This is a genomic window from Pseudomonas sp. SZ57 (genome assembly GCF_009495975.1).
Classification (GTDB): domain Bacteria; phylum Pseudomonadota; class Gammaproteobacteria; order Pseudomonadales; family Pseudomonadaceae; genus Aquipseudomonas; species Aquipseudomonas syringae.
In genome coordinates this window covers 1-57,671 of record NZ_WIBD01000012.1, presented here as the reverse complement: position 1 = coordinate 57,671, position 57,671 = coordinate 1, and the positions used below count along the sequence as shown (strand labels likewise).

Here is a 57,671-nt window from a genome sequence, read left to right as displayed (position 1 = left end):
GCGCCCAGGCATTCAGTTTTTCCCTCAGCCCGTAACGGGCGACCTGTTCCGCCTGACAGATAAAGATGAATCTGTGCGGGCACTCCGGCGTCAGGTTGTCGATCACGACCTTGATCATCGGTACACCATGTACAGGGATCAACGGTTTGGGATCGGTGTAGCCCGCAACCGCAAAGCGACTCCCGGCCCCGGCCATCGGAACGATAATTTGCAACATGGAAATACCTTTATGAATTGAGTGATGGCCAAGTTGATTGGAAGCATGGCATCGCGAAACAATGAATCAGTAATAACCGTGTTCGGTCATCCGGCCACGCTCGAGCGTCAAGTAACGCTGGCAAAACTCTTTACCTTCTTCTACTGCGTGGGTAACAAGAATCAAGGCCATCCCGTCATCCTGCATCATGCGAATTCGTTCGTGGCATTTGCGCTTGAAGTCTTCGTCACCTACCGCAAGTACTTCGTCAGCCAGTAACGTCTGAGGCTCGACATGAACGGCGACTGAGAAACCCAGCCTCATGTACATGCCTGACGAATAGTTCTTTACCGGTGTATCGATGAAGTTTCCCAACCCGGAAAAATCGACAATCTCGTTGAAGCGCGAACGCACTTCCTTGTTACTCAATCCAAACAGACTGGCATTGAGGTAGATGTTTTCCTCGCCGGTCAGTTCAGGGTGAAAGCCCACCCCTATTTCGATTAGCGGTGCCACCCGACCCACGCTGGTCAGCCGCCCACTGGTGGGCACAAGAATGCGTGAAACCAGTTGCAACAAGGTACTTTTACCTGAACCGTTATGCCCCACCAGTGCAAGCGACTCACCTTTGTGCAAGGTGAACGATACATCGCTGACTGCCGTGAATGTTTCGGCACGTTCACGGTATTGAGCGTCAAACAGCCCGAGAAACTTCTTCTTCAAACCGCCTCTGTTGTGGCGTAGAACAAACTGTTTGGAGAGGTTTTCTGCCTTGATGACGACGCGACTCATAGATACTCCACCACGTTGTCCACCTTCCTGAACATCAACAGGCCCACAAGCAGCGACGCAGCGCCCATGAGCACGCACAGCAGCAGATCACGGGTCTCCGGAACGACTCCGGCATGCAGAATGCTGGTGAAACTATTGAAATAAAGGGCTACAGGGTTATAGGCCGCAATGCGGGCGATACCGTCGGGCAGCGATGAAGTCACCCATACGATGGGTGTGAGCCAGAACAACAAGGGTAGAAACACGTCGATGAAGTGCTTGGCATCCCGTACGGTGACCTGAATGACACTGAGTGCCAGACCAAAGCCCATGATCAATGCCATGAATGCGATCAGCACAATCGGATAAAACAACAGCGCACGTGAAAAGACACCACCGAGCATGGCAAATAGCGATGCATAGACGAGCATGCAGCCGGCCCAGAAAACTACAATTGCCAGCGCCCCGGAAATGGGTAACAACAGACGGGGGAAACGCAACTTTCGAATGAGGTTGCCGTTATTGATCAGCCACTCCCCGCTTTGCGAAACAATTTGTGCCAGAAGCATCCAGTGGACAACACCTGTCACCAGGTGCAGCGCAAAGCGGTCCTGACTACTGGGCAGAATATAGGTGAACACGGTGTAATACGTGAGCGTTACAACCAGCGGATTACCCAACGACCAGACAAAGCCCAACGTTGCGCCCATGTAACGGATTTTTATTTCCTTGGAAACAAGATTGATGATCAGGTCACGCCACTTCATAACGCCCGGACTGTAAAAAGACGGCATACGGTATCCAGCTATTAATAGGTAAATCAGAGAGAGCGACTTTGACAACCAAGATCATAAATGGATAACCTTATGGCCTCATGCTGCGAACACATGTTCTCTTCTTTTACCCAGCTACAGCTATAGGACGCCGCCTTAGTTCCTGTAGGAATATTCTACAAGCTACCAACGGCAGCGAAATGCGCCCCTCGCCACACTCGTTCGCGATCGCAAGGCACTTCCCTGCACGCGCGTTGATCTATAACGTCAATGGTCCTTTGCAACACGACCGCCCCAGCGATCACCCTTGAACAAGCGAGGCTTCTCATGACCCAAACGTCCTATACCCCGCCGAAGGTCTGGCAGCAGGAAACAAAAGCGGGCGGCACGTTCGCCAGCATCAACCGGCCCGTCGCCGGCCCCACGCACGACAAGGAGCTGCCGGTCGGCAAGCACCCACTGCAGCTTTATTCGCTGGCCACCCCCAACGGTGTGAAGGTCACGATCATGCTCGAAGAGCTGCTGGCGCTCGGGCACAGCGGCGCGGAATACGATGCCTGGCTGATCCGCATCTCCGAGGGCGATCAGTTCTCCAGCGGCTTTGTCGAGATCAATCCCAATTCCAAGATCCCGGCATTGCTGGACCGAAGCCATGAAACACCTGTTCGGGTATTCGAGTCCGGATCCATCCTGCTGTACCTGGCAGAGAAGTTTTCCAGCTTCCTGCCCGCCGACACGGCAGGCCGTACCGAAACGCTGAACTGGTTGTTCTGGCAGATGGGCGCTGCGCCTTATCTGGGTGGCGGTTTCGGGCATTTCTATGCCTACGCGCCCGAGAAACTCGAATACCCCATCAACCGCTTCGCGATGGAAGCCAAGCGCCAACTCGATGTGCTGAACCGTCGTCTGGGCGAGCACCGCTACCTGGCTGGCGACACCTACACGATTGCCGATATCGCGGTCTGGCCATGGTATGGCGCACTGGTGCAGAACAAGGTGTATTCGGCTGCAGAATTCCTATCGGTACACGAATACCCGCACCTGATTCGCTGGACCGAAGAAATCGCCGCACGTCCTGCCGTCATCAGAGGCCAGAAGGTCAACCGCACCTGGGGCGAAGAAGCCGATCAGGTTCCGGAGCGGCATCAGGCGTCCGATCTGGATAAATAAGGCACACGTCAAGTCCTTTGCGGACAGAAACCTGATGCTACAAACCCACAGGAAACTCTGGAACAGAACGTCCTGATCTGCACGTAAAGTAGCCGACCTTAGCCACCGCCCAAGGACGCGCCTTTATGAGCCGAACAACTGTTCTTCCAGACTTTCGCTTGCAATCGCCCATCAGGTTGCCACGCAGTGGAGTACTTTCAGTATGAGTACTCCCAACACACCGCATACGCCTGTACATGATCGCTTTGATGAAGTGCTCGCCATGATCCGGAGCGCTCGACAGCAGGCCGCACAGGCGGTGAACACCCAATTGATCGAGCTTTACTGGCAAGTCGGCGCTTACATCAGTCGCAAGCTTGAAAACGCTGAATGGGGTGACGCGGTGGTCGCCCAGCTTGCCGAGCATCTGGCCACCACCCAGCCAGGACTGCGTGGTTTCACACGTCGTAATCTGTTTCGCATGCGCCAATTCTTTGAGGTCTACCGCGATGATGAGATTGTGTCAGCGGTGCTGACACAATTGCCTTGGACCCATCACCTGATCATCTTCAGTCAAAGCAAGCGCCCCGAAGAGCGTGAGTTTTATCTGCGTATGGCAATCAGGGAAAAGTGGTCCAGTCGCGAACTTGAGCGCCAATTCAAGAACGCTCTATTCGAGCGCACTGTCACCCAGCCAGCCAAAGCCTCGGCGATGCTCAAGGAAACCCGGCCGGCCGCACTGGATATATTCCGTGATGCCTACATGGTGGAGTTTCTGGAGCTGCCACCGGGGCACGCCGAAGCGGACCTGCATGGCGGCTTGTTGAAACGCCTGAGGGACTTTCTGATCGAGCTAGGCCGCGATTTCTGTTTTGTCGGCTCCGAGTACGCGTTGCAGGTCGGCGGCCAGGACTTTGCTCTGGATCTGCTGTTTTTCCATCGAGGCCTCAACTGCCTCGTTGCCATTGAGCTCAAGGTCGGCCGCTTTGAGTCCGAATACCTCGGCAAGCTGGACTTCTACCTGGAAGCGCTGGACCGCAACGAACGCAAACCCCATGAAAACCCGGCCATTGGCGTTTTACTCTGCGCCAGCAAAAACGACGAAGTCGTCGAGTACGCTCTGAACCGCTCGCTTTCACCCGCGTTGATTGCCGAGTACCAGACCCGCCTGCCGGACAGACAGTTACTGCAAGCGAAACTGCATGAGTTCTACGCGAGCGCTGTGTTGAACGATCAGTGATACCTGCCAGGCGCACGATGCATTACGCTTGCGGGTACCTGAGCCGCAGCCTGCAAGCCTTTTCCACCCGGAGCCTCCAATGCCGCAAGACAAAGACCCTCGTGCCCACACCGCCCTGTCGCAAAGCGGCCGCAGTGCCAGCAGCGGGCCCGGGATTGCGGTCAACCCACCCGTCGTGCGCCTCAGTACGGTGCTGTTCGACAGTCTGGAAAGCTTGCGGCAGGCGGAAATTCGCACCGCGGGGCCTGAGCGCTCGCTGACTTACGGTGCCAACGGCAACCCGACTGCGTTTGCCTTGCAGGACCTGATCTCCGAGCTCGAAGGCGCACACGGCACCTGCCTGTACCCGACCGGGCTGGCCGCAGTGGCGCAGATGTTTCAATCGTTTCTGCGTCCCGGCGATCATGTCCTGATCACCGAATCGGTGTATGGCCCTGTTCGGCGGCTGGCGAAAACCATGCTGACCGCCTTCGACATCCAGTTCGATTTCTACGCGGCCGACGGCAGTAACGTGGAATCGCTGATCAAGGCCAACACCCGGATGATCTATGCCGAGGTGCCCGGCTCGCTGACATTCGACATGTGTGACCTGCCTGCCCTGTCACAGCTGTGCAAAGCAAGGAATCTGCTGCTGGCTGTGGATAACTCCTGGGGCTCGGGGGTGTTGTTCAAGCCGCTGGCGCTGGGCGCGGACATTTCGCTGATGGCCCTGACCAAGTACGTGGCCGGCCACTCCGACGTCATGATGGGCAGCGTCAGCACCACCGAAGCGCACTGGCATACCCTGAAAACCATGAACACCGCCGTGGGCAATACCGTCAGCCCCGATGATGCCTATCTGGTGCTGCGTGGCGCCCGCAGTCTGGCGGCGCGCATGGCCATGCATGAGCGTCACGCGCTGCAGATCGCACAATGGCTGCAGGCCCAGCCCCAGGTTGCCCGCGTGCTCTATCTCGCGTTGCCGGACGATCCGGGCCACGCGATCTGGAAGCGCGACTTCCATGGCTGCAACGGCTTGCTCAGTTTTGAATTCAATACCACCGACTGGCAGGTGCTGGATCGCTTTACCGGCGCGTTGAAACTGTTCGGCGTCGGCTACTCCTGGGGTGGGTTTGAAAGCCTCATCACGGAAGTCGAACAACACGGTCCTGACCGCGGCGCTGGCCCGATGCTGCGGCTGCAGGTCGGCCTGGAAAGTCCGGAAGACCTGATCGCAGACCTGCGCAACGGGTTTGCCGCAGGTTGACCTTGGCAGCCGCTTGAAGAGCGCGGCTCCGTCGCCGCAATTTGCCCAGACGCCATCGCTCTGCTAGTGTCGCGCGGTTTAACCTCTACCGGAAATGCCCTCATGGCCCGCAAGAAAGCTGCACTGGATTTCGAACAGTCACTCGCTGACCTGCAAGCGCTGGTAGAGCGGCTGGAGAATGGCGAGTTGTCGCTGGAAGACTCCCTGACCGCCTTCGAGCAAGGTGTACGCCTGACCCGCGACTGCCAGAGCGCCCTCACCCAGGCCGAGCAGAAGGTTCAGGTATTGCTGGAACGCGATGGCGAGCTCAGCGAAGAGCCGTTCGACGATGCGGAACTCCCCGAATGATCGCGAGCTATCAAGCGCAAAGCCAGACTCGCGTCAACGCAGCACTCGACGGGCTGTTCAAGGCTCCGGGCCCTGAGCTCGAACGCCTCTACCAAGCCATGCGCTACAGCGTGATGAATGGCGGCAAGCGCGTGCGCCCGCTGCTCGCGTATGCCGCCTGCGAAGCACTGGGCGGTGTAGCCGAGGATGCCAACGGCGCCGCCTGTGCCGTTGAACTGATTCATGCCTACTCGCTGGTACATGACGATTTGCCGGCAATGGACGACGACGACCTGCGTCGCGGCCAGCCGACCACGCACAAGGCCTTCGATGAAGCCTGCGCAATCCTCGCCGGTGACGGCCTGCAAAGCCTGGCCTTCACGGCCCTGCTCACCCCTCACCTGACGTCGCGCGATGCCGAGACGCGTCTGCAGATGGTCACGGCCCTCGCGACTGCAGCCGGACCGGCGGGCATGGTGGGTGGTCAGGCTATCGATCTGGGATCAGTGGGGCTGAAGCTCGATCAGGCCGCGCTGGAATACATGCATCGCCACAAGACCGGTGCATTGATCGAAGCCAGCGTCCGGCTGGGCGCACTGGCCAGCGGTCACGCCGATCAGCCGCGGCTCGATGCTCTGCAGGTCTACGCGCGTGCAATCGGCCTGGCTTTTCAGGTTCAGGACGACATTCTCGATGTCGAAAGCGATACCGCGACCCTTGGCAAGCGCCAGGGCGCCGACATCGCCCGCGACAAGCCGACCTACCCGGCGCTGCTGGGCCTGGAAGCGGCCAAACACTACGCACTGGAACTGCGTGATCAGGCGCTGCAGGCGCTGAGCCCGTTCGATGCCGCCGCAGAGCCGTTGCGCCAGTTGGCACGCTACATCGTCGAACGTCGCCACTGACAACTGTCACCCGAACCGGAAAATCCGCTGAATCAACCACGCTTTATCGTGGTCTCAGTCATTACACATGTCAGTCGGCAGATCATCCGCCGACTCACTTCATGGGCAGCGTACGATGCATAAGGTAAACTGCCGCCTCTTTTACTTATAACGATTCGCCTGATGCCCACGACGTTCAAAGAGATCCCACGCGAGCGCCCGGTCACGCCGTTGCTCGACCGAGCCGATACCCCGCACGGCCTGCGCCGTCTGGGCGAAGCCGAGCTGGAAACCCTGGCCGATGAGCTGCGCCTGGAATTGCTGTATTCCGTTGGCCAGACCGGAGGGCATTTTGGTGCCGGTCTCGGGGTCATCGAGCTGACCATCGCGCTGCATTACGTTTTCGACACCCCGGACGACCGTCTGGTGTGGGACGTGGGTCATCAAGCCTATCCGCACAAGATCCTCACCGGCCGTCGTGCGCGCATGTCCACCCTGCGCCAGAAGGATGGTGTTGCAGCCTTTCCGCGTCGCAGCGAAAGCGAGTACGACACCTTTGGTGTCGGGCACTCCAGCACCTCGATCAGTGCTGCGCTGGGCATGGCGATTGCCTCGCGCCTGCAGGGCAGCGAGCGCAAATCGATTGCCGTGATCGGCGACGGAGCGCTGACTGCCGGTATGGCCTTTGAAGCGCTGAACCACGCGCCGGAAGTGGCCGCCGACATGCTGGTGATCCTCAACGACAACGACATGTCGATCTCGCGCAATGTCGGCGGGCTGTCGAATTACCTGGCCAAGATTCTTTCCAGCCGCACTTACAGCAGCATGCGTGAAGGCAGCAAAAAGGTGCTTTCGCGCCTTCCCGGTGCCTGGGAAATCGCGCGGCGCACCGAGGAGTACGCCAAAGGCATGCTGGTCCCGGGCACGCTCTTCGAAGAGCTGGGCTGGAACTATATCGGTCCTATCGACGGCCACGACCTGCCGACCCTGATCGCCACCCTGCGCAACATGCGTGACCTGAAGGGCCCGCAGTTTCTGCATGTGGTGACCAAAAAGGGCAAGGGTTTCGAGCCGGCCGAAGTCGATCCGATCGGCTATCACGCCATCACCAAGCTCGAGCCGCTGAATGCGCCTGCCGCGCAGAAAAAGATCAGCGCACCGAAATACTCCGGCGTGTTCGGCCAGTGGATCTGTGACATGGCCGACGCTGACGCACGGCTGGTCGGCATCACGCCCGCGATGAAGGAAGGTTCGGACCTGGTCGCGTTCAGCGAACGCTTCCCCGAGCGTTACTTCGACGTGGCCATCGCCGAACAACACGCAGTGACCCTGGCAGCCGGTATGGCCTGCGAAGGCAGCAAGCCGGTGGTGGCGATCTATTCGACCTTCCTGCAGCGTGGTTACGATCAGCTGATCCACGACGTCGCGGTACAGAACCTCGACGTGCTGTTCGCCATCGACCGCGCCGGACTGGTAGGCGAAGACGGCCCGACTCACGCAGGCAGCTTCGACCTCTCCTACCTGCGCTGCATCCCTGGCATGCTGGTGATGACGCCGAGCGATGAAAACGAACTGCGCAAGCTGCTCAGCACCGGTTACCTGCATACCGGCCCTGCGGCAGTACGCTACCCACGCGGCACCGGCCCTAACGCAGTGATCGAGGCCAATCTTGACCCGGTCGAGATCGGCAAGGGCGTTGTGCGGCGTCAGGGCCAGGGCGTTGCGATACTGGCGTTCGGCGTGCAACTGGCCGAGGCGCTGGTGGTGGCCGAGAAGCTCGATGCAACGGTGATCGACATGCGTTTCGTCAAGCCACTGGACGAAGCCCTGGTGAGCGAAGCTGCCGCCAACCACGAGTTGCTGGTCACACTGGAAGAGAACGCCGTCATGGGCGGTGCCGGTGCTGCGGTCAGCGAGTTCCTGGCACGCGCCAATATCCTCAAGTCGGTATTGCACCTGGGGCTGCCGGATGTCTACGTCGAGCACGCCAAGCCTGCGCAGATGCTCACCGAGTGCGGCCTGGATGCCCAAGGGATCGAAGCCGCGATCAATGAGCGACTGGCGCTGATTGGCTGACTGCCAGAGGTTCCTCACGCGCCTGGCGTGAGGAACGATCATCACCCGTCTTCGTGCAGCAATCCTGATAACATGCTGCGCACTTCGACACTGCCGCGATGCCAGCCGATGCCTCATGTGACCCGCTCCGCCTCCACGCCTGAATTGACCTCGTTGTTCGCCGCCTTGCAGCAGCACTTCATGCAGGTCGTCGTTCCGCTGTGGCAGGGTCCTGGGTGGAACGCGAAACTGGCATTGCCCTACGAAGCACTCGACGCGAGTGATCAACCGTTGCCGCCGCAACGCTATCGCGCCATGGCCTGTGCGCGTCAGCTGTTTCTGTTTTCCAGCCTCATCGGTCACGCACAAGTGCCGGGGGCACGGGCGCGGGCCGGTGAATTGTTCCGCTCCCTGCAACAGCACTTCCACGATGCCGAGCATGGCGGCTGGTTCTACAGCATCGATCCACAGGGCAAGCCGCTGGATCGCCGCAAGGACCTTTACACCCACGCCTTTATTATTTTTGCCTGCGCGCATTACTGGGCGAAAGTGCAGGACCCGCTGGCAGAGTCGGTGCTCAACGCAGCGCTTAACGTTGTGGCAGAACGCTTTGCCGACGACGACGGGCTGTACGAGGCGCAGCTCGATGAAGACTGGTCGGTATTGGGCACCGGACCGTTGCAAAACCCCTTGATGCACCTGGCAGAGGCCTTTCTGGCCACCCTGTCGGTGCGTGCCGACCCTGTCACGCAGGCGGCACTGGACGCGCTGGTTATCCACATGCAACGCCGTTTCGTCGATACGGCAACCGGCGTGATGCTGGAGAAGCCTCTGGGCGCTGTGGATAACTGGTACGAGCCAGGTCATCAGTTCGAATGGTTCTTCCTGCTGCAATCGTCGCCGGAACTGCATGGGCGCGAGCTGCATGAATCCATGACCCGCGCGTTCGCCTACGCCCAGGCGCAGGGCGTCGATCCACACAGCGGGGCGGTGACGGCGATGCTGGCGCTCGATGGTACGGTGCGCGATGCCACCCAGCGTATCTGGGCCCAGGCGGAATACTTGCGGGCCATGGCCCTGCGCCCGGACTGCGAAGCGGCCTTGACTCAGCAGTTGTCGGCCTTCGAGCAGCGCTTTCTGCATGCCAGGGGCTGGAACGAGTGCGTCGAGCCCGATGGCAGGGTCAGCCGCAGCGACATGCCGTCGACCACGCCCTACCACTTGGCCACCTGCTACATCGGCCTGGCGGATTTCGTCGAAAACCGCTTCGTCAGCGCATTCCCGCCGCCAACGCCGGCAGACAGCTGATCGGGCCGCAGCTGCGCGGTCCGATCAGCACGTCAATCAACCGAGGTTGCGATCAATCGCAAAGCCGGCCCAGGTCTGGCTGACCGGCATCAGTTCCAGGCTGTTGATATTGACGTGGGCTGGCGTGTTCATGATCCAGAAGATGGTGTCGGCGATGTCCTGAGGCTGAATCGGCTCGGCACCTGCGTAGGTGGCATCGTATTTGGCCTGATCGCCACCGAAACGCACCAGCGAAAACTCGCTCTCGCACAGCCCCGGCTCAAGGTTGGTGACGCGCACGCCGGTGCCGATCAGGTCGTTGCGCAGGTTCAGCGAGAACTGCCCGACAAAGGCCTTGGTGCCACCGTAGACGTTACCGCCCGGATACGGGTAGTTACCGGCGACCGAACCCAGGTTGACGATGCTCGCGCCGCGACCATGCGCGATCAGGCGTGGCAGCAGCAGACGCGTGGTGTAGACCAGACCTTTGACGTTGGTGTCGATCATGGTGTCCCAGTCATCCAGATCGCACTTGGGCGCAGGATCGATTCCCAGCGCCAGACCGGCATTGTTGATCAGCCCGCGAATGCTGCCGAACTCTTCAGGCAAACCTGCAATGCAGCTCTCCATGGCCTTGCGGTCACGCACATCCAGCACCAGCGTATGCACCTTGGTCTGCTTCGACAGCTCGGCGCTCAAGGCATCCAGACGGTCCTTGCGTCGACCGGTCAGCACCAGCGACCAGCCTGCCTCGGCGAAACGGCGGGCACACGCCTCGCCAAAACCGGAAGTGGCGCCCGTGATGAATACAGTGGAAGTCATTTCATTCTCCTGACATGGCGCACAAACAGCGCTGCCTGTTAATAAGTTTCTGGCAAGGGCAGCAGAATGCCCGTCAGCGGGACATCGATGCAACAACCCAGTGTATTTGTACAAAAAACAACCAACCCTGAGCGGGCCTTGCGCTACGGGCCTCACAGGCACTTTTGCCCACCTTATCCACAGTCAGACCCACAATCTCTGGGGGCAAGTCAGTGACGCTGAACATCACGTGTTTCGGGGCCTGCAGCGTATCAGGCGAAGTTTTTTCCTTGACTTTGCCCGACACTGTCAAGAGGGTTGAAAGCGTCAGAAAACGGTGATGGCCTGTAGCCCAGACCCTATAACGTCCGGGGCAGTCTTTCCAAGGCTTGTTAACAGACTTATCCACAGGCTGTTCGCCTGTAAAACCTGTATGAACGACCAGCCCCAATACAGTTGACAAATGCCCTATATAGCCGTCCGAAAACCTCTGTACGAAATTTAACCACTCTTCTACAGGCCTTATGCATAAAGGCCTGCAGGTAAATACTCCCAAGTTATTAACAGCCGGTTCCACAGTAAACCTGAACAAGTCAAAACGGTGACAAAACAACCATTTGCAGCGGTTTTATGTCGCACTTATGAGACGCGCCAAAATTGTTTTCCACAATTGCATACGACTGCGCCCCGGATGTTTGAGCATCCGGGGCGCGCGAAGAAAACGGCAGGGTTTTGACGAATTCAGTGCCCGCCCAGATAAGCGTTCCTTACCTCTTCATTTACCAGCAATTCCTGCCCCGTGCCGGACAGTCGAATCTCGCCGTTGACCATGACATAGGCCCGGTCAGACAGCTTGAGCGCATGGTTGGCGTTCTGCTCGACCAGGAATATCGTCATGCCCGTGGCTGCCAGTTCACGCAGGGTCGAGAAGATCTGTTTGACGATGATCGGGGCCAGACCCAGGCTTGGCTCATCGAGCAGCAGCAGTTTCGGACGACTCATCAGCGCGCGGGCGATGGCGAGCATTTGCTGCTCGCCTCCGGACATGGTCATGGCGCGCTGATTGCGACGTTCCTTGAGCCTGGGGAACAGCTCGAACATGCGCTGCATGTCTTCGGCCGAATGCTTGTCGCCAATCGGAATGGTGCCCATCATCAGGTTTTCCTCGACCGACATGTCGGGAAAGACCCGCCGCCCCTCCGGCGACTGCGCAATGCCGTTGGAGGCGATGTAATGCGAGGACTTCTGGGTGATATCGGTGCCCTGATAGATGATCTGCCCGCTGGCCGCGCGCGGCTGACCGAAGATCGACATCAGCAGCGTGGACTTGCCCGCGCCGTTGGAGCCGATCAGGCTCACTGTTTCGCCCTCGTTGATGTGCAGCGAGACTTTCTTCAGGGCCTGAATCGGCCCGTAAAACACATCGATCTCTTTCAGTTCGAGGATCGGCTTGCTCATACCAGCTCCTCTTCATCAGCGCCCAGATACGCGGCGATCACCTTCGGATCGTTACGGATCTGTTCCGGCCCGCCCATAGCAATTACGTTGCCATGGTCGAGCACCACAATATCGTCGGAAATCCCCATGACCATGCCCATGTCGTGCTCGATCAGCACGATGGTCATGTCGTGCTCGTCACGCAGCAGGCGGATCATGCCGCTGAGTGCCTCGGTTTCCTGCGGGTTGAGACCGGCAGCCGGCTCATCCAGGCAGATCACCTGCGGCCGCGTGCACATGGCTCGCGCAATCTCCAGGCGGCGTTGCTGCCCGTAGGACAATTCGCCAGCCAGACGGTTGGCGCAGTCCACCAGATCGACCACCTCCAGCCAGTAGAACGCGGTATTCAGCGCGTCCTCTTCGGCCTTGCGATAGCCCCTGGTATTCAGAATCCCGCTGATCAGGCTGCGGTTGACCCACATGTGCTGGGCGACCAGCAGGTTTTCGACCACCGACATTTCCTTGAACAGACGAATGTTCTGGAACGTGCGCGCCAGCCCCGCCCTGTTGACCAGATGGGTGCCGCCGAACATTTTGTAGTACACCCGGCTGAGGAAGCTTTTCGGCGACACGAAGTCGGTCGCCTGGAACGGTTCGCCCAACAGCCTGATCACGTTGGTGGTCTTGCCACGGGTGTGCAACTCGATGCGTCCGCCAGTGGCCTTGTAGAAACCGGTCAGGCAGTTGAAGACCGTGGTCTTGCCCGCACCGTTGGGGCCGATCAGGGCGAAAATCGAATTGCGACGGACCTTGAGGCTGACGTCGCTGAGGGCCTTGATGCCGCCAAAGTGCATCATCAGGTGCTCGACGGAGAGAATCACTTCAGTGCTCATCGCGCAGCCCTCTCTGTCACCAGCGCGCCTTTGCGCGGTTTCACCCCGGTGCGGCTGATGCGAATCAGGCCGCGTGGTCGCCAGATCATCATCAGCACCATGAGAATCCCGAACAGCAGCACGCGGTACTCGGAGAAACTGCGCAGCAGTTCAGGCGCAACGGTCAGCACGAACGCGGCGATCACTACACCGACGGTCGAGCCCATGCCGCCCAGCACCACAATCGCCAGAATCAGCGCCGACTCGAAAAAGGTGAACGAGGTCGGGTTGACGAAGCCTTGGTAGCTGGCAAAAAACACTCCGGCAAGGCCTGCGGTCGATGCGCCAATCGTGAACGCCGACAGTTTGACCAGCACGTGATTGAGGCCCATCGAACGACAGGCGATCTCGTCCTCGCGCAAGGCTTCCCAGGCACGCCCGATCGGCATGCGCGTCAGGCGATGCTTGATGAACAACACCGCCAGCACGACCAGGAACAGCACGGCGTAGATGAAGATGAATTTCAGGTCCGGGTTGTAATCGAAGCCGAAATATTCATGAATCGGCACCCCGCCATCCTTGGCGCGTCGGCCGAATTCCAGCCCGAGGAAGGTGGGCGCGGGCACCGGCACACCGTTCGGGCCGCCGGTGAACGACAGCCAGTTGTTCAGCACCAGGCGAATGATCTCGCCGAACCCGAGGGTCACGATGGCCAGATAGTCGCCATGCATGCGCAACACCGGGAAGCCGAGAATGCATCCGGCCAGCGCCGCCGCAATCGCCGCCAGCGGCAAGGCCGACCAGAAGCCCAGGCCCAGATACTGATAGCCCAGCGCCAAGCCATAAGCACCGATGGCGTAAAACGCCACGTAGCCAAGGTCGAGCAGCCCCGCCAGACCGACCACGATGTTCAGACCCAGGCCCAGCAGCACGTAGATCAGACCGAGAATGACCACAGTCAGAATGTACTTGTTGGCGAAGATCGGGAACACGATGGCAATCACGATCAGCAGCGGAATGATCCAGTACAGGCTCGATCGATGATCCGGTTTGAGCACATGCACGCCGGAGTCGGAGCTTTCGAAGCTCTGGGAAACACGCAGGCCTCTGGGTGTTTGCAGAAACAGACTGATGAGAAAGCGACCGATCATGACCACGCCCACCAGCCAGGCCACGCGGGTCGGCTGCAGGTTGAAGCTGTAGCCATCGAGCACGATCCCGACGATGGGGCCGAACACGATCAGCGCCAGCAACCCGGCGACCACGGCATCGATCAGACTCTTCTTGATTTCGACAGGTTTGGAAACTGGAACAGCAACAGGAGCGGACATACTTATACCTTCGCCACGAGTGGGCGACCCAGCAGGCCTTGGGGACGGAAGATCAGAATCAGCACCAGCAGGCCGAAACTGAACACGTCTTTGTAATCGGAGTTGATCAGACCGGAGAACTGCGACTCGGCAACCCCCAGGATCAAACCGCCCAGCATGGCACCCGGCAACGAACCGATCCCGCCCAGCACGGCCGCAGTAAACGCCTTGATGCCGATGATGAAGCCGGCATAGAAGTCGAACGTGCCGTAATTCATGGTGATCAGCACACCGGCCAGCGCAGCCATGGCAGCGCCGATGATGAACACATAGGAAATGACCCGGTCGGTGTTGATGCCGAGGATCGAGGCCATCTTGCGGTCTTGCTGCGTGGCCCGGCACATGCGGCCAAGCTTGGTGTACTTGATGATGTAGGTCAGCACGCCCATGCCGACGAAGGCGGCAATGAGGATGAAGATCTTGGTGTAGGTGATCTGCACGAAGCCGCTGCCGACTTCAAAGCGCCACGCACCTTCGAGCAGCGTCGGCACGCCTTGCTGGCGCGCGCCCTGGCTGATCTGCGCGTAGTTCTGCAGGATCAGGGAAATGCCGATGGCGCTGATCAGTGGCGCCAGACGGGTCGAGTTGCGCAGTGGCTTGTACGCCACACGCTCGATGACGAAGCCGTAAACGCCAGTGACCACAATGGTGAAGATCAGCGTACCGAGAATCAGGAACGGAAAGGATTCCACGCCGAAGAAAGACAGAACCGCGAGGCCGATAGCGGCCAGGTAGGCAGAAATCATGTACACGTCGCCATGGGCGAAGTTAATCATGCCGATGATGCCGTAGACCATCGTATAGCCGATGGCGATGAGGCCGTAGACAGACCCGAGAGTGAGTCCGTTGACCATTTGTTGCAGGAAGATTCCATCCATCACGCACGCTCACACAAAAAGGCAGCTCAGCACCCCGTCAGTCACGCCCTTGTGAGGCATGACCGACAGGTCCGAAAACGATAAAAGAGATGCAGGCTCGCTCCTGGGCGAGCCCATCATCGGGTCAGCGCCTGACGCGCAGGGCCGACGCGAGGTCTATCTCACTTCTGCTTTTCGAGTTGCTTGTATTTGCCGGCGGCGTCCCACTGGTAAACCACGTAGTCGGAGACTTTCAGGTCACCCTTGGCATCCCAGGCTTTTTCACCCATGACGGTCTTGACCGGGTTGGCCTTGAGCCAGACGGCGGCTGCGTCACCCTTGTTTGACTTGGCGCCATTGAAACCGGCCGCCAGGGCCTGTACCGAAGCGTAAGCGTACAGCGTGTAGCCTTCAGGCTCGTAACCGGCCTTGCGGAACTGGTCCACGACAGCCTTGCTGTCCGGCAATGCGCGCGGGTCAGCGCCGAAGGTCATGTACACGCCATCGACGTACTGTGCGCCACCTGCAGTGGTCACCAGCTCGTCGGTCACGACGCCATCATCGGACATGAACTTGACGTCCTTGAGGCCCTGCTCGCGCATCTGCCGAACCAGTGGACCGGCTTCCGGGTGCAGACCGCCGAAGTACACGACATCAGCGCCTACCGAACGAATCTTCGTCACCAGCGCACTGAAATCCTTCTCGCCACGGGTCAGACCCTCTTCGAGGATCGGCTTGACGCCACGCTTGGTCAGCTGCTTGGCCGTCGCGTCCGCGAGGCCCTTGCCGTAGGTGTCCTTGTCATTGATGACGGCGACTTTCTTGCCCTTGAGCACGTCGACGATGTAGTCCCCCGCAACGACGCCCTGCTGATCGTCACGACCGCACATGCGGAAAATTTCTTTCATGCCTCGCTCGGTCACGGTGGGGTTGGTCGAGCCTGGCGTGATGGCAATCACACCTGCATCGCTGTAGATATCCGAAGCCGGAATGGTCGACGATGAACAGAAGTGTCCGACCACGCCAATCACCTTGTCCTGATCCACCAGGCGGTTGGCAACCGCCACGGCCTGCTTGGGCTCACAGGCGTCATCGCCCGCGACCAGTACGATGTTCTGCCCGTTGACACCACCTGCCGCATTGATCGCGTCGGCTGCTGCCTGCGCGCCCTTCATGTACTGCTGACCAAACGACGCGTTCGCGCCGGTCATTGGGCCCGCTACGCCGATTTTCACGTCCGCCTGTGCAAACGAAGACACGCCCAATGCAGTAGCCACTGCGATTGCCAGAAAACCTTTCCTGTAAAACGTATGCGACATAAGTGGTGCTCCTGAGGATATTTTTTTAGTTGGCACTTTCATGATCAAGCAGATACAGAGTTGCTCAGAGCAAGGCGCGTGCCATCGCTTTTTAGTTGAGGAAGATGTCGTGTTCTTCGTGTCGTTCCATCACGCAACGCCGCGCAACAGGGCACCCTGGTTGCTTCGAGCGTGCAAGGTGCAACCCCGGACGAAAAAAGAGCAACCCGCACGTACTCGAGTAGCAACCAGTACATGCCATGATGGGCAACCCACCTGTAACAGCACACGTCACCGAATTGCACACGCCCGGTGCGTGAACGCTACGAGACGCACCATTTGAGGCTAGCGGATTAAACGAGACCTGCCGCAGCCATCGCCAGATTCTGAAAAGCGCATCACACGACGCCAGTAATAACCTCCCTGCATACGCCCGACAAACGACCTTTAAGCGAGATATCATTCCGATAATTCATATCGCTTACGCCAGCCCCCTCGCGCCGCAAACAGAGAAGTCATCATGCTGAACAAACGTCATCTGCCCTCGATAGCCGCATTGCAATGCTTTGAGGCAGTGACCCGGCACCTGAGCTTCACGCGCGCAGCAGAAGAACTCAACCTGACCCAAAGCGCCGTCAGCAAGCAAGTCGCGCAACTCGAAGAGCTGGTTCAGCACCTGTTGTTTCAGCGCGTGCGTCGCCGTCTGCAACTGACCCCAGCCGGGGCGCTGTACCTGGCCGAAGTGCGCAAGATCCTGACCCAGATCGAGATGTCCACCCACTTCCTGCGCTCCTATGGCGGAGAGACCGAAGTGCTGCGGGTGTCCACCCCTTCGACATTCGGCGCCCGCTGGCTGGTGCCGCGCCTCAAGGGCTGGCGCTTGCGTCACCCGCACATTCACCTGGACCTGATCAACGAGCAGGAGTCCGATGACCTGATCAAGGGCCGCTGCGACGTGTCGTTCTATTTTGGCCAGGCGGCCATGCCCGGTGCCGAAAGCGTGAAGTTGTTCGGCGAGGAACTGGTGCCGGTGTGCGCCCCTGAAAGCCTGCCGGACGAGCCGCTCGGCGACCCGACCCAACTGAGCGAGCTGGTCCTGCTGCAGAATGCCTTCCGCCCCGAAGCCTGGCATGAATGGTTCGAAAGCCAGGGCTATCACACCGACCACAGCTATCACGGGCCGCGCTTTGAAACCTTCTATATGTGTATCCGCGCAGCCCAGGTCGGCTGCGGTGTTGCGCTGCTGCCACGCTTTCTGGTCGAGGAGGAACTGGCCGAGGGCAAACTGGTGATTGCCTGGGATTACGCATTGCCCAGCACTAACAGCGCCTACTACCTGTCCTATCCGGAACACACCGCCGACGTGCCCAAAATCCGGGTTTTTCTACAGTGGATGCTGGAACAGTTGGATCAACCCCCCGCTTAAGGGCGACAATGCACACCCATCCGGCCGTGAGCCTTCCATGGTGACAGACAGGAAGTCACGCGCCCCACTTTATCCGGCTGCTCTGGAGAGCCTGATTCAATGAGCGAGAGCGCCTTTTCCAATCGCATCGTGCAAAGCCTGCTCGATACCGATTTCTACAAGCTGACCATGATGCAGGCCGTCCTGCACAACTACCCGAACGTGGACGTCGAGTGGGAATTTCGTTGCCGCAACGGGGAGGACCTTCGCCCCTATCTGGATGAAATCAAACACCAGATCGAGCTGTTGTGCGAGCTGTCGCTAAGCCCCGAACACCTGGCTTTTCTGGAGCGCATCACCTTCATCAAACCGGATTTCCTGCGCTTTCTCGGGCTGTTCCGCTTTAATACCCGCTACGTGAAAACCACCATCGAGAATGATGAACTGTGCATTCGCCTGCACGGGCCGTGGCTGCACGTCATCCTGTTTGAGGTGCCGCTGCTGGCCATCGTCAGCGAAGTGCGCAACCGGCATCGTTACCCGGACACCCTGCTCAGTCAGGCGCGGGATCGTCTGTATGACAAGTTCGAATGGCTGACCACGCATGCCACGACGGACGAACTGGCCGAGCTGAAAGTGGCGGACTTCGGCACGCGCCGGCGGTTTTCCTACCGCGTGCAGGAAGAAATGCTTGGCGTCCTGAAAAACGACTTCCCAGGTCAGTTCGTCGGCACCAGCAATGTGCATCTGGCCCGTCAGCTTGATCTGAAACCCTTGGGCACCATGGCCCACGAATGGATCATGGCCCATCAGCAGCTGGGACCGCGCCTGATCGACAGTCAGATTGCCGCGCTCGATTGCTGGGTCCGCGAATATCGCGGCCTGCTGGGGATCGCACTGACCGACTGCATCACCACCGATGCTTTCCTGAACGACTTCGATCTGTACTTCGCCAAGCTGTTCGACGGTCTGCGCCATGATTCGGGCGACCCGGTGAAGTGGGCCGAAAAATGCATCTCGCATTACCAGAAGCTCGGTATCGACCCGATGAGCAAGACCCTGGTGTTTTCCGATGGGCTTAACCTGCCCAAGGCGCTCGATATCTTTCGCGCATTGCGCGGACGCATCAATGTCAGCTTCGGGATCGGCACCAACCTGACGGCCGACATCCCGGGCATTGCGCCGATGAACATGGTATTGAAAATGACGGCGTGCGCCGGTCAGGCCGTGGCGAAAATCTCTGACGAGCCCGGCAAGACGCAGTGCAAGGACCCGAACTTTGTCGCCTACCTGCGGCATGTGTTCAAAGTGCCAAATTTGCCGAGCCCGGAAAAACCCGCTTGAATTGTCCTATTTACGAGGAGTGAATCATGCACGCCGTACAGCGCCAGATTGCTGAACAGCTCAAGGTCCAGCCACCTTTCGCGGACCAGAACGCGCTGCAGGCCGAGGTCGCCCGCCGCGTCAACTTCATCAAGGAGTGCCTGCAGAACGCACGGCTCAAGACGCTGGTGCTCGGCATCAGCGGCGGGGTCGACTCGCTGACGTCCGGTCTGCTCGCCCAGCGTGCGGTCAAGGAACTGCGTGAAAGCACGGGTGACAACGCCTACCGTTTTATCGCCGTGCGCCTGCCTTATGTGGTGCAGGCCGATGAGCACGAAGCCCAGGCCTCTGTCGACTTCATCGAGCCGGACGAGCGCCATACCATCAACATCGGCAGCAGCGTCAAGGCCCTGGCCGCCGAGGTGAAGGCCTTCGACGGGCTTCCAGCGACCTCGGTGGACTTCGTGCTCGGCAACACCAAGGCGCGCATGCGCATGGTCGCGCAGTACACCGTCGCCGGTGCTTACCATGGGCTGGTGATCGGCACCGATCACGCGGCAGAAGCGGTGATGGGTTTCTTCACCAAGTTCGGCGACGGCGCATGCGATCTGGCACCGTTGAGCGGTCTGGTGAAAAACCAGGTACGCGCCATCGCCCGCCATTTCGGCGCGCCGGAATCACTGGTCGAGAAAGTGCCGACTGCGGACCTGGAAGACCTGTCACCTGGCAAACCGGACGAAGCCTCGCACGGCGTGACCTACGCCGAGATCGACGCCTTCCTGCACGGCGAGCCGGTACGCGAGGAAGCCTTCCGGATCATTTGCGAAACCTACGCCAAGACCCAGCACAAGCGCGAGTTGCCGTACGCGCCGTGAGTGATCTGCGCGGCACGGATTTGTGACGCTCATTGCTGGCTATCGTGCCGACGCTCTGCGTCGGCATGCAGTTCTGGACGCTCCGCGTCCGATCCTGAATGTGCGCAGCGGCTCAGATCTGTGACGCAGAGCGTCACGAACGGCATTCCCACGCGGAGCGTGAGGAACGATACTCTCAGACGCTCCGCAGACCTGCCGTTACTTCAGCGTCACAGCGCCTTTCATCATGCTGATGTGCCCGGGGAAGGTGCAGAAGAACTGGTATTCCTGTGCCGGGTCGAGCTTCGACACGTCAAAGGTCACCGAATCCTTTTCGCCAGCGCCGATGACTTTGGTGTGGGCGATGACGCGGCTATCGTCCGGCTTCAAATACTCCTTGTCGATGCCCGCCGCCATGCCGTCGGTAACGATTGCCTGGGTGTCGGCTTTTTCGCCCAGCACCCAGTTATGGCCCATGACATTCTTCGGCAGGCTGCCGGAGTGAGTCAGGTTGACGGTGAATTCCTTGCAGCTCTTGTCGATCTCAATGGCTTTGGTGTCGTACATCATTTGATCGGTCGAATCGACTGTGACCGAGCACTCGGCAGCCAGCAATTGACCACTGGCCAACGACAACAGCGAAATCGCTAAAAGCTTGCGAATCATTTGAATCTCCAGGGCAGGACTTGATTAACGTAAAACTGATGTAAGAAGAGAGTGCCCGATCAGGGCCGGGGTTCCAAGAACGTGCGTCAAATGGTCCCGCGGACGCTCGCGAGAGAGCGCCCTTTTGAAGAACGATTCACGGGACCCGGTAATTAGCCGCTGACCGGCATCACCGTCACCCGCACCTCAGGATCATGCGTACCGCCGCCCAGAATCACGCCGCGCAACGGCGAGACATCAGAGAAATCGCGTCCCCAAGCCAGGCTGATGTGCTCCAGCGCAGGCTGCACATTGTTGGTGGGGTCAAAATCGACCCAGCCAGAGGCCGGGCAGAATACCGAGACCCAGGCGTGCGATGCATCGGCACCGATCAGCCGGGGCTGGCCCGGTGGCGGCTGGGTGAGCAGATAGCCGCTCACATAGCGCGCGGCCAGGCCACGGGAGCGCAGACACGCCAGCATCAAATGGGCGAAGTCCTGGCACACGCCCCGCCGGCGCTCCAGCACTTCCACCAGCGGCGTCGCGACCTGAGTGGCCTCTTCATCGAAGGTGAATTCCTCGAAAATCTTTTCCATCAACGCCTGTACGCACAGCAATAACGGGCGGCCCGGTGGGAAACAGACCTGCGAGAACTCGACGAACGAGCGCTTCAGGTGAACGTAGGGAGATTCGAAGCGGTAGCGGCAGGCCTCCAGAATGTCCTCGGTCATCGGCTTGGCACTGTACGTCAGCGCACTGCGGGTCACTTCCCATTCCGGCGACAGATTGAAATCCAGAAACGGCTTCTCCATGACCTCGATACGCAACCGCGCATTGACCTGCAACTCATCGTGCGGACGCTCGAAGGCCAGACGGGTCAGCGGGTTACCGAATACATCCAGCTCATCGCGACGCGTAGTGGGTTCAGGAAGAATCTCCAGCGCCTGCTCGGTGCAACGCTGCCAGGGACTGCTGCGCGGCCACAGGTGCGCCAGTTGCTGGGCCAGCGAAACCGGGCTGTCGTACTTGTAATGCGTGTCATGGAAAATCTGGTAGGAAGCGCTCATCAGACAGACACCGTGCGTTGGCTGACATCATCGACGTGGGCAAAATGGCGCAACGCCAGGCGATCGGACGCCAGACCACTGCTGTCGCCAATGCTCTGCAGCAAGTCCGCCAGCCCGTCGAGTACGGCATCGATACTGCTCTGGCCAAACAAAGGATTCTCCAGGCTGCCCAAATCGAACGCCGCAAGACGCTGCGCCAACACCGACAGGCTGCTGTCGCGCGGCGCATCGAACTCGTCGTTCAAGCGGCGCAACGAGCGCTGCACCAGCTTGAGCTGAAACAGCACCGCATGCGGGTTCTGCTCGTCGAGCAGCAACAGGTCCAGCACCGGAATCAGGTGCGGCACGGCCATGTAGCGCGAGCGATAGGTGATGCTGCTGTTGCCCAGCTCCAGCAACCACTCCAGCCCGGCCCGCTCGAAAACCACCAGCCCGCGCAAAAACGCCGACAGACTGGTGCTGAGAAACTTCAGGCGCTCGATCCGTCGCCCGATCATCAGGAAGCTCCAGCCTTCATCGCGGGTCATGTCGTCCAGCGCAAAACCGGACAGCGCCGCCAACGACATCACCAGGCGGTTGAGAAAATCCAGCAGCTCGCCAAAATCCGGCTCTTCGCTTTCCAGGCTCAAGGCTTCGCGCTGCAACTCGACCAGCGCCTGCCAGTTTTCCTTGGATAACTTGCCACGCACTTGCGAAGCGGCCCACTGCAGACGCTGCAAATTGGCCCGAAGGCTGAACGGCCACTCGTCGCCCATCAGCGCGACAAGCAGGCGATCCTTAAGCTCTTCGCCCTCCTGCGCCTCGGGCAGCATGCCCAGGCTCTCGGCCAGCGCAACGGCGGCTTGCAGCGCGAGAGGGTCATCATCGTCGACGTAGCGCGTCAGCATGATGCGCAGCAGGCGCGCACTGTCGTCACAGCGCTCGCAGTAACGTCCGAACCAGAACAGGTTTTCCACCACCCGTGACGGCAGATAAGGGTCACGACGGATCAGGTCATAGACACCCAGCTTACGCTGGCCTTTCCACGGTTCGCCGAGGTGCGAGCGTTCACCCAGCACCCAGGTGTCCTTGCTCGCCCCGCCACGCTGCATCGATACCACGTCGGCGTCGGCTTCGGCGGCCACTCGGGTCAGGCCGCCCGGCAGCACGCGATAGCCGTCGAGGCTGGCCACTGCATACACCCGCATGCCGATGGCGCGCGGCTGCAAACCTGTGCCATCGGCCTGCAGCACCGGAGCATGGGACAATTGCGCCAGTTCCTGAGCGACATAGGCATAGGGCCGCGACTGCATGCGCTGGGCAAGTGCCAGGCGCTGTTCCTCATTCAGATCACGGCCGAACACCGGCGCGAAATGTTGCGAGGGGAACGCCGGCTTGATCAACAGATCCGGCAGTTTTTCCAGCGCCTGGGCCAGCACCGGCGGCTCTCCGCACCACCAGGTCGCCACCGAGGGCAGGATCAGATCTTCGCCGAACAGGTACTGACTGATTTTCGGCAAAAAGCCCAGCAGTCCCGGAGACTCCAGCACACCACTGCCCAACGCGTTGGCGACCAGCACATTGCCCTGACGCACCGCCTCAAGCAGCCCCGGCACACCCAGCGCAGAGTCGGTACGCAATTCCAGAGGGTCGCAGAAGTCATCGTCCAGACGGCGCATGATGGCGTGAACCCGACGCAAGCCGCTGAGGGTTTTCAGGTAGACCGTGGCATCGCGCACCGTCAGATCGCCACCCTCGACCAGCGGATAGCCCAGTTGCCGCGCCAGGTACAAGTGTTCGAAGTAGCTTTCGTTGAAACGGCCCGGCGTCAGCAGGACGATCAGCGGCGCCTCGTTGCTGGTTGGCGCCTGACGGGCCAGGGTCTGCTGCAGCGCGTCGAAGAAACCCGACAGGTGCCGGACCTGCAGGTCGCGATAGGTCTCCGGCAGTGCGCGCGCAACGCTTTGGCGGTTTTCCAGCGCATAACCGGCACCCGAGGGCGCCTGAGTACGGTCGGCGGTGACCCACCAGCGCCCGTCCGGGGTGCGCGCCAGGTCGACGGCGTACATGTGCAGGAACGTGTCTTCAGGGGGCTTCACGCCCTGACATGGCCAGAGAAAGTTGTTGTGGCCAAACACCAGTTCGGCGGGCAACAGGCCATTGGCGATCAGTGTCTGCGGGCCGTAAAGGTCCGCAAGCACTGCGTTGAGCAGCCGTGCACGCTGGGCAATCCCTGCCGCCACGTGCTGCCATTCATCCGCTGCAATGATGTGCGGCAACAGGTCCAGCTCCCACGGGCGGTCAGCGCCCTTGGGGTCGGCATACACGTTGTAGGTGACACCGTTTTCCTGAATCTGCCGGGTCAGCAGGGCTTGACGCTGGATCAGTTGCGCAGCGCTGCTGCGCCGCATGTGCTCGTACAGACGACGCCAGTGCGGGCGAACGGCTCCGTCGGCGTCGAGCATTTCGTGGTAAGTACCCTCGGACAGCGGGTAGTGGTCAAGCAGGTCGGGCATGGAAGGCTCGGCAGGCAACGTAAGGACTTCAGATTAGTGCAGTCAGATGTCACGTCCGTGTGCATCTGACGCACAGAGCCACTGTTTTTTTAATGCAGACGCATATCCAGCGTCATCGGCAGCTCGTCGTTAATGTTGAGCGACGGAACGTCCAGTTTGCCGGGGGTATGGCCGATGCGGAAGAAACGTGACTGGCGACGGCTTTCCGCTTCGTTGGCGTTGACCGGCAAGGTTTCGTAGTTACGGCCGCCCGGATGGGCGACATGATACTCGCAGCCGCCCAGCGAGCGATGCATCCAGGTGTCGAGCAGATCGAAAACCAGCGGCGCATGCACGCCGATGGTCGGTTGCAGGCAGTTGGCCGGCTGCCAGGCGCGATAACGCACACCTGCCACGAACTCGCCGGCCCGTCCGGTCGGCTGCAGAGGCACTGCCACACCATTACAGGTCAGCACGTAGCGCTGCGGCGGCAACCCGCTGACATGCACTTGCAGACGCTCCAGCGATGAATCGACGTAGCGTACCGCGCCGCCGGCCGAGCCCTCTTCACCCAGCACATGCCAGGGCTCCAGCGCCTGACGCAGTTCCAATTCGATACCGTTGACGGCGTAATCGCCCACTTTCGGAAAGCGGAATTCCAGGTGCGCAGAGAACCAGTCGGCCTGCACCGGGTAGCCTGCCGCGTTGAGGTCGGCGACCACATCGGCAAAATCCTGCTCGATGAAGTGCGGCAGCATGAAGCGGTCATGCAGTTGCGTGCCCCAGCGCGCCAGCTTCGCGGGTGCGTAGGGTTCACGCCAGAAGCGCGCCACCAGCGCGCGCAGCAACAACTGCTGCGCCAGGCTCATGCGCGCATGCGGCGGCATCTCGAACGCACGCAGCTCCAGCAGCCCCAGCCGTCCGGTTGCACCATCGGGCGAGTAAAGCTTGTCGATGCAGAACTCGGCCCGGTGGGTATTGCCGGTGACGTCGATCAGCAGGTTACGCAGCAGACGGTCCACCACCCACGGCGCAACCTCCTCGCCTGGTGCCGGCATCTGCGCAAAAGCGATTTCCATCTCGTAGAGCGAGTCGTTGCGCGCCTCGTCGATGCGCGGGGCCTGGGACGTCGGGCCGATGAACAGGCCGGAAAACAGGTACGACAGCGATGGATGGTTGTGCCAGTAGCTGATCAGGCTGCGCAGCAGGTCCGGACGCCGCAGAAATGGCGAATCTGCCGGCGTCGCGCCGCCCAGGACGAAATGGTTGCCCCCGCCGGTGCCGGTGTGACGGCCGTCGATCATGAACTTCTCAGTGGTCAGACGCGTGAGGCGCGCCTGTTCATAGAGAAACTCGGTACGCTCGACCAGTTCGTCCCAGCTCGCCGAGGGCTGCACGTTGACCTCGATCACGCCAGGGTCCGGGGTGATCCGGAAATTGCACAGCCGCGGATCGCTTGGCGGCTCGTAGCCTTCCAGCAGGACCGGGCACTGCAGCTCTTCGGCGGTCGCTTCGATCACGGCCACCAGTTCAAGGTATTCCTCAAGCTTTTGCAGCGGCGGCATGAACAGGTACAGCCGCCCTTCGCGCGCTTCGGCACACAACGCCGTGCGGGTCAGCCAGTCAGCCGATTCATCGATCTTCGGCGCGCGCTCGGCATCCGTGTCTGTGGACTTGAGCGCCGAGGCCAACGAGTCGCTGTCGGCCAGTTCGGGGAAGTCCTGGTTATGGTCGGTCGGGTGAATGAACGGGTATTCCGCCGCCTTGACCCAAGGCTGCGACGCCAGCGGCAATCGATAGCCCAGCGCAGAATCCCCCGGCACCAAGCGGCAATGCTCGTCACGCAGGTACCAGCGGCCACTCTGCCAGCTGTCACCGTCCGCGTTGCGAGCCAGCGGCAGGACCTGACCGATCATCTTGTCCAGCCCCTGGGCAAAGACCTTGCGCAGACGGGCACGCTCCAGCTCATCGCCAAGTCGCGAATCTTCGGCCGTGACGTTGACCGGCAACGCACCTTCGCGCCACAAGTAGTAGAAATTGTCTTCGTAAGCCGGGAAAACGAAGCGCGCCGGCAGCTTAAGGCGCTCGGCAACACTGGCCAGAAAACGCCCCGCCAGTTCGCCGATAGCGCCGTAGTCGCGGGTTTCATCGGCGATCAGCGCGTTGTTGCGCCACACCGGCTGGCCGTCCTTGCGCCAGAAGCAGTTCAGCGACCAGCGCGGCAACTGCTCACCCGGATACCATTTGCCTTGCCCGAAATGCACGATGCCCAGCGGCGCGTAATGCCCGCGCATGCGCTGGAACAGCTCGGCGGACAGCTCACGCTTGCGCGGCCCCAGCGCAGCGGTGTTCCATTCGGCGCCATCGCGGTCGTCGATGGACACGAAGGTCGGCTCGCCGCCCATGGTCAACCGCACATCGTCGCGCAGCAGATCGGCGTCGATCTGTCGGCCAAGCGCCTGAATGTCCTGCCATTGCGCTTCGGTGTAAGGCTTGGTGACGCGCGGCGCCTCCCAGATGCGCTCGACCGACATTTCGTGGCTGAAGTCGGTTTCGCACGGCTCGACCAGACCACTGATCGGCGCTGCCGAGGAAGGCTCGGGGCTGCACGCCAGAGGAATGTGTCCTTCGCCAGCGAACAGACCGGAAGTGGCATCCAGCCCGACCCAGCCCGCGCCCGGCAGATAGACCTCGCACCAGGCGTGCAGGTCGGTGAAGTCGACATCCGTACCCGACGGCCCGTCGAGCGCCTCGACATCGGCCTTGAGCTGAATGAGGTAGCCCGACACGAACCGCGCCGCCATGCCCAGATGACGCAACAGCTGCACCAGCAGCCATGCGGAGTCGCGGCACGAGCCCGATGCGTTTTCCAGGGTGAATTCCGGGGTCTGAACGCCCGGTTCCATGCGGATCAGGTAAGCGACGTCCTGGCTCAGGCGCTGGTTGAGGCCGACCAGAAAGTCGATGGCCGGAATCGGCTCGCGGCTGATGCTGTCCAGATACGCCTGAAACCTCGGGGTCAGCGGCAGTTTTTCGAGGTACGGCGCCAGCTCGCGCTGCTCTTCGCTGGCGTAGGTGAACGGGATGTTCTCGGCGTAAGGTTCGAGGAAGAAGTCGAACGGATTGAACACCGCCATCTCGGCGACCAGATCGACTTCGACGCGGAATTCATCGGTCTTTTCCGGAAAGACCAGACGCGCGAGGTAATTGCCTTGAGGGTCCTGCTGCCAGTTGATGAAGTGGTTTTCAGGCAGGACTTTCAGCGAATACGACAGCACGCGTGTGCGGCTATGGGCGGCCGGGCGCAGGCGAACGATCTGAGGACCCAGTTCGACCGCGCGGTCGTAGCGATAGTGCGTGACATGGTGCAAGGCAATATGAATCGACACGGCGTGCCTCCTGCGAGCCTGAACGGTAATTGAGCCGCGCAAGACTTATGCCATCCGGTCAAAGTCGTGCGCCAACGAGAGTGGCATTCCCCGCCTGGACAGGCGCAGCACCAAAATCGTGCCAGCCGAAGCCAACGGTGCAAGGGTCGCACAGTAATAAGGCAGACAGTGTGGCAGAGGGATCGAATGGGAGGTGAAGAATTGTGAGCGGCGTGGGCGTGTGGCGTTGATGGAGAGAGCGGCGCGGCGGGAGTGGTGTGACGCGGAGCGTCACGAACGGCATTCCCATGCTGAAGCGTGAGGAACGATTATCTCAACTATCGTGCGACGCTCCGCGTCGACATGCCGTTCTGGACGCTCTGCGTCCGCCCCTCTACGAGCAGGCGGCGCTATCGCTGAGCGTTAGCGTGGCACCACTGGCTTGCGCTTGGGCGGTTTGGTGCCTTTGCCTTTGGCTGCATCCATGCGCTCCTTGGCGGCCTGCTTGTTGCGCGCCATGGCGGCAGCCTTGGCCTCTTCGCGCTTGTCCCACGGCTTGCTGCCATCGCTTCCGCGTGGCGGCAGGCCGGTATGCTGGGTCTGGATCAGCGTGGTCTTGGCAGTTTTCGCAACCTTGTGGCTGCCCGCCGGCGTCGAGTTCTTGCGGCGCGCACTCTGATAGCTGTCAGTAGCCGGCTGATGCAACGGGATCAGTTGATCCTTGCCCGGCCCGATCAGATCGGCACGGCCCATGCGCTCCAGCGCCTCACGCAGCATCGGCCAGCCTTTCGGGTCGTGATAGCGAAGGAAAGCCTTGTGCAGACGACGCTGCGCTTCGCTCTTCACGATGGTGACCGCATCGCTCTTGTAGGTGACCTTGCGCAACGGGTTCTTGCCCGAATGGTACATGGCCGTGGCCGTTGCCATCGGCGACGGGTAGAACGCCTGCACCTGGTCCGCGCGGAAACCATTGCCCTTGAGCCACAGCGCCAGGTTCATCATGTCTTCATCGGTGGTGCCCGGGTGGGCGGCGATGAAGTAAGGAATCAGGTACTGCTCCTTGCCGGCTTCCTTGGTGTACTTCTCGAACATGCGCTTGAACTTGTCATAGCTGCCAATGCCCGGCTTCATCATCTGGTTGAGCGGACCTTCCTCGGTGTGTTCCGGGGCGATCTTCAGGTAACCACCTACGTGGTGCGTGACCAGTTCCTTGACGTACTCCGGCGACTCGACCGCGAGGTCATAGCGCAGGCCGGAGGCGATCAGGATCTTTTTCACGCCCGGCAAGGCGCGCGCGCTGCGATACAGCTGAATCAGCGACGAGTGATCGGTATTCAGGTTCGGGCAGATACCCGGGAATACGCAGGACGGCTTGCGGCAGGCCGACTCGATCTCCGGGCTTTTGCAGGCGATGCGATACATGTTCGCGGTCGGCCCGCCCAGGTCGGAAATGACCCCGGTAAAGCCCGGCACTTTGTCGCGTATCTCTTCGATTTCGCGAATGATCGATTCTTCGGAGCGGTTCTGAATGATCCGCCCTTCGTGCTCGGTGATCGAGCAGAAGGTGCAGCCACCGAAGCAGCCACGCATGATGTTCACCGAGAAGCGAATCATGTCGTAGGCAGGGATCTTTTCCTTGCCGTACGCAGGATGCGGGACGCGCGCGTAAGGCATGCCGAACACGTAGTCCATTTCTTCAGTGGTCATCGGAATGGGCGGCGGGTTGAACCAGACGTCCACCTCGCCATGCTTCTGCACCAGCGCGCGAGCGTTGCCCGGGTTGGTTTCCAGGTGCAACACGCGGTTGGCGTGGGCATACAGCACAGCGTCGTTACGGACCTTCTCCACCGATGGCAGGCGGATGACCGTCTTGTCACGGGTCATGCGCGGGCTGGCAAGAATCTGCACCACCTTGGCTTCGTTGGGGTCCTCGACGTTGCCTTTTTCCTGCTCGATGGCGCAGGCCTGCGTGTCCTGGGTGTTGACGTACGGGTTGATGATCTTGTCGACCTTGCCCGGACGGTCGATACGCGTGGAATCGACCTCATACCAGCCCTGCGGCGTATCACGACGAATGAACGCCGTACCGCGCACGTCGGTGATGTCTTCGATCTTGTGGCCGTAGGACAGACGCTGGGCAACTTCGACAATCGCGCGTTCGGCATTGCCGTACAGCAGGATGTCGGCGCAGGCGTCGATCAGGATCGAGTTGCGAACCTTGTCCTGCCAGTAGTCATAGTGCGCAATGCGGCGCAACGAAGCTTCGATACCACCCAGCACGATCGGTACATGCTTGTAGGCTTCCTTGCAACGCTGGCTGTAGACCAGACTTGCGCGGTCCGGACGCTTGCCGGCCATGCCGCCCGGGGTATAGGCGTCATCGGAGCGAATCTTCTTGTCCGCGGTATAGCGGTTGATCATCGAGTCCATGTTGCCGGCCGCGACACCGAAAAACAGATTCGGCTCGCCAAGCTTCATGAAGTCGTCTTTGGACTGCCAGTCGGGCTGCGCGATGATCCCGACCCGAAAGCCCTGGGACTCGAGCAGACGACCGATGATCGCCATGCCGAAAGACGGGTGATCCACGTACGCATCACCGGTCACGATAATGATGTCGCAGGAATCCCAGCCAAGCAGATCCATTTCTTCCCGGCTCATGGGCAGGAAAGGTGCTGGTCCGAAACATTCGGCCCAGTACTTGGGATAGTCAAATAACGGCTTGGCTGATTGCATGTTCAGGACCTACGTTTGCACGTTGGAGAAATCGCGGGCGCGGAATATAGCACGTTTTTTGATCAAGTCCGACGGCAATGGTCGGAATAGCAAGATCATTCGCCTGGCACGCCCCACTGCTATTTATGACAGTACCGCGACTTGTCGAGTCGGAATACCCTGATTCCGCGCTCTGATGGAAATCTACGACCATGGCTGATGCCCTGCACCGACATACACCCACGCTGATAGTGACTGATAGCCGGAGGCTGCCAATCCGCAGTGTGAGTTATTACCGCGGCACACCGGGTGATAGTTCGCAGGCGCGCCCGGAACGCCAGCAGTATGATGCAGCGGCAAGACCCGTCGCCAGATGGGACGCCAGGCTATTCAGGCAATTGACCACCGAGCCACTCACTCGCCCGAACCTGAGCACGGTACTCAGCCTCACCGGCGCGCCCTTGGCGGTAAACAGTGTCGACGCAGGCTGCCAGGTTTCCCTCTATGGCGAGGCGGGTCAGTTGCTGGAACACCATGACGCACGCGGTACCCACTGGACAAACCGTTACGACGAACTGCTTCGCCCCTTGGCGATCAACGAAAAGCCCAGAGGCCAGCCCTGCCGAACATCAGAACGTTTCTCATATGCCGATAGTTCAGAGCTGGCCGCTGCCAACAATGTCTGCGGCCGCCTGACTCAGACTTACGACGGATCGGGTAGCGATTTTATCGATGCCTGTGGCGTATCAGGACAGATTCTCCAGCAGACCCGACGCTTTCTCCGGACGAACGACCTACCGAACTGGCCTGCAGACGCTCTGCATCAGGAAGCGTTGCTGGAGCCCGGCCCTGGTTTCTCAAGCAAAGCACGCTTCAACGCTATGGGCGAGGTACTTGATCAAACCGATGCATCAGGCAATCGTCATACATCGGCCTATGACGTATCGGGCCAGTTGAAGGCTAACCGCCTGAAGCTGATGAACGGGAGCGATCAGGTACTGCTGCATGGATTGATGTACGACGCGCATGGCCGTATCGAGTCGCAAACAGCCGGTAACGGAGTCATCAGCCGCGTAAGCTTTGATCCTGCCGATGGTCGCATGGCTGAGCTAATCACCTACCGTCCGGGAGTCAAGCAACTGCAGCACCTGCTGTACGACTACGATCCAGTGGGGAATGTAACCAGGATTCGAGACGAGGCTCAGCCTGCACGCCACTGTTCAGGCCAGCGCATTGATGCCGTCAATGAATACGAATATGACAGCCTTTACCAGTTAATCAGGGCCAGCGGTCGCGAAACCGCCCTGGCGGGGATTCGCCCTGAATTACCGGAGCTCGCCCGGCTCCCAGTGGATGAAAGTCAGCTACTCAATTACACCCAACGTTATTCCTACGACGATGCAGGCAATCTCTTAAAGCTCATTCACAAGGGTGCGCAAGCGTATACACGCCACATGATCGTCGATACCCAAAGCAACCGGGCCTTGCCCTGGAGCGAGGGTGACGCGCCACCAGACTTCGATAAACAATTCGACGCCAATGGCAATCAGCAAGCGCTGGTTGCGGGACGAGCGCTGCACTGGGACTCGGGAAACCGCCTGATCAAGGCGGATGCCGTTACTCGTTCCGAGCAACCAGACGACGGCGAACACTACGCTTACGACGCTAGCGGCCAGCGCCTGCGTAAAACAGCGAAGGCCATGACCCGGACATTCCAGCACCAATGCGACGTGCGCTATTTGCCAGGCCTGGAAATCCGTACAAACAGTGCAACCGGCGAGCGACTGGAAGTCATCACAGTGTACGCCGGACGGACTAACGTGCGCTGCCTGCACTGGCTAGAGGGCAAACCGGATGCGATAGACAACAATCAGTTCCGCTACAGCATCGGTGACCACCTGGGCTCGAGCACACTTGAGCTGGACGCCCAGGCAAAGCTGATCAGCCATGAAGGGTATTACCCGTTCGGAGGGACCGCATGGTGGGCTGCGCGCTCGGCTGTTGAAGCGTCTTATAAAGTCGTCCGCTACTCTGGCAAGGAGCGGGACAGCACGGGTCTTTATTACTACGGCGTGAGGTATTACGCGCCTTGGTTGATGCGCTGGATGAGTGCAGACGCGCTAGGCGATGTAGAGGGGCTGAACCTTTACCGAATGACCAGAAACAACCCCGTCAGCAGAGTCGACCCAGAGGGTGGCCAGAGCGTTAATTTTGACGGCATGACGCTCATTTCCACAAACATTGCTATTGGGATAGTCCTTATGGGACTCGCCACATGGGTACTTCTAGCCCGCAGCTCGCGGGCACGGAAAAACGCCAAACTAAAGGCCTATAGTGATTTTCTTGACAGTGCGGCCAGTGAGTTTGGGCTTGACACCGAAGAGATTAAAGAACTTGGCGGCTTCATGAGCAGCATCAACGCGAGAACCAGGGATGTATATCTTCGGCACGACGGCATGACTGGATCGATATATGCGTATTACCTTACCAGACCAGGCCAGCAAGACTTTTTCAGAGCACAAAGCGCATCGCCTGAATTCTTAAGCCATTCAAAAAACCTCATCCGCATGGAGCTTAGGGCCGCAAAGGATCGCGATACGTCACGCCGCGAGAGCAATGTGAGTAATGTGAGCAACTTCAGCAATGTGAGCAACTTGAGCGGCCGGACATCTTTTCCTGAGACGTCAGAACCCACCGCATCTACTGCAGAAAAAGAGTTTTATCGCAGCTTTGCAGGAACAAGTACATACACGCCTGCAGCCCCCAGCCCTGATACCCCAGTAAAAAAGAACCGAGCGACAACATTCGCTAACGTTGCTATCGGCGACTTTTTTGAATCCGCCGTATTCGAGACTGCCCAAAATAAATATAGCCAGGATGATCTGAGATCAGCCGTCACCAAAGCGATCGACAGTTACAATGAGCGAGGCTCAAGGGGCGCATCAGCACACAAGATAAACGACGAAATCTCCCTGGATCTTACCGGGGTCGCCGGCGCCAAAGGTAGAGGTAAAATCCGCTTGCTACTGGCAAAAAATCAGGACACTGGGGCATGGTATCCACACCGGATCGGGGATACGCACTGATAGATGCTGCTACCGTCTCAGCAAGAGCGGTGATGAAACGGCAACAGCATCGGGCGGCAAAATCAATCGTCGTCAAAGTTGTAACTGCCCGGCGCCAGGTTCTCGAAGCGCGTGTATTTGCCGATGAACGCCAGACGCGTGGTACCGATGGGGCCGTTACGCTGCTTGCCGATGATGATCTCGGCAATGCCCTTGTGCTCGGTTTCCGGGTGGTACACCTCGTCCCGGTAGACGAACATGATGACGTCGGCGTCCTGCTCGATCGCTCCGGATTCCCGGAGGTCGGAGTTGATCGGGCGCTTGTTGGGACGCTGCTCAAGGGAGCGGTTGAGCTGCGACAGGGCAATCACCGGGCAGTTGAATTCCTTGGCCAGTGCTTTCAATGAGCGCGAGATCTCGGAAATCTCGTTGGTACGGTTGTCACCGCTGGAACCGGGGATCTGCATCAGCTGCAGGTAGTCGATCATGATCATGGCGATGTCGCCATGCTCACGCACGATCCGCCGCGTCCGCGCACGCATTTCGGAGGGGCTGATACCGGCCGTATCGTCGATGAACAGTTTGCGGTCATTGAGCAGATTGACCGCCGATGTCAGACGCGGCCAGTCATCGTCATCAAGCTGACCGGCCCGCACCTTGGTCTGATCAATGCGCCCCAGCGAAGACAACATACGCATGATCAGCGATTCGCCCGGCATCTCCAGCGAGTAGACCAGTACGACCTTGTCACTGCGCAGCACCGCGTTCTCGACCAGGTTCATGGCGAAGGTGGTCTTACCCATCGACGGACGTCCGGCAACGATGATCAGGTCGGAGGGTTGCAGTCCGCTGGTCTTTTCATCGAGATCGGTATACCCGGTCGACAGGCCGGTAATGGCGTTGTCGCTGTTGAACAGCGTGTCGATACGGTCGATGGCCTTGGTCAGCAGGTCGTTGACGCTGACCGGACCGCCGGTCTTGGGGCGCGCTTCGGCGATCTGGAAGATCTGCCGTTCAGCCTCGTCAAGAATCTCTTCGGCGGTCCGGCCTTCGGGGTTGAACGCACTGTCGGCGATTTCGGTACTGATGCCGATCAATTGCCGCAGCGTGGCCCGGGCCCGGACGATCTGCGCGTAGGCCTTGATGTTGGCGACAGAAGGCGTGTTTTTCGCCAGCTCGCTGAGGTAGCCCAGGCCGCCTACTTGCGAGGTCTGCCCTTCCTTGTCCAGCTGTTCAGCCAGCGTGACCACGTCGATCGGGCTGTTCTGATCGGCCAACCGGGCGATGGCGCGGAATATCAGGCGGTGGTCATGTCGATAGAAATCACCATCGGACACTTGATCGAGCACCCGCTCCCAGGCGTTGTTGTCCAGCATCAGACCACCGAGCACGGCCTGTTCGGCCTCGATGGAATGCGGCGGCACCTTCAGGGCAGCGGTTTGCAGATCGTATTGTTCGGGGGCGGAAATATCGTTCATGGCCACTTCAATTCGAGGTTTGCAGAATGGGGATGGCACAAAGACAAAGGGCACGACCTGTAAACAGGATCGTGCCCGATGTTAATCCTCTGGCGACAATGCCACCAGACGATTACGTGTTGCTTAAGCAGCCACTACGACAACGCGTACGGTTGCTTCTACGTCGCTGTGCAGGTGCACGGCTACGTCGAATTCACCAACGTTGCGGATAGTGCCGTTCGGCAGACGAACTTCGCTTTTTGCAACTTCAACGCCAGAGGCGGTCAGTGCATCGGCGATGTCGTGGGTGCCGATCGAACCGAACAGCTTGCCTTCGTCACCAGCGGTGGCAGTGATAGTCACTTCCAGCTCAGCCAGTTGGGCAGCGCGAGTTTCGGCAGATGCTTTCTTGTCTGCAGCCAGTTTTTCCAGCTCGGCACGACGCTCTTCAAACGCAGCCACGTTGGCAGCGGTTGCAGCGGTTGCTTTGCCGTAAGGCAGCAGGTAGTTACGACCGTAGCCGGCCTTAACGTTTACTTTGTCGCCCAGGTTGCCCAGGTTGGCGACTTTTTCCAGAAGGATCAGTTGCATGTGGAAATCCTCTTAACTTTTAACCTTCACCGTTCGCAGGACCATTGCCGGAATCTTTCGAGCTCCGGCGACCGCGAAAATCAATCAGGCTGTCGACAATGGCAATTACCACGAGCAACGGATAAATCAGCTGCATGAACACCAGCAGCGTGATGTACATCCCCACCAGCCAGAACCTGGACAGACGCTTTTCAGCGACCAGTCCGTGAATCAGGGCCAGACCCGCAAAGACCAGCGGTACGCTGCACAGCGGTGTAAGCATCGCTATCTGCGGACCGAAATTCGGCCCCACCAGCATGCACACCACCAGCACCAACGCAGGCACCAGCGGGAGTTTCACGGCGCGAAATTCACGCCCGAAACCACCAGGGTTGTACATCATCGCTTGCCAGTACCGCCCAAGAATCAGGCACAGCACACTGACGATTTGCAGCACAGCCGCTATCAGGCCATTCAGGACGGGTGCAATCAGTGCCCCCAGACGCGCTCGCTCTTCTACGTTCAACTGCTCGTAGAGCCCGGCCAGCATTGTCGGCAGATGTTTCTGCAACTCCTGCGACATTGCTTCCAGAGGTTCGCGAAAAACCGTGCCCAGAATTACTGCATACACCACACCCAACGCTACGCTGACCAGCAGCACACGGACCCAGGACTCGCTGGCACGCAAAACCATTGCCAAACTCAGTGAACCCGCCAGCACCACGGCTGTACGTGGTTCACCGAAATACCACCAGACCAAAGCCGGCAGCAGAGCCCAGGCCAGGACACCAACGGCATCACTGAACCCGCGTCGCAGGAGCACAAGGCACCCTGCGGCAGCACTCAACCAGAACAACAGCGGCAATGCCGCACATCCAGCCACTACGAGAGTGGCCTGCATACGGCCGCGCATGATGAATTCAGCCAGGGCACGCATGCTTTCTATCCTTTGTTACGTTTTGTCGACTACCTGGTCTCAGCGGCCGTGGCTGTCGGTGTAGGCCAGCAGGGCCAGGAAGCGGGCACGCTTGATAGCGGTGGCCAGCTGACGCTGATAACGTGCTTTGGTACCAGTGATACGGCTTGGAACGATTTTGCCGGTCTCGGATACGTAGGCTTTCAGAGTGTTGAGATCTTTGTAATCGATCTCTTTGACGTCTTCAGCGGTGAAGCGGCAGAATTTACGACGACGGAAGAAACGTGCCATGTAATTGGCTCCTCAAAAGGTCCGTGGATTACTCGTCAGCGTTATCGCTAACGTCGCTGTTGTCGCCGTCATCGCCATCGGCGCTGTCGGAGTGCTCAGGACGGTCACGACGCTCACGGCGCTCACTGCGGTTCTCTTCAGCCTTGAGCATCTCGGACTGGCCGGTTACGGCTTCGTCGCGACGGATGACCAGGTTACGGATCACAGCATCGTTGTAACGGAAGTTGTCTTCCAGCTCGGCCAGAGCCTTGCCAGTGCACTCAACGTTCAGCATCACGTAGTGAGCCTTGTGAACATTGTTGATTGCGTAAGCCAGTTGACGACGGCCCCAATCTTCCAGACGGTGGATTTTGCCGCCGTCTTCTTCGATCAGCTTGGTGTAACGCTCTACCATGCCGCCGACTTGCTCGCTTTGATCCGGGTGGACCAAAAAGATAATTTCGTAATGACGCATGAATGCTCCTTACGGGTTGTAGCCTGCCGCTCAAATAGCGGTCAGACAAGGAGTGAATGACACTGTTGGTCTTGCTCAGGGACAGGCACATGCGCGCCTGCCGTGACAGCAAGGGGCGCAATTGTAGAGAAGGGTCGAGGGAGGCGCAAGGCAATTGGTGAATTAATGAGCAGATCGCATGGCGCGACCTGCTCACTCTGGCCAGGCGCCGAAATCAGGCCTTTTTGCCGGCAGCCTTGACACTGCGCTGGCGCAGCGCTTCAAACAGACACACGCCGGTCGCGACCGACACGTTGAGACTGCTGACACTGCCCGCCATCGGCAGGCGCACCAGATAATCACAATGCTCACGGGTCAGGCGACGCATGCCCTTGCCTTCGGCGCCCATGATAATGATGGTCGGCCCGGTCAGGTCCTGCTGATACAGCTCGACCTCGGCCTCGCCCGCAGTACCTACCACCCACAATCCGCGCTGCTGCAGTTTTTCCAGCGTACGCGCCAGGTTGGTCACTGCCACGAGCGGAATGACCTCGGCTGCACCGCAGGCGACCTTTCGCACGGCTGGCGTCAGGGTTGCGGACTTGTCCTTGGGCACGATGACCGCCAGCGCACCTGCCGCATCGGCGGTACGCAGGCAGGCGCCGAGGTTGTGCGGATCGGTCACGCCGTCCAGCACCAACAGCAGCGGCGAGCCTTCACTGCGGTCCAGCAGCTCGTCGAGCATTGCCTCGCCCCAGACCTGACTCGGGCTGACATCGGCAACCACGCCCTGATGCACACCCTCGACCCAGGCATCCATCTCGCGGCGCTCGGCCTGCCCGATGGTCACGCGATTCTCGGCGGCCAGTGCCACCAGCGTCTGGACGCGAGGATCGTTACGACCCTCGGCCAGCCAGATGTGCTTGACGCGTTTCGGATGATGACGAAGTAACGCTTCTACGGCGTGAACGCCGTAGATTTTTTCCAGCTGACTCATGACTTGGCCTTGGGTTTACGAGCGCCACTGCTTTTCGCAGCTGGCGCGGAGCCCGTTTTTGACGAGCCTTTACGGTGTTTGCTGGCCGGCTTGCCCGATGAAGGCGCAGAGCCCGACCTGTCAGACTTTCCCGACGATGCCTTGCTACCACCCTTCGCGTCTGCCAGAAGCGCTTTTTTCAGCTCGCGGCTTTTACGCACTTCTGCGTTTTTAGCGGCGGCATCGCTCGGGCGATACGCTTCGGGACTGCTTTCCTTGGTCGAAGCGCTACGGCGTCCGGACTTGGCCGGCGCCTTGTCCTTTTCAGCCGTGGTGGTGGCAGCAGGTGCCGCGGTGTCGTTACCACGACGTTTGCGAGCCGCTGGCTTCGCAGCCGCTGCCGCTTCGGAGATCTCGAAATCGATCTTGCGCTCGTCCAGATCGACGCGCATGACCCGCACTTCAACGGTGTCGCCCAAGCGGAAGTTACGCCCGGTACGCTCGCCGGCAAGGCGGTGGTGCAGCGGATCGAAGTGGTAGTAGTCACCCGGCAAGGCGGTCACGTGGACCAGGCCTTCGACATAGATGTCGGTCAGCTCGACAAACAGACCAAAGCCGGTTACCGCGGTGATCACGCCCGGGAACGACTCGCCGACGCGATCTTTCATGTATTCGCACTTGAGCCAGTTGACCACGTCGCGCGTAGCCTCGTCGGCACGGCGCTCGCTCATCGAGCATTGTTCGCCCAACTGGTCGAGCAGCGCATCGTCGTACGGGTAAATGCGCGCCTTCGGAATCGTGGCAGCGCCGGCACGACGGACGTGCGGCGTATCCTGCTTGGAGCGAATGACACTGCGAATCGCACGATGGGTCAGCAGGTCCGGATAACGACGGATCGGCGACGTGAAGTGCGTGTACGCTTCGTAATTCAGACCGAAGTGACCGTTGTTGTCCGAGCTGTAGACCGCCTGGCTCAACGAACGCAGCATCACGGTCTGGATCAGGTGGTAGTCAGGACGGTCGCGAACGGTTTCAAGCAGCGCCTGATAATCCTTCGGTGTCGGACCTTCCTTGCCTTTGTGCAAGGTCAGACCCAGTTCGCCGAGGAACGCACGCAGTTTTTCCAGGCGCTCTGGCGGCGGACCATCGTGTACGCGGTACAACGCAGGAATTTCGTGCTTCTTCAGGAACTGCGCGGTGGCCACGTTGGCGGCCAGCATGCATTCCTCGATCAGCTTGTGGGCATCATTACGGGTGGTCGGACGGATTTCGGCAATCTTGCGCTCGGAACCGAAGATGATCCGGGTTTCCTGAGTTTCGAAATCGATCGCACCACGCACATGACGCGCGCCCAGCAATACCTTGTACATGGCATAAAGCTGTTTGAGGTGCGGCACCACATCGCCGTATTCGCCGCGCAGGCTTTTCGCCTCGGCGGTTTTCGGCTGCTCCAGAATCGTGCTGACCTTGTTGTAGGTCAGGCGAGCGTGGGAGTGGATGATGCCTTCGTAGAACACGTAGTCAGTCATCTCGCCGGTCTTGGAGATGGTCATCTCGCAGACCATGGCCAGACGATCGACATGCGGGTTCAGCGAGCACAGGCCGTTGGACAATTGCTCAGGCAGCATGGGCACGACGCGCTCTGGGAAATACACCGAGTTGCCGCGCACCTGGGATTCGGCATCCAGCGCCGAGCCGATCTTCACGTAGCTCGATACGTCGGCAATCGCCACGTAGAGCTTCCAGCCGCCGGAGAACAAACGCAGCTTGCCCGGCTTGGCTTCGCAATAGACCGCATCGTCGAAGTCGCGAGCATCTTCACCGTCGATGGTCACGAACGGCAGATGGCGCAGATCGACGCGGTGTTCCTTGTCCTTCTCTTCGACTTCCGGCTTGAGCTTGGCAGCCTCTTTGAGCACTGCCTCGGGCCATACATGCGGGATATCGTAGGTACGCAGCGCGACATCGATCTCCATGCCGGGCGCCATGTAGTTGCCCACCACTTCGATCACGTCGCCTTGCGGCTGGAAGCGCGGCGTCGGCCAATGGGTGATTTTCACCTCGACGAACTGGCCGATCTTGGCGCCGTTGTTGCGACCCGGCGTCACCAGCACTTCCTGCTGGATTTTCGGGTTATCAGGCACCACGAAGCCGATGCCGCTCTCTTCGAAATAGCGACCCACGATGCTTTCGTGAGCACGCGAGATCACTTCGACGATCACGCCTTCGCGACGGCCGCGACGGTCAAGGCCGGAAACACGCGCCAGCGCCCGGTCACCGTCGAACACCAGGCGCATTTGCGCCGGGCTCATGAACAGGTCGTCGGAGCCGTCGTCCGGCACCAGAAAGCCAAAGCCATCGCGATGCCCGGAGATGCGACCCAGGATCAGGTCAAGCTTGTCTACCGGTGCATAAGTGCCGCGACGGGTGTAGATCAACTGGGCGTCACGCTCCATCGCCCGAAGGCGGCGGCGCAGAGCCTCGAATTGATCTTCGGTGGTCAGGCCGAACTCTTCGACCAGTTGCTCGCGACTGGCCGGCGAACCGCGCTCGGCAAGGTGCTGCAAGATCAGCTCGCGGCTGGGAATAGGGTTTTCGTATTTTTCCGCTTCACGAGCGGCCTCGGGATCGAGGGACTGCCAATCGGCCATTAGATAGTTTTCACCTTGTATATATAGGGGTTAGTTTGGCATAGACCTCATGAAACGGGAAATTTCACGCTCAATCCACTGGACAAAAAGCCTCCTGGACCCCGCTGAAACACCCGAAACACGCCGCCCGCGATTTTTTTTGGTTTTTTTGCACTGCCGGGCTTTACAGCCTAAAAGACGCTCCGTATAGTGCGCGCCATCGACAGGTTGATGCCTGTCGATACTGCCCAGATGGTGAAATTGGTAGACACGCCAGCTTCAGGTGCTGGTGACCGCAAGGTCGTGGAAGTTCGAGTCTTCTTCTGGGCACCAATTCAGGCAACAGACTACAACAGTCTCAAGCCTCACAAAAACCCGCGAAAGCGGGTTTTTGCATTTTCAGGGTTTCGATTATTAAATCAAAACAGGGGTTTACAGAGTAAAACGATCGCCGTATAGTGCGCCCCATCAACGGCGTACACGCTGCTGATGCTGCCCAGATGGTGAAATTGGTAGACACGCCAGCTTCAGGTGCTGGTGACCGCAAGGTCGTGGAAGTTCGAGTCTTCTTCTGGGCACCAATTCAAAAAAACCGAGCCAATGGCTCGGTTTTTTGCTTTCAGACTCCCGAAAGCTCTCCTCCTGCAGACAGTGCAGCGCCACATTTGCAGCGCCGCACCTGACACTCAAGCCCGAAACTGCCCCAAGCTCGCCTTCAACTGTGCAGCCAGCCCATCGAGCACCTTGCCGCTGGCGGTCGTCTCCACCACCGCCTTGGCAGCACGCTCGGCCTGAGCATGGATCACCTCTACCCGACCACGCACCGCCTGGGCACCTTCAGCCTGATGAACGGCCGCCTTGGTCGCCAGACCAATGGCCGCATGCACCTGCTCCACCGAGGCCTGCACCGTCTGCTGTCGCTTGGCGCTGTCTCGCAGCACTTCCAGACCTTCCTTGGCCTGGCGTCCGGCGATGCCGATGGCAGCGACCGCCTCTTTCGCGCCGCGCTGCAAGGCCACGATGTGTTCCTGAATATCGCCCGTCGAGCTTTGCGTCTTGCTGGCCAGTGCACGCACTTCGTCAGCCACCACGGCAAAGCCTCTGCCCGTCTCACCTGCGCGAGCCGCTTCGATGGCTGCGTTCAACGCCAGCAGGTTGGTTTGCTCGGCAATACCATGAATGACTTCCAGCACCACCTCGATCTGCTGACTTTGCTGCGCCAGACGCTCGATCACTTGCGCCCCCGTCTCAACCTGCCCGGCCAGCGCTTCGATCAGCCCGCCAACCTGACTGGAGGTACGGGTGTTTTCATCGGTGGCCTGTTTGATATCGATCACCTGACGCAAGGCTGCCTGCATCGCATGGCTTTCCGACTGCGCCTCGTCGGCCATCTGCCCCAGCGCTTTCAGACTGGCTGCCACTTCGTCCCGCTGCAATTCGGCCGCCGCATCGGCACCGGCGTTACGCTCGCTCATGACACCGATTTCCTGCCCGGTACGCTGCGCCACTTCGCCCGCCTCACGGACGATAGGTTGCAGCTTGTCGATGAAGCGGTTGACCGCGGCCGACATATCACCAATCTCGTCATTACTGTCCAGCTTGACGCGCTTGGTCAGATCGCCCTCGCCCGCCGCCAGGTCATTGAGTGCCGCGATCAGCAGATGCAGCTTGCTGACAACCCGGCGCCCGAGCACCACCGCCAGTAACAGCAATACGCCCAGGCCGACCAGGGCCAGGCCCATGCCGATTCTCCAGCGCAGCGTTTCGGCCGCTTCCTGAACAGCGACACGCGTATTGCCGGTCATTGCAGTCGCTGCCGCCTGAGCCGACTGCAGACGCGTGCGCAAGGCAGTCGAGCTGTCTTTCGAGGCACTGGCAAGGCTGTCAGACACCAACTGTTCACCACTGGTGATCAGGGTCGCGAAACGCTTGTCCAGCGCGGCAAGGTTCTCTTCGACCGTTGCCGTGGACACACCCATGCGCACCTTGCCGATCTCCACACCGTTAGGGCTGATGGATGCTTCGACGTAATACACGGAAGGATCGTTTTTCGCCGCATTGAGAACCTTGTCCATCGCCCGCTCGCCTTCACCCTTGGCCAGCAGAGCCTTGACCAGCGGATTGTCGCGGTTCATGTAACGCGTAAGGTGTTCACCTGCGGCGTCGTCATAAACGACGAACAGTACGTTGGGATTGCGCTGGGCACGGCGTGCGAATTCGGAAAGCGTCGGAGTGTCGTTGTCCCACATGGCGCGCGGAGCGACGGCAGCCAGCAGTTCGGCCATGTCGGTCGCGGACTCGCGAAGGTCTTTCTCCAGCGTGGCACGCAGTTGAGCCTGCTCGTCCTTCAGGCGGGTAGAAAGCCCGACACTCAGGCGCTGACGAGTGCTGGATGACAACGCATCGAGGCTCGATGTCACTTCGCTACTCGCCGACTCCAGCTCTGCGGAAAGATGTTGCGAATCTACCCCGAGACGGTTGGCGAGATCAGCCTCAAGCGCGGTGACCGTGCTCCGGGTAAGCGCAACCGCCACCACCACCTGCACCAAAAGGGCGATACCCAGCGCGATGAAGACTGGACGCAACAAACGACTTTGCAAGAGAGACAAGACTGCAGACACAGGAGAATCCTTCCACCCACAGCGCCACTAAAATGATGGCACTTTTCTGTCATCTTTGTAGCAAGCGCCGTGCCGTGACACAAGTCTCACTTTTGTGCGCCTCCCTGCCTGGCGCGAAAATAAAAAAGGGCCGCACATGCGACCCTTTTTGGCACAGCCCGGTGACGTATCAGCCGAACGGATGACGCAGCACGATGGTTTCGTTGCGGTCAGGACCGGTCGAAATGATGTCGATAGGCGCACCCACCAGTTCTTCGACACGCTTGATGTAAGCGCGAGCGGCAGCAGGCAGCTCTTCGAGGGTCTTGGCACCCAGCGTGGATTCGCTCCAGCCTGGCATCTGCTCGTAGACCGGACGCAGGCCCAGATAGCTATCAGCGTCAGTAGGCGCGTCAATGACGGCACCCTCTTCGTTCTCGTAGCCCACACAGATGTTGATGGTTTCCAGACCGTCGAGCACGTCCAGCTTGGTCAGGCACAGGCCCGAAATGCTGTTGATTTCGATGGCGCGACGCAGGATGACGGCGTCGAACCAGCCGCAACGGCGTGCGCGACCGGTGGTGGCACCGAACTCATGACCACGCTTGGCCAGGAAGGCACCGACGTCATCGAACAGCTCTGTCGGGAACGGACCCGAACCCACACGCGTGGTGTAGGCCTTGGTGATGCCCAGGATGTAATCCAGGTACATCGGACCAAAACCGGAGCCAGTGGCAATGCCGCCCGCAGTGGTGTTGGAGCTGGTGACGTACGGGTAGGTACCGTGGTCGATGTCCAGCAGCGAACCCTGGGCACCTTCGAACATGATGTCCTTGCCGTCGCGACGCATCTCATGCAGCGCAGCGGTGACGTCGAGCATCAGCGGCTTGAGCATGTCAGCGTATTCCATGCACTCGTCGAGCGTCTTCTGGAAGTCGATGGCAGGCTCTTTGTAGTAATTGACCAGCACGAAGTTGTGGTAGTCGAGCAGTTCGCCCAGCTTGGCGGCGAAACGCTCGCGATGGAACAGGTCACCGATGCGCAGACCGCGACGTGCGACCTTGTCTTCGTAGGCCGGGCCGATACCACGACCGGTGGTGCCGATCTTGAACTCGCCGCGAGCTTTTTCACGCGCCTGGTCGAGTGCTACGTGGTACGACAGGATCAGCGGGCAGGACGGGCTGATGCGCAGACGCTCGCGCACCGGAATGCCTTTCTCTTCCAGCTTGACGATTTCGCGCAGGAGCGCGTCGGGAGCAACCACCACACCGTTACCGATCAGGCACTGCACGCCTTCGCGCAGCACACCGGACGGAATCAGGTGCAATACGGTTTTCTCACCGTCGATCACCAGTGTGTGGCCGGCGTTGTGGCCACCCTGATAGCGAACTACGGCGGTAGCATGTTCGGTCAGCAGATCAACGATCTTGCCTTTGCCCTCATCACCCCATTGAGTGCCCAGGACTACGACATTCTTACCCATAACACTTGTCCTCATTCACGCAAACTTGGTGCCGGCGGCGGCCGGCAGGAATACTCAAGAAGCCAGCGGCATTACCTGCCAGTGCTCGCCATGCTGAATCAATTGCCGGTCACAGTCGGCTTCACGCGCGGCGCTCGCCTGCTGCCCAGGCAACGCCTGAACCACACGCTGACCTTCACTGCGCAACTGGCAAACCATCTGCCAGAGTGCCGCATCCGTACTGTCCGGCACCCAGATGCCACCAGACGGTAAGACGATTTCTGCCTGGCCCAGAGTAACCAGGGTTTTCAGGTCAGTGGAAAAGCCGGTCGCCGGACGGGCGCGACCGAAGTCGGCACCGATGTCATCGTAACGACCGCCCTGAGCGATCGACTGGCCCACACCCGGTACGAATACCGCGAACACCACACCGGTGTGGTAGTGGTAGCCGCGCAGTTCGCCGAGATCAAAGTACAGCGGCAACTGCGGGAAACGCGCAGTCAGACGCTCGGCGATCGACAGCAGGTCATCCAGCGCGGCCAGCACCGGCGCCGGTGCGCCGGCCAGACGATCACGTGCGGCATCCAGCACCTCACGACCACCGCACAGATCGACCAGTGCGCGCAGCATTGTTGCCAGTTCTTGCGGCAGATCAGCGGTGAGGGCAATCACCTCATCGATGGCCTTGCGCTGCAGTGCATCGAACAACTGCTGCTCGACTTCACCCGACAGGCCGGCGGCACGCGCCAGACCGCGATAGATACCGACATGCCCGAGGTCCATGTGCACATCCGGCACATCGGCCAGTTGCAGCATGGCCAGCATCAGACTGATGACTTCGACGTCGCTGCTCGGGCTGGCATCGCCGTACAACTCGGCACCCAGTTGTATCGGGCTGCGCGAGGACGACAGCGCGCGTGGCTGGGCGTGCAGAACGCTGCCCGCGTAGCACAGACGGCTCGGGCCTTCACGTTTCAGGGTGTGAGCATCGATGCGTGCAACCTGCGGCGTGATGTCGGCGCGAAAGCCCATCTGCCGGCCCGATTGCGGGTCGATAACCTTGAAGGTGCGCAGATCCAGATCCGAACCCGCGCCAGTCAGCAGGGACTCGAGATACTCGATATGCGGGGTGACGACAAACTCATAGCCCCAGCTCTGAAACAGATCCAACACCTGACGGCGCGCTACTTCAATGCGCGCCGCTTCCGGTGGCAGTACTTCTTCGATGCCATCTGGTAGCAGCCAGCGGTCGACCGTTGCCATTACGCCATTCCCCTGTGATCCAGGCGGCCAGCCTACAGGCCGACCTTGAGTGAAGCAGAAAGTGGTGCGCCGTATGACGGGCACGACAAATGCCCGAGACAGGCCTTGCAGACCACTTTCCTCGAAAAATCTTGCCGCGTTCTGATTCAGATACGGCCAATCAATCGTGCAGACGCAAAAAAGCCGGGAATTTCCCGGCTGCCGCATGATACACACGTTTCACCGTACGTTCACCCCACCGGGCGGTTTTGCCGCCCGGCGGGTGATTAATTACGGCTTGGCTTTTTCCATGTAGCGAAAGAATTCGCTGTTCGGATCAAGCACCATCACGTCGCTCTTGTTCGCAAAGCTTTCGCGGTAAGCACGCAGGCTGCGATAGAACGCGTAGAACTCCTGGTCCTGACCATACGCCTTGGAGTAGATCGCGGCAGCCTGGGCATCACCATCACCACGCGCTTCTTCCGACTCGCGATAGGCTTCGGCCAGCAGCACACGACGCTGACGATCGGCGTCGGCACGGATGCCTTCAGCCAGCTCGTTACCCTTGGCACGGTGCTCGCGCGCTTCACGCTCACGCTCGGTGCTCATACGTTCGAAAACGCTGCGATTCACTTCCTTCGGCAGATCGATGGCCTTGACCCGGACATCGACAACTTCGATCCCCAGTTCTTTCTCGGCCATGCGGTTCAGCGAACCGGTGATATCGGCCATCAGCGCGTCTCGCTCACCCGACACGACTTCGTGCAGGGTGCGCTTGCCGAACTGGTCACGCAGGCCGGATTCCAGACGACGCGAAAGACGCTCGTCGGCAATCTGCTTGAGGCCGGAAGTCGCGGTGTAGAAACGCTCCGCATCCTTCACACGCCACTTGGCGTAGGCATCAACCATGACCGCTTTCTTTTCCAGTGTCAGGAAGCGCTGGGTCGGTGCATCGAGGGTCAGCAAACGACCGTCGAACTTGCGCACCTGGTTCACGTAAGGAACCTTCACATGCAGACCCGGCTGAACGTCAGCCTGGACCACACGACCGAATTGCAGCAGGACCGCACGCTCTGTCTGGGACACGATGTAGAAGCTGTTCCAGGCAATGACGGCCAGTATCACGCCAACAATGAGGGCGATCAGCGATTTGTTACTCATCAGCGAGTCTCCCTGGTACGTACTTCACCACGCTGCTGAGCCTCATTCGCCCGGGCAGCGGCGGCAGCAGCGGCAGCATCATTGGCCGACTGCGATGGCGTACCTGAATTGGAGCCATTGCCGTTACTGCTGCGGCTGCTCTCGATCATCTTGTCGAGCGGCAGATAAAGCAGATTGTTCTGCCCCTTGTCGCCGGTCACGAGCACCTTGCTGGTGTTGCTGAAGACTTCCTGCATGGTGTCCAGATACAGACGCTGACGGGTGACTTCAGGAGCCTTGCGGTACTCGGCAACCAGTTTGGTAAAGCGATCCGCCTCACCCTTGGCGCGCGAAACCACTTCATCACGGTAGCCGTTGGCATCTTCGAGAATACGCTGAGCCTGACCACGGGCTTCCGGGATCACACCATTGGCGTAGCTTTCAGCCTGGTTGCGTGCACGCTGCTCGTCTTCACGGGCGCGGATCACGTCATCGAAAGCTTCCTGCACCTCACGCGGCGCGGCGGCGCTCTGTACGTTCACCTGGGTCACGGTGATGCCGGTGCGGTAGGTATCGAGGAAGCGTTGCAGACGCTCCTTGATTTCGCTGGCCATCAGTTCGCGGCCTTCAGTCAGCACCTGATCCATCGCCGTGGAACCCACGACATGGCGCAACGCACTTTCAGTCGCGTGCTGCAGGCTGATTTCAGGCTGATCGACGTTCAGCACGAACGCCTGAAGATCGCTGATCTTGTATTGCACGGTGAGCGGCACTTCGACGATGTTCTCGTCTTCGGTGAGCATCTGGCCCTGCTTGCTGTAGGCGCGCTCGCGAGTCACGTTTTCCATGTACTTGCGATCGAACGGCGGGAAGTAGATGTTAAGGCCCGGGCCCACGGTCTCGTGGTACTGACCGAAACGCAGCACGACAGCCTGCTCTTGCTCGTCAACCACATAGATAGCGCTGTACAGCCAGAAAGCGACGAGCACGACCAGGCCAATGCCGAGCAGGCCGAGGCCACCGCCCTTGCCTGAACCGCCGCCATTGCCACTGCCGCCGCCATCGCTGCCGCGTTTGTTACCGCCGCCGAACAACCCCTTCAGGCTTTCCTGCAGCTTACGGAAGGCCTCGTCGAGATCAGGTGGTCCCTTGCGGTCGCCGCCACGGCGTTTGCCACCCCAGGGATCTTGATTATTCGAGTTGCCACCCGGCTCATTCCAAGCCATAGCGCTCTCCATCTGATAAAGCAAAGACGCGCCCGCGGCGCGCCGGCCAATGCTACAGAATGCTCGGGAAAGCCGTACAACGGCTTTCTCGTGCTTTTATTGCAAAGTGTGTTGCTCGATGAACTCCAGCGGCTGCAATCCTTCGCGACTCACCAGTCGATTGAGTTCAACGCGCGGCAGTCGTACGGCCAACACGCTGGCACCATCCTCGTCGTGCGTTTCGCTCTGCACCGCACCCAGTTCAAAGAACTGGGCACGCAGCCGGGCAAGACTTTGAGGCAGAAGCAGCGTGCCGACGAACAGGTCGTCGCCAAGCAATTCGGCGATAGCCTGTTTGAGCAGATCAAGCCCTCGACCATCACGGGCAGAAACCCAGACACGCTGCGGCTTGCCGTCGGCATCGCGCTGTATCTGAGGCTCTACGCCTTCAAGCAGATCGAGTTTGTTATAGACCTCGAGGATCGGCAAGCCCTCGGCTCCGATCTCGCCAAGCACGGCCATGACCTGCTCGATCTGCGACATGCGATCCGGCTCGTGGGAGTCGATCACATGCAGCAGTAAATCGGAGTTGCTCGATTCTTCAAGCGTCGCCCGAAAGGCCTCGACCAGCTTGTGCGGCAGGTGGCGAATAAAGCCCACGGTATCGGCCAGCACGATAGGCCCCAGGTCATCGAGTTGCAGACGACGCAGGGTCGGATCGAGCGTGGCGAACAGCTGGTCTGCCGCAAACACATCCGAATCGGTTACCGAGTTGAACAGGGTCGATTTGCCGGCGTTGGTATACCCCACCAGTGAAACCGATGGAATATCCGCGCGACGACGCCCGCGACGGGCCTGATCACGCTGGCTGCGAACCTTCTCCAGCCGTCCCTTGATCTGCCGCAGGCGAACCCGCAATAGACGTCGGTCGGTTTCGAGCTGGGTCTCACCCGGACCGCGCAGGCCGATACCACCTTTCTGTCGCTCAAGGTGGGTCCAGCCACGAACCAGGCGGGTACTCATGTGCTCAAGCTGGGCCAGTTCGACCTGAAGCTTGCCTTCGTGAGTACGCGCCCGTTGCGCGAAGATATCCAGAATCAGACCGGTGCGGTCAAGCACACGACACTCGAAAACGCGTTCGAGGTTGCGTTCCTGACTGGGCGTGAGGGTGTGATTGAAGATGACCAGATCGGCCTGTTCGGCCTTGACCTGATCGCGAAGCTCTTCGACCTTGCCAGAGCCGATCAGATACTTGGCCGAAGGCCGATGACGCGGCACGTTGATAAACGCAACGGTATCGGCACCGGCCGAGATGGCCAATTCCTGAAACTCCTGCGGATCTTCGCGCGCCTCAGGGTCCTGACCATCCAGATGAACGAGAATTGCACGTTCACCACCACTGTGGCGCTCAAAGAACAAGGCAGACTCCTATCAGGCGTTACCTGGCTCGGCGTCCGCGCCGTCAGCGTCTGTAGCGCTTGGCAGGCGAATCGGGCGAACCGGTACGACGGTGGAAATAGCGTGTTTGTAAACCATCTGGCTGACCGTGTTCTTCAGCAAAATGACGAACTGGTCGAAAGACTCGATCGTACCCTGCAGCTTGATACCGTTGACCAGATAGATCGATACCCCGACCTTCTCTTTACGCAAGGTATTCAGGTAAGGGTCTTGTAGCGAATGCCCTTTTGACATGTGCCGCACTCCTTTAAGGATCAATAAAATAATAAATCGAATTCGATTAGCTTGACCGACCACCCCCCAAGGATAGACGGCTATTGCAGGGACTCAGCTCAATATGGAGACCGATCCCAGGTATTTCAAGGCGCGCGACAGATTGTCGCTGGCCAGGCTGTCCAGCCAGTGCAAGTCCTCCCAGCTGCGTAGCCAGGTGAACTGCCTTTTGGCCAGCTGGCGCGTTGCAATGATGCCGCGCTCCTGCATTTCATCCCGCGTCAGCTTCCCATCCAGGTGATCCCAGACCTGGCGATAACCGACAGCTCTTATCGATGGCAACCCCGAATGCAGGTCACCTCTTGAGCGCAATGCCAGTACTTCGTCCAGAAACCCCTGATCCAGCATTTGCTCGAAACGTAGCGCGATGCGTTGGTGCAGCACCTTGCGATCAGCCGGAGCGATGGCAAGGTTCGCGACAGTATAGGGCAATTGCTGGCGCCCTGATGCGGCTGCTTCGGTACTTTGCGCAGTTTGTTGCTCGCGATGTGCCGTCATGCTCATTCCGCTGACGCGATACACCTCGAGCGCCCTGATCAGCCGTTGCGGATCGTTGGGGTGAATACGTGCCGCCGAAACGGGATCGACCACCGCCAGTTGATCGTGCAATGCCTGCCAGCCGAAGGCCTGTGCATCGGCCTCAAGCTGCGCCCTGACCTGTGCATCGGCCGCCGGCATGTCCGCCAGCCCGTCCAATAGAGCCTTGAAATACAACATAGTGCCGCCGACCAGCAAAGGAATATTTCCGCGTGCGGTAATTTCCGCCATGGCCGCCAGGGCGTCACTGCGAAAATCGGCTGCGGAGTAGCTTTGCGCCGGGTCGAGAATGTCGATCAGACGGTGAGGATGTTCAGCCAGCTGCGCCTTCGACGGCTTGGCGGTGCCGATGTCCATGCCGCGATAGACCAGCGCAGAATCGACGCTGATCAACTCGCAGGGCAGCACTTTGGTCAGTTCTATCGCAAGGTCGGTCTTGCCTGCAGCGGTAGGCCCCATGAGAAAGATGGCCGGAGGTAAAGCGTTCATTCATTGACCGCGCAGGAATAATTTATCCAGGTCATTGAGACCCATCTGGGTCCAGGTAGGACGACCGTGGTTGCATTGCCCGCTGCGCTCGGTGTTTTCCATGTCACGCAGCAGGCCGTTCATTTCCGGGATGGCCAGACGCCGATTGGCACGAATTGCGCCGTGGCAGGCCATGGTGCCGAGCAGCTCGTTCATGTGCGCCTGCACCCGGTCACTGGTGCCGTATTCCATGAGGTCGGCCAGCACGTCGCTGACCAGCCGATTGGCTTCGGCCTGTTTGAGCAACGCAGGGATCTGGCGGATCGCCAGGGTTTCCGGGCCGAGCCGCTGCAGTTCGAAGCCCAGGCGCTGGAAAGTCGCAAGGTGCTCTTCGGCACAATCCGCTTCACGCTGGCTGACCGCGATGGACTCGGGCACCAGCAGTGGCTGGCCGCTCAAGCCTTCGTTGGCCATGGCTATTTTCAGGCGCTCGTACATGATCCGCTCGTGAGCGGCGTGCATGTCCACCAGCACCAGGCCGTGAGCGTTTTCAGCAAGGATGTAGATACCCTTGAGCTGCGCCAGCGCATAACCCAGCGGCGGAATATCACCGGGCGATTCAGGCAGCGACGCGGGCGCGGCACTGGGCAGCGGCGCGAAGAATTCACGGTAAGCGCTTTGCGCTTCAGCCACCGGCACGCCAGCAGTGGGCCGAGGCGTGTATTGATACTGATAACCGCTGCCAGCGCCGCCACCGGCAGCAGGCCGGGCAAACGGCTCGCCCTGGGGCTGCTCCAGCACATTGTTGGCCAGACGCATTTCACCCTGCGGCCCGAATTCACCCGCTTCAGGTCCGCTCGGGCGGGTCTCGGCGACAACCGGCACACTGCCACCCAGCTGATTTTCAGGGCGCACATCGCCCAGCGCACGGTAAAGGGTGCCATACAGGAAGTCATGCACCATGCGCCCGTCGCGGAAGCGCACTTCATGCTTGGTCGGGTGAACGTTGACGTCCACAGCGGCCGGGTCGACCTCGAAGAACAGCACAAAGGTCGGATGACGGCCATTGAACAGCACGTCGCGATACGCCTGACGCACCGCGTGGGCGACCAGCTTGTCGCGCACTGCCCGGCCATTCACGAAGAAGTATTGCAGGTCGGCCTGGCTGCGCGAAAAGGTCGGCAGCCCGACCCAGCCCCACAGATGCAGGCCATTGCGCTCGATCTCGATGGGCAGCGCCTGCTCCAGAAAGCCCGGCCCGCAGATTGCCGAGACACGTCGCGCTCTGGCGGTGTCGTCATGCGCTTCATGCAGGCTCAGCACGGTCTTGCCGTTGTGACGCAGGTGGAAGGCCACGTCGAAACGCGCCAGCGCCATGCGCTTGATGACTTCCTGCAAATGATCGAATTCGGTTTTTTCGGCTTTCAGAAACTTTCGTCGGGCCGGCGTGTTGAAGAACAGATCACGCACTTCAACGGAGGTGCCTACCGGATGCGCGGCCGGCTGCACGCGGGGCGCCATGTCACGACCTTCGGTTTCGACCTGCCAGGCCTGATCGGCGTCGCGGGTGCGCGAGGTCAGGGTCAGGCGCGCCACGGAGCTGATCGAAGCCAGCGCTTCGCCGCGAAACCCCAGGCTCATGACCCGCTCGAGGTCTTCCAGGTCGCGAATCTTGCTGGTCGCGTGGCGTGCCAGCGCCAATGGCAGATCGTCCGAAGAGATACCGCTGCCATCGTCACGCACTTTCAACAGTTTGATACCGGCCTGCTCGACGTCAACATCGATGCGCCGCGCGCCGGAATCGAGGCTGTTTTCCAGCAGCTCCTTGATCACCGAAGCCGGACGCTCGACAACTTCGCCCGCCGCAATCTGGTTGGCCAGACGCGGGCTGAGCAGTTCGATGCGTGCTGCGTTCAGGGCAGTCTGAGCGTTATCGGCTTCGGCGCCGTCGAGCAGGAGATCGGTCATTACTGAGTCGCCACCTCGGAACTTGGAATACGCAGATCCTGGCCGATCTTCAATTCATCGGACTTCAGATTGTTGGCGCTGCGCAAGGTGGCGATGTTCATGTCGTAGCGCGCGGCGAGCATGGCCAGGGTTTCGCCGGACCGAACAACGTGATTGCGCGGCCCCTGGGCCAGCTTGCCGTTATCACGCAGCCAGGCGATATAGGTGCCCTGCGGCGGGTTCTGCTGGAAGAACTGTTTGACGCCCGACGTGATCGAACGCGCCAGCGCCTGCTGATGCGACGCAGAACCGAGCTTGTTGGCCTCGTTGGCGTTGGAGATAAAGCCGGTTTCCACCAGAATCGACGGGATATCCGGCGACTTGAGCACCATGAAGCCCGCCTGCTCGACACGTGACTTGTGCAGCGAGGTCACGCGGCCGATGTTGCTCAATACCTTCTGGCCAACGTTGAGGCTCGAAGACAGCGAGGCGGTCATGGACAAGTCCAGCAACACGCCTGCGAGCATGCGGTCCTTGTCATCGAGGCTGACCGCGCCGGCACCACCAATCAGGTCGGAACGGTTTTCACTGTCCGCCAGCCAGCGTGCGGTTTCGGAAGTGGCCCCCCGATCGGACAGGGCGAACACCGATGCGCCGAACGCAGCGGAAGACGGCGCGGCGTCGGCGTGGATCGACACGAACAGGTCGGCGCCCTTGGAGCGGGCGATCTCGGTACGTTTGCGCAACGGAATGAAGTAGTCGCCGGTGCGCGTCAGTTCGGCGCGATAGCCTTTCTCGGCATTCACCTGGCGCTGCAGCTCCTTGGCAATCGACAGCACCACGTTTTTCTCTTTCTGACCGGCGCCGCCCGAGGCACCGGGGTCTTCCCCGCCGTGCCCGGCATCGATCACCACGACGATGTCGCGCTTGCCGTTCGGCACCGGGGTCAGCTTGATTTCAGGCTTGGCCGGGCTGACCGGAACCGCGGGCGCAGTGTTGGCAGCGGTATCCGGAATGACCGGTGTCGGATTGGCATCGGCGGCGTTGTCGTACAGGTCGACCACCAGACGGTTGCCGTATTGCTGATTCGGCGCCAGCGTGAAGCTCTTCGGGGTCACACCTTTTTTCAGGTCGATGACCACGCGCAGGTCGGTAGGCGTGCGCTGCGCAGAACGCATGCTGCTGATCGGCGTATTGGCCGTCGGTACGTTCAAGGGGCCGCCAAGCGTCGCACCATTGATATCGATCACCAGACGGTCAGGCGAAGTCAGGGTAAACAGGCTGTGCTGAACCGGCCCCGTCAGGTCGAAGACCAGACGTGTGTTATCCGGCGCTCGCCATAAGCGGACACTTCGTACTTGCGTAGCGGCAACCGCCTCGACAGCCAGGGCCATCAACAGCAGACCAACTACAGTAACCAGCGCGCGCATGCGCATACCTAACCCCATATCTATTTGAATTCCAAAGCCAAAGTGGCACACCAACGTTCGCCACGCGAGCCCAGCGGGCTCAATATCACGGACCGACCTTCTCCGTGCGGCCCAATGGTAATGGTCAGGTCAGGCTTTGGCAAAAAGCCTGCACCACGCTGGGGCCATTCAATCAGACAAAGTGCGTCGCCGTCGAAGTAATCACGCACGCCCATGTACTCGAGTTCTTCCGGATCGACCAGCCGGTAAAGGTCAAAGTGAAACACCTTTATCGCGCCGATTTCGTAAGGTTCGACCAACGTGAAAGTAGGACTCTTGACGGCCCCGACATGCCCGAAGCCGCGAATCAATCCCCGCGAAAGCGTGGTTTTTCCAGCGCCCAGATCGCCATCCAGAAAGATGACGCCAAGGCCTTCAGTGACCTTGGCCAGACGTGCACCAAAATCCATCATTGCCTCTTCGCCAACCACATGCAGCGTTAAATCAGACACGGTTGCAGCTCCTCCAATAACTGACGAATGGCAGGAATAATATCGCTGGCGGCCAGCCCTCGACCGCACTCACCGACTTTCTGACCGGCGCTTGCGTGCAGCCACACGGCCAGACAGGCCGCGTCGAACGGCTTGAGATGCTGCGCCATCAGCGCGCCGGTCAATCCGGCCAACACGTCACCCAGCCCCGCGGTGGCCATGGCCGGATGACCGCGGTCGCACAGCGCCAGTTGCCCACTCGCATCGGCAATCAGGCTGCCGGAGCCCTTGAGCACACAAACCGTATCGAATTTACGCGCCAGCGCGCGCACCGCAGCGGCCCGGTCAGCCTGAACGTCCTTGATGCCCACGCCCAGCAACCGCGCCGCCTCGCCCGGATGCGGGGTGATGACACTGCCTTTGGGCAGGCTGACCAGCCCGGCGGCGAGCATGTTCAGCGCATCGGCATCCCACACCTGCGGACGATCCGCATTGGCAGCCGCCGACAGCAGGCTGCGCCCCCAGGCCGCCTGCCCCAGTCCGGGACCGACCACCAACACGCTGGCTGGCTCGATCAAGCCCATCAGCTGGTTGGCCGAATGAATCGCCGCGCTCATGATTTCCGGCATGCGCGTCAGGGCGGCCGGAACATGCTCGGGCCTTGTCGCCAGCGTCAGCATGCCTGCACCGCTGCGCAGGGCGCTTTCGGCGCTGAGCAACGCTGCGCCGCCAAAACCGTGATCGCCACCGATGACCAGCACCCGGCCAAACAGGCCTTTATGGGCGGTTCGCGGGCGTGCTGCGAGTGGCGGCAGGTTGTGTTTATCGAGGCGCTTCGCACTGAACGGCGCTTGCGCCACCAGCGCCGGGTCCGCACGCAGGTCGTCGAAAATCAGCTCACCCACCAGGTCCGCCGCATCGCCCGTCAACAGCCCCACTTTGAGGCCGATGAACGTAACGGTCACATCGGCACGCACCGCGACACCCAGTGTCTGCCCGGTATCTGCACTCAAGCCCGATGGAATATCCACGGCCACGACGGGCAGACCACTGTCGTTGATAGCGTTGATGGCCGAGACATAGGGCTCGCGCACCTTGCCTTCGAGCCCGGTGCCGAGCAAGGCATCCAGCACGACACCGGCCAGCGGCTGCCCGGCCCATGCCTGAATATGAATACCGAAAGCCGCAGCATGCGCCGCCGCCGCATCACCGGTCAGTGCGGCCGGGTCGCCGACAGACAGCACCCTGACCTGCCAGCCGGCCTTGTGCGCCATGGCAGCGACCAGATACCCGTCACCGGCGTTGTTGCCTCGCCCGGTCAATACGGTCAGTTCGTTGGCCTCCGGCCAGCGCCGAAGCAGGGTGTGCCACAACGCCTGCGCCGCACGCAGCATCAATTCCAGGCCGGGTGTGCCGGCCGCAATCAGCCGTGCGTCGAGGTCGCGGACCTGCGCAGCGCTGTACAGCGCGTCGGGTAAATGAGGTTTAGTGTCGAACATGCGTCTATGGGCTCCGATGTCTGGCAGAATTATACGCACCTTGGCCCCGGTTTCTCTCTGCGCATGTCCGCTATTACTGCTGTACTTCCCACTTCCGACGATCTTGCCGCCCTTGCCGTCTCAATCAAGGCGTGGGGGCGTGAGCTGGGTTTTCAGGAAGTCGGGATCAGCGGCCTGGACCTGGCAGAGCACGAGCAGCATCTGCAACGCTGGCTCGATGCAGGCTATCACGGGGAAATGGACTATATGGCAGCCCATGGCAGCAAACGTTCCCACCCCGCTGAGCTGGTGCCGGGAACGCTGCGCGTGGTGTCGCTGCGCATGGATTATCTGCCGGGCGACACCGAGATGGCGCAGCGCCTGACCGAGCCGGAAAAAGCCTACGTCTCACGTTACGCGCTGGGCCGTGATTATCACAAACTCATCCGCAAGCGCCTGCAGCAACTGGCCGAGCGTATTCAGCAGGCCATAGGGCCGTTTGGCTTTAGAGCCTTCGTGGACAGCGCGCCAGTGCTGGAAAAGGCCATCGCCGAACAGGCCGGGCTGGGCTGGATCGGCAAGAACACGTTGGTGCTCAACCGCAAGGCGGGCAGCTTCTTCTTTCTTGGCGAGCTATTTGTCGATATCCCGTTGCCGGTCGACGCACCTCATGCAACCGAACACTGCGGGCGCTGTACAGCCTGCCTGGACATCTGCCCGACCGCGGCGTTTATCGGCCCTTACGTACTTGATGCGCGGCGCTGTATTTCCTACCTGACCATTGAGCTGAAGACGGCGATCCCCGAAGAGCTGCGGCCATTGATCGGCAACCGGGTGTTCGGCTGTGACGATTGCCAGATCGTCTGCCCATGGAACCGCTTCGCCCGGCCGACCGACCAGAGCGACTTTCAGCCGCGCCACAACCTGGACAACGCCGGGTTGGCCGAGCTGTTCCTCTGGGATGAAGAGAAATTCCTCGGCAGCACCGAAGGCTCGCCGCTGCGCCGGGCGGGTTATGAGCGCTGGCTACGCAATCTGGCCGTGGGGCTGGGCAATGCGCCCTCCACCATCCCGGTGATCGAGGCCCTGCAAGCACGGCGCGACTATCCCTCGGAACTGGTCAGGGAGCATGTGGAATGGGCGCTGCAGAGGCATGGCGTGGCGGCGCGTTAAAGGTACCCCCTGGATATTGGTGTGACCCCCGAAGGTTGG

At 60.1% G+C, this 57,671-nt stretch carries 45 protein-coding genes and 2 tRNA genes (1 of these 47 running past the window's edge); 14 read left to right on the top strand and 33 right to left on the bottom strand.

What is annotated here, in order from left to right; all coding sequences use genetic code 11:
• The 3 genes from GE543_RS13685 to GE543_RS13675 all read right to left on the bottom strand — a co-directional run.
• Positions 1 to 217, bottom strand: partial view of a glycosyltransferase family 2 protein gene (locus GE543_RS13685; RefSeq protein ID WP_046236088.1) — the start only. It extends 545 nt beyond the left edge of the window; 217 of the gene's 762 nt are visible here — the first part of the coding sequence; it begins with the start codon at positions 215 to 217; the stop codon falls past the left edge of the window.
• A 66-nt stretch (positions 218 to 283) separates the two neighbouring features.
• Positions 284 to 988, bottom strand: coding sequence for an ABC transporter ATP-binding protein (locus GE543_RS13680; RefSeq protein ID WP_096126991.1), 705 nt, complete (start codon positions 986 to 988; stop codon positions 284 to 286).
• Complete coding sequence (locus GE543_RS13675) at positions 985 to 1,761, bottom strand: ABC transporter permease (RefSeq protein WP_024638280.1); 777 nt, start codon at positions 1,759 to 1,761, stop codon at positions 985 to 987. The genes GE543_RS13680 and GE543_RS13675 overlap by 4 nt, the downstream gene beginning before the upstream one ends.
• 306 nt (positions 1,762 to 2,067) lie before the next feature.
• Here GE543_RS13675 and yghU point away from each other — a divergent pair, with 306 nt between their 5' ends.
• The 7 genes from yghU (at position 2,068) to GE543_RS13640 (ending at position 9,949) form a co-directional block, all read left to right on the top strand.
• Entirely contained in the window at positions 2,068 to 2,910 is an 843-nt protein-coding gene (yghU, locus tag GE543_RS13670; protein WP_153221651.1) for a glutathione-dependent disulfide-bond oxidoreductase, read from the top strand.
• 202 nt (positions 2,911 to 3,112) lie between these two features.
• Complete coding sequence (locus GE543_RS13665) at positions 3,113 to 4,129, top strand: YhcG family protein (RefSeq protein WP_153221650.1); 1,017 nt, start codon at positions 3,113 to 3,115, stop codon at positions 4,127 to 4,129.
• 79 nt (positions 4,130 to 4,208) lie between these two features.
• Positions 4,209 to 5,375: a cystathionine beta-lyase gene (metC, locus tag GE543_RS13660; RefSeq protein WP_153221649.1), complete on the top strand. Its 1,167-nt coding sequence runs from the start codon at positions 4,209 to 4,211 to the stop codon at positions 5,373 to 5,375.
• A 102-nt stretch (positions 5,376 to 5,477) separates the two neighbouring features.
• Positions 5,478 to 5,723 (top strand): exodeoxyribonuclease VII small subunit, encoded by a 246-nt coding sequence (locus tag GE543_RS13655; RefSeq protein ID WP_002551852.1) that lies wholly within the window; start codon positions 5,478 to 5,480, stop codon positions 5,721 to 5,723.
• The gene (locus tag GE543_RS13650; protein WP_004393999.1) at positions 5,720 to 6,607 is read left to right on the top strand and encodes a polyprenyl synthetase family protein; all 888 of its coding nucleotides are present in this window, start codon (positions 5,720 to 5,722) and stop codon (positions 6,605 to 6,607) included. The genes GE543_RS13655 and GE543_RS13650 overlap by 4 nt, the downstream gene beginning before the upstream one ends.
• 162 nt (positions 6,608 to 6,769) lie before the next feature.
• On the top strand, positions 6,770 to 8,662 hold the full coding sequence (dxs, locus tag GE543_RS13645; RefSeq protein WP_153221648.1) for a 1-deoxy-D-xylulose-5-phosphate synthase: 1,893 nt from the start codon (positions 6,770 to 6,772) through the stop codon (positions 8,660 to 8,662).
• 72 nt (positions 8,663 to 8,734) lie between these two features.
• Positions 8,735 to 9,949, top strand: a complete 1,215-nt coding sequence (locus GE543_RS13640) for an AGE family epimerase/isomerase (protein ID WP_153221647.1) — start codon at positions 8,735 to 8,737, stop codon at positions 9,947 to 9,949.
• 36 nt (positions 9,950 to 9,985) lie between these two features.
• Here GE543_RS13640 and GE543_RS13635 read toward each other — a convergent pair whose 3' ends face one another.
• The 6 genes from GE543_RS13635 to GE543_RS13610 form a co-directional block, all read right to left on the bottom strand.
• On the bottom strand, positions 9,986 to 10,750 hold the full coding sequence (locus GE543_RS13635; RefSeq protein WP_153221646.1) for an SDR family oxidoreductase: 765 nt from the start codon (positions 10,748 to 10,750) through the stop codon (positions 9,986 to 9,988).
• Positions 10,751 to 11,470: 720 nt separating this feature from the next.
• Positions 11,471 to 12,187 (bottom strand): ABC transporter ATP-binding protein, encoded by a 717-nt coding sequence (locus tag GE543_RS13630; RefSeq protein WP_004407872.1) that lies wholly within the window; start codon positions 12,185 to 12,187, stop codon positions 11,471 to 11,473.
• Positions 12,184 to 13,059 (bottom strand): ABC transporter ATP-binding protein, encoded by an 876-nt coding sequence (locus GE543_RS13625; protein ID WP_003317225.1) that lies wholly within the window; start codon positions 13,057 to 13,059, stop codon positions 12,184 to 12,186. Before GE543_RS13625 ends, GE543_RS13630 begins: the two co-directional genes overlap by 4 nt.
• On the bottom strand, positions 13,056 to 14,369 hold the full coding sequence (gene livM / locus GE543_RS13620; protein ID WP_003414503.1) for a high-affinity branched-chain amino acid ABC transporter permease LivM: 1,314 nt from the start codon (positions 14,367 to 14,369) through the stop codon (positions 13,056 to 13,058). Before livM ends, GE543_RS13625 begins: the two co-directional genes overlap by 4 nt.
• Positions 14,370 to 14,371: 2 nt before the next feature.
• Positions 14,372 to 15,286: a branched-chain amino acid ABC transporter permease gene (locus tag GE543_RS13615; protein WP_003317221.1), complete on the bottom strand. Its 915-nt coding sequence runs from the start codon at positions 15,284 to 15,286 to the stop codon at positions 14,372 to 14,374.
• Positions 15,287 to 15,447: 161 nt separating this feature from the next.
• A complete protein-coding gene (locus tag GE543_RS13610; protein WP_153221645.1) occupies positions 15,448 to 16,584 on the bottom strand; it encodes a branched-chain amino acid ABC transporter substrate-binding protein in 1,137 nt (378 codons plus the stop codon).
• A gap of 499 nt (positions 16,585 to 17,083) precedes the next feature.
• On the opposite strand from GE543_RS13610, the gene GE543_RS13605 reads away from it, so the two are divergent.
• From GE543_RS13605 to nadE, 3 genes are all read left to right on the top strand, one after another.
• Positions 17,084 to 17,989, top strand: a complete 906-nt coding sequence (locus GE543_RS13605) for a LysR substrate-binding domain-containing protein (RefSeq protein ID WP_003393513.1) — start codon at positions 17,084 to 17,086, stop codon at positions 17,987 to 17,989.
• Positions 17,990 to 18,088: 99 nt separating this feature from the next.
• Positions 18,089 to 19,312, top strand: coding sequence for a nicotinate phosphoribosyltransferase (gene pncB, locus GE543_RS13600; protein WP_004409500.1), 1,224 nt, complete (start codon positions 18,089 to 18,091; stop codon positions 19,310 to 19,312).
• 26 nt (positions 19,313 to 19,338) lie between these two features.
• Complete coding sequence (gene nadE / locus GE543_RS13595; RefSeq protein ID WP_003414496.1) at positions 19,339 to 20,166, top strand: ammonia-dependent NAD(+) synthetase; 828 nt, start codon at positions 19,339 to 19,341, stop codon at positions 20,164 to 20,166.
• 198 nt (positions 20,167 to 20,364) lie between these two features.
• Here nadE and azu read toward each other — a convergent pair whose 3' ends face one another.
• The 5 genes from azu to GE543_RS13560 form a co-directional block, all read right to left on the bottom strand.
• The gene (azu, locus tag GE543_RS13585; protein ID WP_153221644.1) at positions 20,365 to 20,811 is read right to left on the bottom strand and encodes an azurin; all 447 of its coding nucleotides are present in this window, start codon (positions 20,809 to 20,811) and stop codon (positions 20,365 to 20,367) included.
• A gap of 152 nt (positions 20,812 to 20,963) precedes the next feature.
• A complete protein-coding gene (locus GE543_RS13580) occupies positions 20,964 to 21,857 on the bottom strand; it encodes a transglutaminase family protein (RefSeq protein ID WP_046236082.1) in 894 nt (297 codons plus the stop codon).
• Entirely contained in the window at positions 21,857 to 24,352 is a 2,496-nt protein-coding gene (locus GE543_RS13575; protein WP_003414488.1) for a circularly permuted type 2 ATP-grasp protein, read from the bottom strand. The genes GE543_RS13580 and GE543_RS13575 overlap by 1 nt, the downstream gene beginning before the upstream one ends.
• Positions 24,353 to 24,441: 89 nt before the next feature.
• Positions 24,442 to 27,720 carry a DUF2126 domain-containing protein gene (locus tag GE543_RS13570; RefSeq protein ID WP_371927165.1) on the bottom strand — a complete coding sequence of 1,093 codons (3,279 nt, stop codon included), beginning with the start codon at positions 27,718 to 27,720 and terminating at the stop codon, positions 24,442 to 24,444.
• Positions 27,721 to 28,122: 402 nt separating this feature from the next.
• Positions 28,123 to 30,432, bottom strand: a complete 2,310-nt coding sequence (locus GE543_RS13560) for a YgiQ family radical SAM protein (protein ID WP_032697738.1) — start codon at positions 30,430 to 30,432, stop codon at positions 28,123 to 28,125.
• 191 nt (positions 30,433 to 30,623) lie between these two features.
• Between GE543_RS13560 and GE543_RS13555 the strand changes: the two genes are divergently transcribed.
• Entirely contained in the window at positions 30,624 to 33,497 is a 2,874-nt protein-coding gene (locus GE543_RS13555) for an RHS repeat-associated core domain-containing protein (RefSeq protein WP_153221642.1), read from the top strand.
• Between the two features lie 62 nt (positions 33,498 to 33,559).
• On the opposite strand, the gene dnaB is transcribed toward GE543_RS13555, so the two are convergent.
• From dnaB to rnr, 7 genes are all read right to left on the bottom strand, one after another.
• Positions 33,560 to 34,954 (bottom strand): replicative DNA helicase, encoded by a 1,395-nt coding sequence (dnaB, locus tag GE543_RS13550; RefSeq protein WP_003317209.1) that lies wholly within the window; start codon positions 34,952 to 34,954, stop codon positions 33,560 to 33,562.
• A gap of 123 nt (positions 34,955 to 35,077) precedes the next feature.
• Complete coding sequence (gene rplI, locus GE543_RS13545) at positions 35,078 to 35,524, bottom strand: 50S ribosomal protein L9 (RefSeq protein ID WP_003317208.1); 447 nt, start codon at positions 35,522 to 35,524, stop codon at positions 35,078 to 35,080.
• A 19-nt stretch (positions 35,525 to 35,543) separates the two neighbouring features.
• The gene (locus GE543_RS13540) at positions 35,544 to 36,440 is read right to left on the bottom strand and encodes a hypothetical protein (protein ID WP_153221641.1); all 897 of its coding nucleotides are present in this window, start codon (positions 36,438 to 36,440) and stop codon (positions 35,544 to 35,546) included.
• A gap of 39 nt (positions 36,441 to 36,479) precedes the next feature.
• On the bottom strand, positions 36,480 to 36,710 hold the full coding sequence (gene rpsR / locus GE543_RS13535) for a 30S ribosomal protein S18 (protein WP_002551829.1): 231 nt from the start codon (positions 36,708 to 36,710) through the stop codon (positions 36,480 to 36,482).
• A 28-nt stretch (positions 36,711 to 36,738) separates the two neighbouring features.
• On the bottom strand, positions 36,739 to 37,164 hold the full coding sequence (rpsF, locus tag GE543_RS13530; protein ID WP_002551828.1) for a 30S ribosomal protein S6: 426 nt from the start codon (positions 37,162 to 37,164) through the stop codon (positions 36,739 to 36,741).
• Between the two features lie 214 nt (positions 37,165 to 37,378).
• Complete coding sequence (gene rlmB / locus GE543_RS13525) at positions 37,379 to 38,140, bottom strand: 23S rRNA (guanosine(2251)-2'-O)-methyltransferase RlmB (protein WP_003317206.1); 762 nt, start codon at positions 38,138 to 38,140, stop codon at positions 37,379 to 37,381.
• Entirely contained in the window at positions 38,137 to 40,770 is a 2,634-nt protein-coding gene (gene rnr / locus GE543_RS13520) for a ribonuclease R (protein ID WP_003414480.1), read from the bottom strand. Before rnr ends, rlmB begins: the two co-directional genes overlap by 4 nt.
• Positions 40,771 to 40,995: 225 nt before the next feature.
• Here rnr and GE543_RS13515 point away from each other — a divergent pair.
• Positions 40,996 to 41,082 (top strand) — tRNA-Leu (locus GE543_RS13515).
• Positions 41,083 to 41,243: 161 nt separating this feature from the next.
• Positions 41,244 to 41,330, top strand: a tRNA-Leu gene (locus GE543_RS13510).
• Between the two features lie 105 nt (positions 41,331 to 41,435).
• On the opposite strand, the gene GE543_RS13505 is transcribed toward GE543_RS13510, so the two are convergent.
• The 12 genes from GE543_RS13505 to GE543_RS13450 form a co-directional block, all read right to left on the bottom strand.
• Complete coding sequence (locus tag GE543_RS13505; RefSeq protein WP_371927164.1) at positions 41,436 to 43,370, bottom strand: methyl-accepting chemotaxis protein; 1,935 nt, start codon at positions 43,368 to 43,370, stop codon at positions 41,436 to 41,438.
• A gap of 169 nt (positions 43,371 to 43,539) precedes the next feature.
• Positions 43,540 to 44,832: an adenylosuccinate synthase gene (locus GE543_RS13500; protein WP_003366319.1), complete on the bottom strand. Its 1,293-nt coding sequence runs from the start codon at positions 44,830 to 44,832 to the stop codon at positions 43,540 to 43,542.
• 54 nt (positions 44,833 to 44,886) lie between these two features.
• The gene (locus GE543_RS13495; RefSeq protein ID WP_024664973.1) at positions 44,887 to 46,074 is read right to left on the bottom strand and encodes an ATP phosphoribosyltransferase regulatory subunit; all 1,188 of its coding nucleotides are present in this window, start codon (positions 46,072 to 46,074) and stop codon (positions 44,887 to 44,889) included.
• Between the two features lie 270 nt (positions 46,075 to 46,344).
• Complete coding sequence (hflC, locus tag GE543_RS13490; RefSeq protein WP_003393535.1) at positions 46,345 to 47,214, bottom strand: protease modulator HflC; 870 nt, start codon at positions 47,212 to 47,214, stop codon at positions 46,345 to 46,347.
• On the bottom strand, positions 47,214 to 48,419 hold the full coding sequence (gene hflK / locus GE543_RS13485) for an FtsH protease activity modulator HflK (RefSeq protein ID WP_004409489.1): 1,206 nt from the start codon (positions 48,417 to 48,419) through the stop codon (positions 47,214 to 47,216). The genes hflC and hflK overlap by 1 nt, the downstream gene beginning before the upstream one ends.
• A gap of 96 nt (positions 48,420 to 48,515) precedes the next feature.
• Positions 48,516 to 49,817 carry a ribosome rescue GTPase HflX gene (gene hflX, locus GE543_RS13480; protein WP_046236074.1) on the bottom strand — a complete coding sequence of 434 codons (1,302 nt, stop codon included), beginning with the start codon at positions 49,815 to 49,817 and terminating at the stop codon, positions 48,516 to 48,518.
• 12 nt (positions 49,818 to 49,829) lie between these two features.
• Entirely contained in the window at positions 49,830 to 50,090 is a 261-nt protein-coding gene (gene hfq / locus GE543_RS13475; RefSeq protein ID WP_002551819.1) for an RNA chaperone Hfq, read from the bottom strand.
• Between the two features lie 93 nt (positions 50,091 to 50,183).
• Entirely contained in the window at positions 50,184 to 51,155 is a 972-nt protein-coding gene (gene miaA, locus GE543_RS13470) for a tRNA (adenosine(37)-N6)-dimethylallyltransferase MiaA (protein ID WP_003414475.1), read from the bottom strand.
• Positions 51,156 to 53,102 (bottom strand): DNA mismatch repair endonuclease MutL, encoded by a 1,947-nt coding sequence (mutL, locus tag GE543_RS13465; protein WP_004409488.1) that lies wholly within the window; start codon positions 53,100 to 53,102, stop codon positions 51,156 to 51,158.
• Positions 53,102 to 54,529, bottom strand: a complete 1,428-nt coding sequence (locus tag GE543_RS13460; RefSeq protein ID WP_198702760.1) for an N-acetylmuramoyl-L-alanine amidase — start codon at positions 54,527 to 54,529, stop codon at positions 53,102 to 53,104. Before GE543_RS13460 ends, mutL begins: the two co-directional genes overlap by 1 nt.
• A gap of 2 nt (positions 54,530 to 54,531) precedes the next feature.
• The gene (tsaE, locus tag GE543_RS13455; protein ID WP_003317192.1) at positions 54,532 to 55,002 is read right to left on the bottom strand and encodes a tRNA (adenosine(37)-N6)-threonylcarbamoyltransferase complex ATPase subunit type 1 TsaE; all 471 of its coding nucleotides are present in this window, start codon (positions 55,000 to 55,002) and stop codon (positions 54,532 to 54,534) included.
• Entirely contained in the window at positions 54,990 to 56,480 is a 1,491-nt protein-coding gene (locus GE543_RS13450) for an NAD(P)H-hydrate dehydratase (RefSeq protein ID WP_153221640.1), read from the bottom strand. Before GE543_RS13450 ends, tsaE begins: the two co-directional genes overlap by 13 nt.
• Positions 56,481 to 56,543: 63 nt before the next feature.
• Here GE543_RS13450 and queG point away from each other — a divergent pair, with 63 nt between their 5' ends.
• The gene (gene queG / locus GE543_RS13445) at positions 56,544 to 57,632 is read left to right on the top strand and encodes a tRNA epoxyqueuosine(34) reductase QueG (RefSeq protein WP_153221639.1); all 1,089 of its coding nucleotides are present in this window, start codon (positions 56,544 to 56,546) and stop codon (positions 57,630 to 57,632) included.
• The last annotated feature ends 39 nt before the right edge of the window (positions 57,633 to 57,671 follow it).

What these genes read in the sequence shown, in the direction of transcription:
- GE543_RS13540 (WP_153221641.1), bottom strand. Translation starts at nt 36,440, where the DNA reads ATGCGTGCCCTGGCTGAATTCATCATGCGCGGCCGTATGCAGGCCACT.
- miaA (WP_003414475.1), bottom strand. Translation starts at nt 51,155, where the DNA reads ATGAACGCTTTACCTCCGGCCATCTTTCTCATGGGGCCTACCGCTGCA.
- hflK (WP_004409489.1), bottom strand. Translation starts at nt 48,419, where the DNA reads ATGGCTTGGAATGAGCCGGGTGGCAACTCGAATAATCAAGATCCCTGG.
- GE543_RS13630 (WP_004407872.1), bottom strand. Translation starts at nt 12,187, where the DNA reads ATGAGCAAGCCGATCCTCGAACTGAAAGAGATCGATGTGTTTTACGGG.
- GE543_RS13555 (WP_153221642.1), top strand. Translation starts at nt 30,624, where the DNA reads ATGGCTGATGCCCTGCACCGACATACACCCACGCTGATAGTGACTGAT.
- GE543_RS13650 (WP_004393999.1), top strand. Translation starts at nt 5,720, where the DNA reads ATGATCGCGAGCTATCAAGCGCAAAGCCAGACTCGCGTCAACGCAGCA.
- rplI (WP_003317208.1), bottom strand. Translation starts at nt 35,524, where the DNA reads ATGCAACTGATCCTTCTGGAAAAAGTCGCCAACCTGGGCAACCTGGGC.
- GE543_RS13615 (WP_003317221.1), bottom strand. Translation starts at nt 15,286, where the DNA reads ATGGATGGAATCTTCCTGCAACAAATGGTCAACGGACTCACTCTCGGG.
- rpsR (WP_002551829.1), bottom strand. Translation starts at nt 36,710, where the DNA reads ATGGCACGTTTCTTCCGTCGTCGTAAATTCTGCCGCTTCACCGCTGAA.
- livM (WP_003414503.1), bottom strand. Translation starts at nt 14,369, where the DNA reads ATGTCCGCTCCTGTTGCTGTTCCAGTTTCCAAACCTGTCGAAATCAAG.
- rlmB (WP_003317206.1), bottom strand. Translation starts at nt 38,140, where the DNA reads ATGAGTCAGCTGGAAAAAATCTACGGCGTTCACGCCGTAGAAGCGTTA.
- GE543_RS13500 (WP_003366319.1), bottom strand. Translation starts at nt 44,832, where the DNA reads ATGGGTAAGAATGTCGTAGTCCTGGGCACTCAATGGGGTGATGAGGGC.
- GE543_RS13605 (WP_003393513.1), top strand. Translation starts at nt 17,084, where the DNA reads ATGCTGAACAAACGTCATCTGCCCTCGATAGCCGCATTGCAATGCTTT.
- dnaB (WP_003317209.1), bottom strand. Translation starts at nt 34,954, where the DNA reads ATGAACGATATTTCCGCCCCCGAACAATACGATCTGCAAACCGCTGCC.
- queG (WP_153221639.1), top strand. Translation starts at nt 56,544, where the DNA reads ATGTCCGCTATTACTGCTGTACTTCCCACTTCCGACGATCTTGCCGCC.
- GE543_RS13665 (WP_153221650.1), top strand. Translation starts at nt 3,113, where the DNA reads ATGAGTACTCCCAACACACCGCATACGCCTGTACATGATCGCTTTGAT.
- pncB (WP_004409500.1), top strand. Translation starts at nt 18,089, where the DNA reads ATGAGCGAGAGCGCCTTTTCCAATCGCATCGTGCAAAGCCTGCTCGAT.
- hflC (WP_003393535.1), bottom strand. Translation starts at nt 47,214, where the DNA reads ATGAGTAACAAATCGCTGATCGCCCTCATTGTTGGCGTGATACTGGCC.
- GE543_RS13495 (WP_024664973.1), bottom strand. Translation starts at nt 46,074, where the DNA reads ATGGCAACGGTCGACCGCTGGCTGCTACCAGATGGCATCGAAGAAGTA.
- nadE (WP_003414496.1), top strand. Translation starts at nt 19,339, where the DNA reads ATGCACGCCGTACAGCGCCAGATTGCTGAACAGCTCAAGGTCCAGCCA.
- GE543_RS13560 (WP_032697738.1), bottom strand. Translation starts at nt 30,432, where the DNA reads ATGCAATCAGCCAAGCCGTTATTTGACTATCCCAAGTACTGGGCCGAA.
- azu (WP_153221644.1), bottom strand. Translation starts at nt 20,811, where the DNA reads ATGATTCGCAAGCTTTTAGCGATTTCGCTGTTGTCGTTGGCCAGTGGT.
- GE543_RS13625 (WP_003317225.1), bottom strand. Translation starts at nt 13,059, where the DNA reads ATGAGCACTGAAGTGATTCTCTCCGTCGAGCACCTGATGATGCACTTT.
- GE543_RS13450 (WP_153221640.1), bottom strand. Translation starts at nt 56,480, where the DNA reads ATGTTCGACACTAAACCTCATTTACCCGACGCGCTGTACAGCGCTGCG.
- mutL (WP_004409488.1), bottom strand. Translation starts at nt 53,102, where the DNA reads ATGACCGATCTCCTGCTCGACGGCGCCGAAGCCGATAACGCTCAGACT.
- GE543_RS13675 (WP_024638280.1), bottom strand. Translation starts at nt 1,761, where the DNA reads ATGCCGTCTTTTTACAGTCCGGGCGTTATGAAGTGGCGTGACCTGATC.
- yghU (WP_153221651.1), top strand. Translation starts at nt 2,068, where the DNA reads ATGACCCAAACGTCCTATACCCCGCCGAAGGTCTGGCAGCAGGAAACA.
- GE543_RS13460 (WP_198702760.1), bottom strand. Translation starts at nt 54,529, where the DNA reads ATGGGGTTAGGTATGCGCATGCGCGCGCTGGTTACTGTAGTTGGTCTG.
- GE543_RS13635 (WP_153221646.1), bottom strand. Translation starts at nt 10,750, where the DNA reads ATGACTTCCACTGTATTCATCACGGGCGCCACTTCCGGTTTTGGCGAG.
- GE543_RS13580 (WP_046236082.1), bottom strand. Translation starts at nt 21,857, where the DNA reads ATGAGCGCTTCCTACCAGATTTTCCATGACACGCATTACAAGTACGAC.
- dxs (WP_153221648.1), top strand. Translation starts at nt 6,770, where the DNA reads ATGCCCACGACGTTCAAAGAGATCCCACGCGAGCGCCCGGTCACGCCG.
- GE543_RS13655 (WP_002551852.1), top strand. Translation starts at nt 5,478, where the DNA reads ATGGCCCGCAAGAAAGCTGCACTGGATTTCGAACAGTCACTCGCTGAC.
- GE543_RS13610 (WP_153221645.1), bottom strand. Translation starts at nt 16,584, where the DNA reads ATGTCGCATACGTTTTACAGGAAAGGTTTTCTGGCAATCGCAGTGGCT.
- GE543_RS13640 (WP_153221647.1), top strand. Translation starts at nt 8,735, where the DNA reads ATGCTGCGCACTTCGACACTGCCGCGATGCCAGCCGATGCCTCATGTG.
- hfq (WP_002551819.1), bottom strand. Translation starts at nt 50,090, where the DNA reads ATGTCAAAAGGGCATTCGCTACAAGACCCTTACCTGAATACCTTGCGT.
- GE543_RS13575 (WP_003414488.1), bottom strand. Translation starts at nt 24,352, where the DNA reads ATGCCCGACCTGCTTGACCACTACCCGCTGTCCGAGGGTACTTACCAC.
- GE543_RS13680 (WP_096126991.1), bottom strand. Translation starts at nt 988, where the DNA reads ATGAGTCGCGTCGTCATCAAGGCAGAAAACCTCTCCAAACAGTTTGTT.
- rnr (WP_003414480.1), bottom strand. Translation starts at nt 40,770, where the DNA reads ATGGCCGATTGGCAGTCCCTCGATCCCGAGGCCGCTCGTGAAGCGGAA.
- rpsF (WP_002551828.1), bottom strand. Translation starts at nt 37,164, where the DNA reads ATGCGTCATTACGAAATTATCTTTTTGGTCCACCCGGATCAAAGCGAG.
- metC (WP_153221649.1), top strand. Translation starts at nt 4,209, where the DNA reads ATGCCGCAAGACAAAGACCCTCGTGCCCACACCGCCCTGTCGCAAAGC.